General features: G+C 67.6%; 42 protein-coding genes (1 of these 42 cut by a window edge). 18 read left to right on the plus strand and 24 right to left on the minus strand.

Annotation, left to right across the window (positions count from 1 at the left end; all coding sequences use genetic code 11):
- Positions 1–21 precede the first annotated feature (21 nt).
- Positions 22–450, plus strand: a complete 429-nt coding sequence (locus Pla123a_RS03865) for a Clp protease N-terminal domain-containing protein (RefSeq protein WP_146584194.1) — start codon at positions 22–24, stop codon at positions 448–450.
- Positions 451–462: 12 nt separating this feature from the next.
- Positions 463–1224, plus strand: coding sequence for a copper homeostasis protein CutC (locus Pla123a_RS03870; RefSeq protein ID WP_146584195.1), 762 nt, complete (start codon positions 463–465; stop codon positions 1222–1224).
- On the opposite strand, the gene Pla123a_RS03875 is transcribed toward Pla123a_RS03870, so the two are convergent.
- From Pla123a_RS03875 to Pla123a_RS03885, 3 genes are all read right to left on the minus strand, one after another.
- Positions 1209–2645 carry an ammonia-forming cytochrome c nitrite reductase subunit c552 gene (locus Pla123a_RS03875; RefSeq protein WP_146584196.1) on the minus strand — a complete coding sequence of 479 codons (1437 nt, stop codon included), beginning with the start codon at positions 2643–2645 and terminating at the stop codon, positions 1209–1211. The two genes, Pla123a_RS03870 and Pla123a_RS03875, sit on opposite strands and share 16 nt — an antisense overlap.
- A 50-nt stretch (positions 2646–2695) precedes the next feature.
- A complete protein-coding gene (nrfH, locus tag Pla123a_RS03880; protein ID WP_197527651.1) occupies positions 2696–3175 on the minus strand; it encodes a cytochrome c nitrite reductase small subunit in 480 nt (159 codons plus the stop codon).
- A 300-nt stretch (positions 3176–3475) separates the two neighbouring features.
- Complete coding sequence (locus Pla123a_RS03885) at positions 3476–5611, minus strand: hypothetical protein (protein ID WP_146584198.1); 2136 nt, start codon at positions 5609–5611, stop codon at positions 3476–3478.
- A gap of 282 nt (positions 5612–5893) precedes the next feature.
- Here Pla123a_RS03885 and guaB point away from each other — a divergent pair, with 282 nt between their 5' ends.
- Together guaB and Pla123a_RS03895 are read left to right on the plus strand one after the other, a co-directional pair.
- Complete coding sequence (gene guaB, locus Pla123a_RS03890; RefSeq protein ID WP_146584199.1) at positions 5894–7387, plus strand: IMP dehydrogenase; 1494 nt, start codon at positions 5894–5896, stop codon at positions 7385–7387.
- Positions 7320–8627, plus strand: coding sequence for a hypothetical protein (locus Pla123a_RS03895; RefSeq protein ID WP_146584200.1), 1308 nt, complete (start codon positions 7320–7322; stop codon positions 8625–8627). Before guaB ends, Pla123a_RS03895 begins: the two co-directional genes overlap by 68 nt.
- Before the next feature lie 86 nt (positions 8628–8713).
- Here the strand turns inward: Pla123a_RS03895 and Pla123a_RS03900 are convergent, their stop codons facing one another.
- Positions 8714–9301, minus strand: a complete 588-nt coding sequence (locus tag Pla123a_RS03900; protein ID WP_146584201.1) for a hypothetical protein — start codon at positions 9299–9301, stop codon at positions 8714–8716.
- Between the two features lie 347 nt (positions 9302–9648).
- On the opposite strand from Pla123a_RS03900, the gene Pla123a_RS03905 reads away from it, so the two are divergent.
- Together Pla123a_RS03905 and Pla123a_RS03910 are read left to right on the plus strand one after the other, a co-directional pair.
- Positions 9649–10335, plus strand: a complete 687-nt coding sequence (locus Pla123a_RS03905; RefSeq protein ID WP_146584202.1) for a hypothetical protein — start codon at positions 9649–9651, stop codon at positions 10333–10335.
- Positions 10328–11053 carry a hypothetical protein gene (locus Pla123a_RS03910; protein ID WP_146584203.1) on the plus strand — a complete coding sequence of 242 codons (726 nt, stop codon included), beginning with the start codon at positions 10328–10330 and terminating at the stop codon, positions 11051–11053. Before Pla123a_RS03905 ends, Pla123a_RS03910 begins: the two co-directional genes overlap by 8 nt.
- A gap of 120 nt (positions 11054–11173) precedes the next feature.
- Here Pla123a_RS03910 and Pla123a_RS03915 read toward each other — a convergent pair whose 3' ends face one another.
- Both Pla123a_RS03915 and Pla123a_RS03920 read right to left on the minus strand, forming a co-directional pair.
- Positions 11174–11962, minus strand: a complete 789-nt coding sequence (locus Pla123a_RS03915; RefSeq protein WP_146584204.1) for a TrkA C-terminal domain-containing protein — start codon at positions 11960–11962, stop codon at positions 11174–11176.
- Between the two features lie 124 nt (positions 11963–12086).
- A complete protein-coding gene (locus Pla123a_RS03920) occupies positions 12087–13244 on the minus strand; it encodes an AraC family transcriptional regulator (protein ID WP_146584205.1) in 1158 nt (385 codons plus the stop codon).
- Positions 13245–13552: 308 nt separating this feature from the next.
- Between Pla123a_RS03920 and Pla123a_RS03925 the strand changes: the two genes are divergently transcribed.
- From Pla123a_RS03925 to Pla123a_RS03955, 7 genes are all read left to right on the plus strand, one after another.
- Positions 13553–14443: an NAD(P)-dependent oxidoreductase gene (locus tag Pla123a_RS03925; protein WP_146584206.1), complete on the plus strand. Its 891-nt coding sequence runs from the start codon at positions 13553–13555 to the stop codon at positions 14441–14443.
- A gap of 90 nt (positions 14444–14533) precedes the next feature.
- Positions 14534–15826 (plus strand): Gfo/Idh/MocA family protein, encoded by a 1293-nt coding sequence (locus Pla123a_RS03930; protein WP_197527652.1) that lies wholly within the window; start codon positions 14534–14536, stop codon positions 15824–15826.
- Positions 15827–16019: 193 nt separating this feature from the next.
- Positions 16020–16925 carry a DUF6807 family protein gene (locus Pla123a_RS03935; RefSeq protein ID WP_197527653.1) on the plus strand — a complete coding sequence of 302 codons (906 nt, stop codon included), beginning with the start codon at positions 16020–16022 and terminating at the stop codon, positions 16923–16925.
- Positions 16926–17049: 124 nt separating this feature from the next.
- Positions 17050–18762: a sodium:solute symporter family protein gene (locus tag Pla123a_RS03940; protein ID WP_146584209.1), complete on the plus strand. Its 1713-nt coding sequence runs from the start codon at positions 17050–17052 to the stop codon at positions 18760–18762.
- Positions 18763–18817: 55 nt separating this feature from the next.
- On the plus strand, positions 18818–22036 hold the full coding sequence (locus tag Pla123a_RS03945; RefSeq protein WP_146584210.1) for an alpha-L-rhamnosidase: 3219 nt from the start codon (positions 18818–18820) through the stop codon (positions 22034–22036).
- 188 nt (positions 22037–22224) lie between these two features.
- Entirely contained in the window at positions 22225–24306 is a 2082-nt protein-coding gene (locus tag Pla123a_RS03950) for an ATP-binding protein (RefSeq protein WP_146584211.1), read from the plus strand.
- A 161-nt stretch (positions 24307–24467) separates the two neighbouring features.
- Entirely contained in the window at positions 24468–24746 is a 279-nt protein-coding gene (locus Pla123a_RS03955) for a hypothetical protein (RefSeq protein WP_146584212.1), read from the plus strand.
- A gap of 26 nt (positions 24747–24772) precedes the next feature.
- Here the strand turns inward: Pla123a_RS03955 and Pla123a_RS03960 are convergent, their stop codons facing one another.
- The 18 genes from Pla123a_RS03960 to Pla123a_RS04045 all read right to left on the minus strand — a co-directional run bounded on the left by Pla123a_RS03960 (position 24773) and on the right by Pla123a_RS04045 (position 49562).
- Entirely contained in the window at positions 24773–25993 is a 1221-nt protein-coding gene (locus Pla123a_RS03960; RefSeq protein ID WP_146584213.1) for a multidrug effflux MFS transporter, read from the minus strand.
- Between the two features lie 209 nt (positions 25994–26202).
- Positions 26203–29301, minus strand: a complete 3099-nt coding sequence (locus tag Pla123a_RS03965) for a DUF6298 domain-containing protein (RefSeq protein ID WP_146584214.1) — start codon at positions 29299–29301, stop codon at positions 26203–26205.
- Positions 29302–29483: 182 nt separating this feature from the next.
- A complete protein-coding gene (locus Pla123a_RS03970) occupies positions 29484–30827 on the minus strand; it encodes a bile acid:sodium symporter family protein (protein ID WP_197527654.1) in 1344 nt (447 codons plus the stop codon).
- Positions 30824–31480: an aspartate/glutamate racemase family protein gene (locus Pla123a_RS03975; RefSeq protein WP_146584215.1), complete on the minus strand. Its 657-nt coding sequence runs from the start codon at positions 31478–31480 to the stop codon at positions 30824–30826. Before Pla123a_RS03975 ends, Pla123a_RS03970 begins: the two co-directional genes overlap by 4 nt.
- On the minus strand, positions 31477–32880 hold the full coding sequence (locus tag Pla123a_RS03980; RefSeq protein WP_146584216.1) for a four-carbon acid sugar kinase family protein: 1404 nt from the start codon (positions 32878–32880) through the stop codon (positions 31477–31479). Before Pla123a_RS03980 ends, Pla123a_RS03975 begins: the two co-directional genes overlap by 4 nt.
- 136 nt (positions 32881–33016) lie before the next feature.
- A complete protein-coding gene (locus Pla123a_RS03985; RefSeq protein ID WP_146584217.1) occupies positions 33017–34264 on the minus strand; it encodes a ribulose-bisphosphate carboxylase large subunit family protein in 1248 nt (415 codons plus the stop codon).
- A gap of 150 nt (positions 34265–34414) precedes the next feature.
- Entirely contained in the window at positions 34415–35383 is a 969-nt protein-coding gene (locus Pla123a_RS03990) for an ABC transporter permease (RefSeq protein WP_146584218.1), read from the minus strand.
- A 140-nt stretch (positions 35384–35523) separates the two neighbouring features.
- Entirely contained in the window at positions 35524–37080 is a 1557-nt protein-coding gene (locus Pla123a_RS03995; RefSeq protein WP_146584219.1) for a sugar ABC transporter ATP-binding protein, read from the minus strand.
- Between the two features lie 2 nt (positions 37081–37082).
- Positions 37083–37718, minus strand: coding sequence for a DUF2291 family protein (locus tag Pla123a_RS04000; RefSeq protein ID WP_146584220.1), 636 nt, complete (start codon positions 37716–37718; stop codon positions 37083–37085).
- Positions 37715–38740, minus strand: coding sequence for a D-ribose ABC transporter substrate-binding protein (locus Pla123a_RS04005; RefSeq protein ID WP_231956314.1), 1026 nt, complete (start codon positions 38738–38740; stop codon positions 37715–37717). Before Pla123a_RS04005 ends, Pla123a_RS04000 begins: the two co-directional genes overlap by 4 nt.
- Positions 38741–38915: 175 nt before the next feature.
- A complete protein-coding gene (locus Pla123a_RS04010; protein ID WP_146584221.1) occupies positions 38916–40385 on the minus strand; it encodes an FGGY family carbohydrate kinase in 1470 nt (489 codons plus the stop codon).
- Positions 40382–41398 (minus strand): transketolase family protein, encoded by a 1017-nt coding sequence (locus Pla123a_RS04015; RefSeq protein WP_146584222.1) that lies wholly within the window; start codon positions 41396–41398, stop codon positions 40382–40384. Before Pla123a_RS04015 ends, Pla123a_RS04010 begins: the two co-directional genes overlap by 4 nt.
- Complete coding sequence (locus tag Pla123a_RS04020; RefSeq protein ID WP_146584223.1) at positions 41395–42249, minus strand: transketolase; 855 nt, start codon at positions 42247–42249, stop codon at positions 41395–41397. Before Pla123a_RS04020 ends, Pla123a_RS04015 begins: the two co-directional genes overlap by 4 nt.
- 167 nt (positions 42250–42416) lie before the next feature.
- Positions 42417–43829, minus strand: coding sequence for an L-fucose/L-arabinose isomerase family protein (locus tag Pla123a_RS04025; RefSeq protein WP_146584224.1), 1413 nt, complete (start codon positions 43827–43829; stop codon positions 42417–42419).
- A 36-nt stretch (positions 43830–43865) separates the two neighbouring features.
- Entirely contained in the window at positions 43866–46325 is a 2460-nt protein-coding gene (locus tag Pla123a_RS24460; RefSeq protein WP_197527655.1) for an alpha-L-fucosidase, read from the minus strand.
- 53 nt (positions 46326–46378) lie between these two features.
- Entirely contained in the window at positions 46379–47479 is a 1101-nt protein-coding gene (locus Pla123a_RS04035; protein WP_146584225.1) for a DUF1559 family PulG-like putative transporter, read from the minus strand.
- A gap of 210 nt (positions 47480–47689) precedes the next feature.
- Positions 47690–48757 carry an AraC family transcriptional regulator gene (locus Pla123a_RS04040; protein WP_146584226.1) on the minus strand — a complete coding sequence of 356 codons (1068 nt, stop codon included), beginning with the start codon at positions 48755–48757 and terminating at the stop codon, positions 47690–47692.
- A gap of 64 nt (positions 48758–48821) precedes the next feature.
- Positions 48822–49562, minus strand: coding sequence for a GntR family transcriptional regulator (locus tag Pla123a_RS04045; protein WP_146584227.1), 741 nt, complete (start codon positions 49560–49562; stop codon positions 48822–48824).
- 555 nt (positions 49563–50117) lie between these two features.
- Here Pla123a_RS04045 and Pla123a_RS04050 point away from each other — a divergent pair.
- From Pla123a_RS04050 to Pla123a_RS04070, 5 genes are all read left to right on the plus strand, one after another.
- Complete coding sequence (locus tag Pla123a_RS04050; protein ID WP_146584228.1) at positions 50118–51221, plus strand: sialidase family protein; 1104 nt, start codon at positions 50118–50120, stop codon at positions 51219–51221.
- A 62-nt stretch (positions 51222–51283) separates the two neighbouring features.
- Positions 51284–52318 (plus strand): DUF1559 family PulG-like putative transporter, encoded by a 1035-nt coding sequence (locus tag Pla123a_RS04055; protein WP_146584282.1) that lies wholly within the window; start codon positions 51284–51286, stop codon positions 52316–52318.
- 9 nt (positions 52319–52327) lie between these two features.
- Positions 52328–55435 carry a PSD1 and planctomycete cytochrome C domain-containing protein gene (locus Pla123a_RS04060; protein WP_146584229.1) on the plus strand — a complete coding sequence of 1036 codons (3108 nt, stop codon included), beginning with the start codon at positions 52328–52330 and terminating at the stop codon, positions 55433–55435.
- A 4-nt stretch (positions 55436–55439) separates the two neighbouring features.
- Complete coding sequence (locus Pla123a_RS04065) at positions 55440–56858, plus strand: DUF1501 domain-containing protein (protein ID WP_146584230.1); 1419 nt, start codon at positions 55440–55442, stop codon at positions 56856–56858.
- 210 nt (positions 56859–57068) lie between these two features.
- A protein-coding gene (locus tag Pla123a_RS04070) for a substrate-binding domain-containing protein (protein WP_146584231.1) crosses the window boundary here: on the plus strand, positions 57069–57671 show its 5' portion. Its footprint extends 444 nt past the window's final position; only the first 603 of its 1047 coding nucleotides appear in the window; it begins with the start codon at positions 57069–57071; its stop codon lies beyond the right edge, outside the window.

The following is a 57671-nucleotide window of genomic DNA, read 5'->3' on the forward strand; positions in this document are numbered from 1 at the left end:
GACTTGGTTAAACCCGAGAAAATGACCGACCGCAGCCGCCGCGTGCTGGCGATGGCGGGCGAAGAGGCAAACGCCCGCGGAGCCGACGCGGTCGAGCCGCAGCACCTCTTGCTGGGCCTGCTTCGCGACCAGGGATTGGCTCAGTGTGCGCTCGGAAACGCCGCCGGTTTGGACTACGAGAAGTACAGCGCTACGTTGCCGCACCCAAACGACCAAGGCGGACCGCAACGCGAGCTGCCGTTCTCGGAGCAGAGCCAGTCGGCGCTCGATGCGGCGATCGAGGAGCTATCGCCCCTCGGTCACAACTACGTCGGCACCGAGCACCTGCTGCTGGGGCTTGCCAGGGAGTCTGGCGGCGCCGAATCTTTGGACCTAGCAAGCCTCGGCACGTCGTTCAGCGAAATCCGCGCCGAGGTCTACGGCATCCTCGGTCACGATGTTCCCCAGTAACAACGCAAGCGAATGAGTCACCAGAATCCCCTCCTAGAAGTCTGCATCGGCTCCCTCCCCGACGCCCTGGCGGCCGAGCAGGCCGGCGCGAACCGCCTTGAGCTGTGCGGCGCGCTCGAGCTCGGCGGGCTGACGCCGTCGCTCGGGTTGGTGGAGCAGGTCGTCGAAGGGACCAAGCTGCCGGTGCTGGCGATGCTGCGGCCACGGGCGGGTGGGTTTGCCTACCGCGAGGACGAGCTGGCCGTCATGCTGCGAGACGCCCGGCACTTGGTTGTCGCCGGTGCGAGTGGCGTGGTGTTCGGCGTGCTGACGGCCGACTCGCGGATCGACCGCGAGGCGACCGCCCGGCTGGTGGATGCGGCCGACGGGAAAGAGGCCGTAGTACACCGCGCGTTCGACTTTGTCACCGACCCGGCCGCGGCGCTCGATGAGCTGATTGAGCTCGGCGTGACGCGGGTGCTGACCACCGGCGGGCCGGCGACGGCGCTCGAAGGCGCGCACGCGTTGGCCTCGCTCATCGAGCAGGCCGCCGGTCGCATCGAGATCCTGCCCGGCGGCGGGGTACACGCGGCGGGCGTGGGCGAGCTTGTCCGCCGCACCGGCTGCGCCCAGGTGCACATCGGCGCGGCCCAGTCGTGGCTCGACCCCTCGCTGACCGGCGCCCAGGCCGCCTCGCTGTGCGACCTCAAACGCCTCGCCGCGGGCGAGCTGCGCGCCGTTGACTCCCAAGCCGTGGCCGCGGTGCGGGCGGCTTTGGATCAGCCGCCGGTCTGAGCCTCGGCCGCCTGCTCGTCGGCGGGCTCGGCGGTGTCGTCGGCGGCGGCGAGCTGCAGCCCCCGCAGCGCGTTCTGGCCCTTCCGCGAGTAGTTGATCGAGTCGCCCAGGATCCGCGCGGCGTACTGGCCGGCGTGGAAGCCCGACGAGTTCTCGGCCTCGACGTAGTCGACGTAGAAGCTCGCCTTGCGTTGCCACTGCAGGGCCTCGGCGAGCTGCTCGTCGGTCGCGCCGGCCTCCTTGGCGACCTTGATGTCGTCGATCAGGTCGACCAGGGCGTTCAGCGCCGACTCGACCAGGTGGCGGTGCGTGGTCTGGATGTTCTCCGCCCGGGCGATCAGCTCGGCGTCGTCCTGCTTGTGGCACGTGCCGCAGGCGCGGTTGACGTTCAAGAGCGGGCTGCGGACGTGGTGGTCGCTGATCTTGGTGCCGCCGACCCGTTTGTACGGCATGTGGCAGTCGGCGCAGGTGACGCCGCTCTTGGCGTGGATGCCCTGGCTCCAGAGCTCGAACTCGGGGTGCTGGGCCTTGAGCATCGGGGCTCCGGTTTCGGCGTGGGTCCAGTCCTTGAAGCCGGCCTCCTCGTAGTAGGCGTAGGCGTCGTCGATGGTGAGGCCCTTGTCCCACGGGTAGGTGAGCCGCTTCTTCTCGCCCTTGAAGTAGTACTCGACGTGGCACTGGGCGCAGACGTAGGTCCGCATCTCGTGGCGGGTAGCCTGGGTGTTGACGTCGTAGTCGTCGACGCCTTCGGAGGCCTTAGCGGCGGCGATGCCCTCGATGAACGCCGGTCGCGTGACGCGGAGCGCCATGGTGTCGGGGTCGTGGCAGTCGATGCAGGCCACGGCGTGCGACAGGTGCTCTTTGGCCTCCATGTAGGGCATCATGTTGAGCTTCTCGAAGCCGACCATGATGTCGCCATCGCCGAGCTCCTTCATCGCCACGTAGGTCGACGCGTGGCAGTTGATGCAGGTGCCGGGCTGGCCGACCTTCTGCCGCTCGGTGTACATCTGATCGGTCAGCATGTAGGCGTGGCCGCGCTCTTCGCGGAAGTCCTTGGCGAAGGCGTAACCCGCCCACATCCGCTTGAGCTGCGGGATGGTCTCGAGCTTGCTCTTGGAGACCACGTCGCGCGGGTCCTCGTCGGTGGGGACGTTGGGCACCGCCTCGCTGCCGCCGTAGGTTGTCTGCGTCATGTCGGCGGTCTTCAGATAGTCGTCGTACTGCAGCGGCCAGTTCTGACCCCAGATGGCCGGGTCGGTGGTGTCGTCGGTCACCTCGGCCACGCGGACGATCGGCGTGCGGGCCTCGATCTTGTGCTGCTGCACATCCAGCAGCAGCGACGCAATCGCGAAGCACGCGCCCCCGGAGATCACAGCGACCAGCAGGAGCAGCCAGAAGGAGGTTTTTCCGGAGTGACGCATGGCGGGTCGGTCCCTGAAGTAGCTTGCGGTAGAGGATTAGGAGGCGGCGTTTAGCGGTCGTGCCCGACTGTGCTGTGGCAGCGGATGCAGGCGAGTTCCTCGAACTGGCCGCCGCCGGTGGCGGTCGCCTCGATCGAGTGCGTCACGTCGGCGTGGCAGTAGCGGCACGCCTGCTCGGTGACGCCGCGGTTGTAGTCGGTGATGCGGATGTTCTCCGGGAAGTCCCCGGTGGTGAACGCCAGCGAGTGGAAGAAGCCGTTGCGGGCCTTGCAGTAGTACTTGCCAGCTAGGTCGTGCGGGGCGTGGCAGTCGTTACAGGTCGCGAACTTGCCGTGCGACGACTTCACCCACGCGTCGACGTGCCCCTGCATGACGTGGCAGTTGGCGCACGCGTTGGGGTCGTTTGTCAGGTAACTGGCGCCCTCGGCGTAGACAAACGTAAACGCGCCTAGCCCGATCGCGGCGCCGATCAACGCCGCGCACAGCAACGCCAAGACGGTCAGTCCAACAACAGCGTGGCGACGACTCACGCGGCAATCCATGCGGGAGGAGCAGAGTTGGTGATGAGGTGCTGAAGAGGCAAACGGCCGGCGTCCTGGCCGGCGGTTCGCTGAAGCTTAGCGGGCGGGTGATGCCGGTGCAATCAACGGCATCCAGAAAAGAAATAGGAGACAAACGACTCCATTTGGCTGGTTGCCGGAGTGCGTTCCAACGCTCGTTACGAGGCGGGCGCCGCTTGTTGTGTTCGCGCGGACCGCGCACTAAGAACGCCGCGCCCGAGCGAGTCGGACGCGGCGTTGAGAGAGTACTCGAGCCTTGCAGGGCGAGGGCTAGTCTTTGCCCTTGCCGCCGCGGAACCCTCGGAAGCTGCCGCCACCACCACCCTGCTGTGCCGCGGGCGGGCCGGAGGGGCCACGCGAACGCTGCACGTTAGGCGCGGGGGCCGCGCGACGCGAAGGAGCCGGCTGCGTTTGGACACGCGGCGATTGGGCGCGTTGCGGCGCGCTACGCTGCGGCTGCACCTGCGGAACAGAACGCCGCTGCACATTCGGTTGGCTCTGCTGCGGCATCGAGCGGTTCAGCTGCGGAGCGGCGGACGGCGACTGGCCGCCGCGGAATCCGCGGAACGAGGGCTGGCCCTGCTGCGAACCCTGCGGCTGCGAGCGCTGCTGGAGGTCCCTTTGCTGCTGGGCACGCTGTTGCTGCGACCGCTGCTGATCCTGAGCGCGTTGCTGCAGGGCCCGCTGCTGTTGGTCTCGCTGCTGCTGAGCACGCTGTTGGTCCTGCTGGGCACTGGCGTCCGGCCCGCGGTAGGCACGCAGCTCGCGATTCTGCTGCCCCTCAGGGCCACGGTTGCCGCGCGAGCGGGCATCGTTACCGTCCTGGTTGCTGAAGGTCCGCTGGTCGCGACGCTGGTCCATCCGCTGGCGGGGGTCGGCTTGAGCGCGAGCCTGCTGCTCTGCTCGTTGCCGTGCCTGCGTTTGGGCCTGCTCTTGAGCCTGGGCCTGCTGCTGCGAACGCGCCTGCTGTTCGACCTGCGGCTGCTGAGACCGGGCCTGTTGGCTCGCCTGATTGCCGCGCTGGCGGTTGCCCCGCTCGCCCTGCTGGGTAGCCGACCGACCGCGCTCGCGGGCCCAGTCGGGCAGGTTCAGCTGAGCAGTGGCGTCGACCGAGTTGCGGCCGCGGTTGCCGCGTTCGCCGTTGCGAGCCTCGGAGTCGACCGTGTCGCGATCCCTACCTGGTCGCTGGTCGCGCTGCGAGAACTGGCGGTCGCCGCCGCGCTCGACCTGCTCTCTCTGCCGCCGGAACTGATCGTACTGGCCGGCCTGCTGGCCCAGCCGGTCGAGCTGACCGTTGTCCACGCGGGTGAGGCGGAAATCGTTGCGGTTAGAGCGGTGCAGCTGCTCGGCGTTGCGGACGAGACTGTTGCGGTCAAAACTGTTATCACGGCGACTACGGTTGTCGTCATTGTGATTCCACTGCTTCCAGTCGTTATTCCAGTGGTTGTGAGCCCGGTTCTGCCAGCCGCTTTGGTTGCGTCCGAAGTTCCAAGCGTAGTACGCCAAAAGCGGGTCGTAGCCGCGGTTGCCGTAGTAGCCGTAGCGGGTGTTGTAGGCCGAGTGCCAAGGGCGGTAGCTGTTGTAGTTTGCGTAGTAGCTGCTCGGGCCGTAGTGGTAGCCATACCGAGGGCCGACGAACAACGAGGTCAGCAGTCCGACCGTGCTGAGCACGCTCCGCGGGCGGTAGCGGTAGCCCACGCCGTAGCCCGAGTTCCAATAGACCGGGGCGTACAGCAGGCCGCGCGAGGCGAGTGGGTAGTCCCAGTACCCGTTGACGTAGATGGCGCCACGACGGGTGTAGTAGTAGTGGCTTGGGGTCCAGACCCAGTTTTGATTGCCCTGATACCAGTAGCCTGCCTGCCAGGCGTAGTCGTTGCTGCGGTACTGCCAGCAGCCAGGGATCCAGAAGTAGTTTTCGCCCGGGGCTTCGCTAGTGGGGCCTTCTTCCAGGCTTTCGGGCGGGTACGGAAGGTACTGCACGTTCCGCTGCTCGGCCGAGGTCCAGAAGCCGGGCGTCCAGGTGTAGCCGCGGTCGGCCTGCGACCAGTAGCCCACCACCCACGTCTGACCGGGGGGCAGATTGCGGTACACGCCGCTGACCCAGATGAAGTCGTCGCGGGTGTCGTCCCACATCCAGTAGCCGGGGATCCACTCGACGTTGTCGCCCTCGGGCTTGTACTCCGGGGGCAGCTCGTTGACCGGTTCGGGCGGCTGCTGGTTGATGGTGATGGGCTCGTCGCTGGCGTCGAACCGTAGCGGGTCGGCGAAAGCCTCGTGAACGGGGCCGTGGTCAAGCACTTGGGGGGCGTCGCCAGGCGTTGGGGCGCCGGGGGAATCCGGTTGGGCCAGCGCCGACGTGGCGTACAGGCCGGCGGCAAGCAAGCCGGTGAGGAAACGGTGGGTCATCTAGTAGCTCCGGGAGGAGGTCGACGCGGGGCGTCGGTTTTAGACTTTCTGCGCGGGAATGCAGAATCTTAGTCAAGACACTGTATGCAAAGGCGGCGCCAGAAAACTCCGAATTGCTGCGGGGCCGCGAAACCCCCTGGTTTACCAGCTCACCAACCGGGGGGTGGCCACAGGACAGCCGAGCAGGACCACCCGGACCTATCGACTGCCGACCACCTTGCCAGCGGGGCCGTCAGGGCGGAAAATCCGGGATTCCTCACTCGCACCGAAGGGCGCCAACCGATGCTCGAGCCGCTGGAAGACAAAATCATCACCACCGGACTCACGTTCGACGACGTGCTGCTGGCGCCACGCTACAGCGAAGTCATGCCCTCGGAGGTCGACGTCTCGACCCGGCTGACGTCGCGGATCGCGATGAACATCCCGATCCTCTCCTCTCCCATGGACACCGTCACCGAGCACCGCATGGCCATCGGCCTGGCCCGCGAGGGCGGCCTCGGCGTGATCCACAAGAATATGTCGATCGAGGCCCAGGCCAACGAGGTCGACAAGGTGAAGCGGTCGGCCAACGGCATCATCGTCGACCCGGTCACGCTCCGGCCCACCGCTAGCGTCGCGGAAGCCCGCGAGCGGATGAGCCACGCCCGCGTGTCGGGCGTCCCCATCACGTTCGCGGACGGCAAGCTAGCAGGCATCCTGACGCGTCGTGACCTGCGTTTTCTCGAACGCGACGACCTGCCCGTAAGCGAGGTAATGACCGGGGATCACCTGGTAACGGCTACGGGGACCGTGACGCTTGAAGAAGCTGAGAAGATCTTGATGGCAAAAAAGGTCGAGAAGCTTCTGCTGGTTGACGAAGATTACAAACTGACGGGGCTCATAACGATCAAAGACATCGACATGATGCGTCGGTACCCCCAGGCCGCCAAAGACGGCCAGGGTCGCCTGCGTGTCGGCGCCGCGGTTGGCGTGATGGATCTCGATCGGGCCGGCAGCCTGATAGCAAAGGACGTTGACTTCCTGGTCGTCGATAGCGCCCACGGGCACTCGGCCAACGTCATCGACACCGTCAAGGAGATCAAGAAACGTTTCGAGATAGACGTCGTGGCGGGCAACATCGCCACGGCCGACGGTTGCCGCGACCTGATCAAGGCCGGCGCCGACGCCGTGAAGGTGGGGATCGGTCCTGGATCGATCTGCACGACGCGCGTCATCTCGGGGGTCGGCGTGCCGCAGATCACGGCGGTCCACGCCGCGGCGACAGCGGCAAAGGGAACGGACGTCACGATCATCGCGGATGGCGGCATCCGCTACTCCGGAGACATCACCAAGGCCATCGCGGCCGGGGCCAACCTGGTCATGGTGGGAGGGCTGCTGGCCGGGCTCGACGAGAGCCCGGGCGATCGGGTGCTCTACCAAGGGCGCTCGTACAAGTCCTATCGCGGGATGGGTTCGCTCGGGGCCATGGTGCATGGCTCGAGTGAACGCTACCGCCAAAAAGGCAGCGAGTCGAACAAAGGAAAACTGGTGCCCGAGGGCGTCGAGGGACGCGTCCCCTACAAGGGGCCGCTCGGTTCCTACGTGTACCAGCTGGTGGGGGGGCTGCGGGCCGGTATGGGCTACTGCGGCGCCAAAACAATTCAAGAACTGCGGACGGATACGCAGTTTGTCCGGGTATCGCCGGCAACGGTTAGGGAGAACCATCCCCATGACATCGCAATCACGCAAGAAGCTCCAAACTACTCCGCCGAATACGGCGCCGGGGAGACCGACTAGCGACCTCGCACCGCGGACGGCGGAAGGCGGACGCCCGCCCTACGGCCAGGTGCTCGACGTGGTCGTCCCCCTTTCCCCGTCCGCGTTCCGCTCCCGCCAGGAGCCGCTGTGGGTCCCGGCCGGTTTGCTCGCCGTGCTCGTGACGCTGGTCTCGGCGCTGGGCGCGTTCGGCGGCGAGGTCTCGGACTCGGGCTGGAAGAGCACCGCCCCGACCAACCAGCTCACCCCAAGCCGGCGTGTGCAGCAGTTCCGCCCGGCCACCGCGCCGCGGCAGGCACCCGCCGCCCAGCAGGTCAACCGCGGCAAGCTCCGCCTGGTCGCCTTCGACCCGGACGCCGACAACGGGCGTGCCTCTCACGGCGGCGTGGTGCAGGCGCAGCACGGCAGCGCCCGATTGCAGAGCATCGTGGTCGACCAGAACGGCCAGCGTCGGGGCTACCGTATCGCCCAGGACGACGACCTGCTGGAGGGCTTCCAGGAGCCCTTCGGCGCCGACGATGCCCCGGCGGGCGACAGCACGCCCGACTTTGGCGAACCGATGATCGACGAGCCGATTGGCGGCGAGCCGACCTTCGACGAAGAGCTGCCGCCGCTCGACAACGAGATGGGCGGGCGTGACCCGTTCGACGAGCCGGACGACAAGGCCGCCGCCCCCTCGCCCTCGGACGACCGGGACTTCGGCGGCCTGCGGGACGTCCCCAAGGAGGATCTCGGCCGCCCGGCGCCGCGTCGCGATACCAAGCAGTCGTCGGCGAGCGACTACCAGAAGGCGATGCAGAACTGCAGCGAGGAACTGGCCGAGCTGAAGGCGAGCCGCATCGCGCAGATCGACCTGCAAATTCACCCGACCGGCTCCGCCGGCGAGGACTTCCCGATCGAGTGCGGCATCGACGACGGCACGCCGTTCGCCGACCGCCAGTGGGACCAGGTCTGCTACATGTGGAAGGCCTCGGCGTTGTGCCACAAGCCGCTGTACTTCGAAGACGTGCAGCTCGAACGCTACGGCCACAGCTGGGGCCCGGCGGTGCAGCCGATTGTGTCCGGCGTGCACTTCTTCACCCGCATCCCGGCGATCCCGTACATGATGGGCATCCAGGCGCCCAACGAGTGCGTCTACACGCTGGGGCACTACCGGCCGGGCAGCTGTGCCCCGTACCTGATCGAGCCGATCCCGTTCACTTGGCGGGCGGCGGCCATGCAGGGCGCCGCGGTCAGCGGCGTGGTGTTTGGGCTGCCCTAACTAGCAGGCGGCAAACGAAAACGAAAAAAGCCCTGGCGGGCGAACCCGCCAGGGCTTTTGTTTTTTGAGGGGTAGTACGGCTCCGCTTAGCGAACGCGACGCAGCGCCGGGACCAGGCCGCCGATCAGCAGCAGCGTGGCGACCGGCTCGGGGACGCTCGGCGTCACGCTCAGGGCGAGCAGGTACGAGCCCGACTCCGGGTGCCCGCCGTCGAACATGTTGGCTGTGGCGAACGAGTCGCCCAGCGTCGGGTAAGAGAGGTCGCCGTCGTAGCCCGACACCGCCACGTAGTAGAGGCCGGTCGACGGGATGACGTAGCCGATGCTGGCTCCGTACTCAAGGCCCGCGTCGTCATCGAAGGCGACCAGCGTCTCGGCCGAGTCAAAGATGCCGAGCACCACGTCAGGATTGGAGCCAAGCGGCAGGCCCTTCAGCCCGGTTGCATTGGCGACCAGCACGTCGCCCAAGCTGAGATCGACAGAGAATACGTCGACGCCGCCCGCGTTCAGCGTGAGCACGCCGGCGTCGGCGTACGGCACGGCGCCAATTGCTATGGCGTCCGCGGTAGCGGGAGTGTTGTTGGGTTCACTCTCGATAATGGCGGCCTGCGAAACGGCCGCGGTGAGCGCAAAGAGTGCGCCCGAAGAAAGGGAGCTGCAAATCGTCCGGATCATTAGATCCGCCCTCTGGAGAGGTGTGACCGGAAATCGTAGATGGGCTGCATGCGCAGATTACCTGGGCTTCAGGGGTGGGTCAATTGTTTCTCGCCGTTTTCCTGGGCTCGCACGAAGAGACCCCTGCAAGGTTGTGATCGGCTCCGACCTCGGGGCCGAAAATCGCCCGGGAGTGGCCTAATACGGTAGGCTGGGGGGCGGCGATGGGGCCGCCACGGGGCGCCTGCGATACTAGCTCGGCGGGTTTGCTTTCGCGCCGCAGGGCCCATGCCGTCCGGAGGAGGCAGCCGGCGCCCGACGAACGTTGTCGGAACGAGGGCGGGACTAGAGTTGGTAGGATGACGGCTATGAGCTCGATCCGTGCCCGAACGCCCGCGACCCCAGGCGACGATCGACCGTTCCGGTTCGATCTGCGGATGATGTTCTTAATAAGCAGTGTTTGCGCGGTCCAAGCGGCTCTGCTTGGCTACTTCCTGCAAGACGCCAGTCTCGCGGACAAGGGGATGCTGTTGGCCGGCTGCGCTGCCGGGCTAGCGCTGCACGCCGTCTTGCACAGCCTAGGGCGGCGATGGCGCCCGGCCCATTCCGAGGCGCCAGTACGGATCCCGCTGCCCAACGCCCCGTCGATGCCCCAGCGGATCGCCCGATTGTTCTTCTACGGAGCCGCAATCGCCTCGTTCGCTGGCATGATGGCGCACGGGGAGGACCACGTGTCGCGCGCCTTCTGGGCGGGCTTGCTGCTGATGCAGATGACCATGAGCACGGCGGATCAGCTGCTGTTCGACCGCGACTACGGTCGGGCCAATTTCTACCCGACCCACCTGTCGCTCAGTTTGGGCGAGCACCGCAACTGGAAAGAGCTGACGGTTCGCTGGGGCGCGGCCGATGGCGAGGGGCAATGCCTCGCTCTTCTGCTCCCAACCCCGCGGACAATCCGGGAGATCAACCTGCACGTGCCCCGCGAAAAAGTCGAGGCGGTTCAGGAGGTGCTTGCAAGGGCAGCTTGCGCCGAGGAGCTCGCGCTGGATGGCTAGTGATGTGTTGCCAGACGAGCTGATCGACCCGCCGCCGCGGTTTGGGATGCGGGGGCTGATCGCCCTAACGACCGTGGTGGCGGTTGCTATGGCCTGGATGGCGCCGACGCTGCGGGCCTGGGACGCTGAACGCTGGTGGTTGTTTGGCAGCGCCTTCGGCGTGCACGGGATGGCGGCCGGGGGCGGGTGGCTGATTCAGGAGCGGATCATGCGTCGTGCCCGGCGGCAGGCCGGTAGTCGATTGATCTGGCTCACGCGCGCCGAAACCGATGACCGGATGGCCAGCAGGTCGACGACCCTCGCGACCGCTCCCCGTCCGGTTGGGTTCTCGTTCGCAGCCTTGTCGGTAGTATTCTTCTCGTTCCTCGTTTCGGATCAAGTGTTGCGCCCGAGTCAGTCCGGCGGGGACGCGTCGCCCTACTACGCGTACGTGCTTTATGGGGTGATGATGGGCGTTGGCTGCTGGTACGCGTACCGACCGCGGTCGCTGCGTGGGGTGGCCCTCGGCGATGGTGGCGTGTTCCTGGCGGCGGACATGAAGAGTCACCTTTGGGCGAATATCAGCGCGCCGGGGTGGCCGATGGCAGAGGGCAGCGACACCCTTTCGCTGCGAATCGCCGGAAGCTTCCCCAGGTGGGTCGAGGTGACCGTTCCCGACGACCTACAAACCGCGGTCGCAGAGCTGCTCGCCGAAAAGCTTCCGCCGCGGCAGCTCTAGCCTTGCAAGCCCTGAATAGCCCACGGCGCCAGCCGTGGGACCGCACCGTGCTCAGGGTTAGTCCCACGGCTGGCGCCGTGGGCTAGGCAGAAGCTGGCCGCAACGGGGTTCGCGGCTGCTTTAATCGGCAGCGGCCTCGTCGTCCTCGAGGTGCTCTTCCTGCTCCTCTTTCTCCTGCTCGTGCTCCTCGACCGCTTCCTTGTGCGCGGCGTCGCCGCGGCGGCCGTGGCGGCGCTCGTCCAACTCCTCGATCCGCTCCACCCGGCCGTAGAGGATGAGCGTGTCGCCCGCCTCGATGGTGGTGTCGCCGGTCGGGGCGCCGACGTACGGCTTGCCCGGCCGCTGCAGTCCGAGCACCAGCACCCCCTCGGTCGGCAGCCGCAGTTCGATGAGCGTCTTGTCGGCGATCCAGTCTCGGGGCTCCACCAGCAGCTCGCTCACCGCGAAGCCCCCCTGCAGCTGCAGCACCGCCACGAAGTCACGGACCTGCAGGTTGCCCCAGCGCCGAAGCACCCACGCGATCACGATATTAAGCCGCCGCTCGATATACTGGTTGGTGGCCACCAGCCACAGCAAGAACAGCCCGATCAGCAGGGTTATGATATTGAGTGTCCGCTGCCCCGACTCGACCTGCGTCGTGTTCATGAACGACACCATGATGGTCGCCACCACGGCCCCGATGCCGAGGTTGCCCATCAGCATCAGCAGCATCACGATCCGCCGCCGCACCGGGTGGCCGACAATGTCCTCGGCCTCGTTGGTGGTGTAGCCGCACCCGGTGAAGGCCGACCGGGCCTGGAACCGGGCCGACTCGCGGGACATGCCAGTTAGCATCAGCGTCATGGTCGCCACCCGGGTGACGAGCAGCGAGATGGTCAGCACGGTCAGCAGCGAAGCGATAGCAATCAAGGCAGGGAGGCAGTGCTGTCGGGGGGGCGGGGGGGCGGGGGCGAGAGCGATGCCCGAGTTTTCTCACCCGCGGCCCGCGAGGACAAGCCCAGCTGCCGCCGGAACCGGCTCGCACGGGGCCGCCTCAGCGGTTCATCACCTGGCGGTAGTGCCCGGGCGTGACGCCAAACTCGCGCTGGAACGCGACCCGCATCTGCTTGACCGAAGAGAAGCCCGACCGCTGCGCGACCCGGCTGATATTCTCCTTCGGGTTCTCCTTCAGCAGGTGCTTGGCCAGCAGCAGACGCTGGCGGCGGAGGTACTGGTAGGGGGTCTCGCCGAGGACGTCGCGGAAGGCGTACTCGAGCCACCGCCGCGAAACCTCGGACTGCTTGGCCAGCTCGTCGACCGTGATCGGGTCGGCGATGTAGTCGTGCAGGTAGGACAGCGCCCGGCGGAGCCGCGCGTCGGACACGGCGAACATGGCGGTCGAGTCGCGCTCTACCACCTCCAGCGGCGGCACGGTGATGTCGGCCGGGGCGGGTGATTCGCCGCTCATCAGGCGGTCGAGCAGCTCGGCGGCCCGGTAGCCCTCGAGCTGGTCGTTGCGCGCGACGCTGGTGAGCGTCGGCTGAACGTGTTCGCAGATCACCTGCTCGTTGTCCACGCCGACCACCGCGACCTTGTCGGGCGTCGAGATCTGGCTCTGGCGGCAGGCGTCCAGCACGTGCCGCGCCCGGTAGTCGGACACGGCGAACACGCCGCACGGCGTCGGGAGGGCTTGCAGCCAGTCGGCGAGCTGCTGGTGCTGCTCCAGCCAGACCGTGCCGCGGAAGCCGAAGGTCGGCGTCGAGAGGTGCTGCTCGCAGACGGCGTCGTTCTGGGCGAGTCGCTCGCTGAAGCCGCTCCACCGGGCCCGCGAGTACTCGACCCCCTCGAGTCCATAGAAGGCGAAGTTGGTGAACCCACGGCCGAGCAGGTGCTCGGCCGCCAGCCGACCGATCGCCGCGTTGTCGACCATCGCCCGGGGAACGGGCGAGGCCTCGATGGCGCTGGAGATGTTCACCACCGGCGCCGACATGCCGACCGCGCAGTCGGCCTCGGCGGGAGTGTTGATCGCCGCCAGCACGCCGTCGCCGGGCCAGTCGACCAGGTCGAGGACCGACAACGTGAGCGACTCCGGAGCGACCGTGTAGGACCAGCTGCGGCTGTGCTCCGCGGCGTAACGCGTCACCCCAGCGATGAAGTGCTCTTGGTGAGCTCCACGTGGGAAGGCGAGTGCGATTTGCTGATGACGATGCACGATTGCTCGACTGGCTGCTCGGCTGAAAAGCGACAGACCGCCGCGGACAGGGGTGAGTTCCGCGGGGACGGCTGGTTCGAAAAGTCAAAGTTTTTTAGTTTGATTCCCTATCTTCGGCCTCAACGATAGTCGATGGCAATTGCGATTCACGTAGTTGTCTGAATAAAGGGCCGGGTGTCGTGTAGCAACGCGGGAGACGTGTCGGCCTTTGGGCCCGCTTTTGCGACACCCGGTAACGTCCTGCCTCCCACCGCTAGCGAGGTTGATAAGCTAGAGGGGCTCGCTCCCCGCACCGCTACCCAACCCGCATGAATCCGACGCAAAACAACCCGGTCGGCGTGATCGGCCTCGGCTTGCTCGGCTCGGCCCTGGCCGAGCGGCTGGTGGGGGCCGGCTTCGAAGTGCGGGTCTGGAACCGTTCGCGCGAGAAGGCGGCAGAGCTGCTGAAACTCGGGGCAAAGTGGTCCGACAACCCGCTGGCCGAGTGCAGCCGCGTGGTGGTTTGCCTGTACACGACCGAGGTGGTCGAGCAGGTGCTGCAGACGATGGTTCCGGCGATGCAGCCAGGCGGCACGATTGTCGACTGCACCACGGGTGACCCGGTTGGGTCGGCCAGGCTGGGCGAGCGGCTCGCAGGGCAGGGCGTTGGCTACCTTGAGTCGCCGATCGCCGCCTCGAGCGAGCAGACGCGGCGCGGGCAGGCGCTGGCGATTGTCGGCGGGCCGCGCGAGGTGTTCGATGCCCAGCAGGATATTTTCGCCGCCATCGCCGGCCAGACGCACTACGTCGGCGGCTGGGGCGCGGCGGCCAAGGTGAAGCTGGTCAACAACCTCATCCTCGGACTGAACCGCGCGGTGCTGGCCGAAGGCCTGGTGTTCGCCGAGCGGGTAGGGCTCGACCCACGCACTACGCTCGAGGTGCTGCGGCAGGGCAACGCCTACTCGGGCGTGATGGACACCAAGGGCGCCAAGATGGTCGACGGCGATTTTGCGGTGCAGGCGAGGCTGTCGCAGCACGCCAAGGACATCCGCATTGTCCTTGATCAAGCGTCGCAGCACGGCGCGCGGCTTCCCCTGACCGAGCTGCACTTAGAGCTCCTGGCGCTCGGCGAGCGGCTCGGGTTTGGCGAAGACGACAACAGCAGCATCATCCGCGCCGTGCAGCACGCCGCCGCCCAGAGCGAGGCGATCGGTTCCTAGCGTGCCTGGCCGACGCGTCTTGATCGTGCTGCCCGGCGTGCTCGCTTTATCCTCACTACACGACCCGCAAGACAGAGCAGGCAACGCCTCGTGAACCCCTCGACCCGCCGCCATTTCTTGAAACTGGGCACCGCCTCCACCGCCGGCCTCGCGCTGGGGCGTTCTGCCCGCGCATCGTCGGCCAACGAGGCGGTGCGGATCGGCCTGGTCGGCTGCGGCGTCCGCGGCCGGTCGTTCCTGCAGCACGTCGTGGCGGTGTGCGACCCGGACCAGTCGCGGCTCGCCAAGGCGGCGGCCTCGGCCGGCGTCGGCGAGCGCGACGCGGTGACCGACCTGCGGCGGCTGCTCGACCGCTCCGACATCGACGCCGTGGTGATCGCCACGCCCGACCACTGGCACGCGCCGGCGGCGATCCTCGCCTGCCGGGCCGGCAAGCACGTGTACGTCGAGAAGCCGGTGAGCCACAACTTCCGCGAGTCGCAGCTGCTGATCCAGGCGGCCGACCAGGCGGGCGTGACGGTGCAGCACGGCACGCAGCAGCGTTCGCGCAGGTTCACGCAGGACGCCATCGCTATGCTGCACGACGGCGCCATCGGCGACATCCTGGTGGCCAAGGCGTGGAACATCCAGCAGCGGGGCTCGATCGGCAACCACTCGCCCTCGCGCCCGCCTGAGGGGGTCGACTACGACACGTGGGTCGGCCCGGCCGAGTGGCTGCCCTTCCAGGAGAACCGGTTCCACTCCGACTGGCACTGGTGGCGGAACTTCGGCACCGGCGACATCGGCAACGACGGCGCCCACGAGATCGACTACGCCCGCTGGGGCCTCGGCGTCGACGCGTTGCCCAACCGCGTCACGGCCCTGGGCGGCAAGTACTTCTACGACGACGATCAGCAGTACCCCGACACGGCCACCTGCGGCTTCGAGTTCGACCTGCCCGGCGGCAAGACCCGGCAGCTGATGTTCGAGATGCGGCTGTGGACCCGCAACTACCCGATGAACTGCGACTCGGGCGTCGAGTTCTATGGGACCGAGGGGCAGATGTTCCTCAGCAAGCGGGGCAAGCTCCGCGTCGTCGGCCCCAACAACGAGAAGCTGCTCGAAAAACGGCCCGGCGACGAAGACCGCGAGGCGCACGTCAATAACTTTGTCGACGCCATCCGCGGCGACGCCGAGCTCAATGCGCCGCTCACCGAGGCGCACCGCAGCATCGGCCTGATCCACTTGGCGAACATCGCCCTGCAGACCGGCGGGTCGCTGGCGTTCGAGCCGCAGGCCGAGCAGATCCTCGACAACCCGCAGGCGTCGCGGCTGCTTCGTCGCAGCTACCGCCGCGACGGCCACTGGTCGGTGCCCGAGGATGCGGAGCGTAGTGATGCCTGACTTGCTCCCGAGCGACCTGCCAACCGAGTTGCCCGTAGCCCCCGGCTCTGCCGGGGGATCCATCTGTGGGCGGACGCGACCGAACGGCAATCCCCCGGCAGAGCCGGGGGCTACGAGTCGATTGCTGCGGCTGACGCATCTGATCGGGGTTGTGGCGTTGCTCGCCGATTTCGCGGTTGCCGAAGAACCTCGCGTGCTGCGCGTTAGGCAATCACCCGGCCGCGTGGCCGTGAACGTCGGCGAACATCCGGTGATCACCTACGTCTACCACGACGACCAGATCTGTCGGCCGTACTTCTGCGACCTCTTCGGACCGGGCGAGGTCCGCGTCTCGCGCAATCACCCGCCGGTTGCCGGCGAGGACAAGGCCGACCACCCCGACTTCCACCCTGGGCTGTGGCTGGCGTTCGGCGAGCTGAGCGGCGCCGACAACTGGCGGCTCAAGGTTCCGGTTGAGCACGTCAGGCTGGTCCAGGAGCCCGTGGCCGACGGCGACGCGATCGCCTGGGCGGTCGAGAACCGCTACGCCGACGCCGGTGGCGACGAGCTCTGCCGCGAGCGCTGCCGCTACGAGGTTCATTCGCTCCCGGCCGGCTACCTGCTGACCTGGGACAGCACCTTTTACAGCGACCAGCCGTTCTGGTTCGGCGATCAAGAAGAGATGGGCCTCGGTGTCAGGATGGCGACCCCGCTGCGGGTCGAGACGACCGCCGGCCTGCCCGACGGCACGGGCACGATCCTCGACAGCCAAGGCCGCAAGAACGCCGCGGAGGTGTGGGGCCAGACCGCGGACTGGGTCGACTACAGCGGCACGCAGGACGACCAGCCGGCGGGAGTGGCGATCTTCTGCCCGCCGACCAACTTCCGCCCGACCTACTTCCACGCCCGCGATTACGGGTACATCTGCGCCAACGCGTTCTCGACCGCCGCTTTCAAGCTCGGCCCGCCGACCCGCACGACGGTCGAGCCGGGCGAGAGCCTGCGGCTGCGGTACGGCGTGCTGCTGCACGCGGGCAGCGAGTTGACGGCGGACCAGCTTGCCGGCGCTTATAAGCAGTATCTGAGCCTGATCCAACAAAAATCTCAGCAATCGGATTAACCACAACGACACGACGGGCACGACGCAAGCGTCTGTGCGTTGTGCCCGTCGTGTCGTTGTGGTTCCCTACTCACCTAATTCTCAAGACCGGCTTTGGTGACCGCCAAGTCGAAGCCAACGCACGATGCAGCCGATCGACTGGGCGATCCTTCCGATTTACCTGATTGGCATCACGGCGCTGGGGGCGTGGACCGCGCGGCGGGTGCACAGCTCGGGCGACTTCTTCATGCCCCGCCGGTTCGGCAAGGCGATGATGGTCACGTTCGCGTTCGGCACCGGCACCTCGAGCGACCAGGCCGTGACAGTCGCCTCGAAGACCTTGACCAACGGGCTGTCGGCAATCTGGTGGCAGTGGCTCTGGCTGCCGGCGACCCCGTTCTACTGGCTGATCGCCCCGGTGATGCGGCGGCTCCGCGCCACCACCACGGCCGACGTCTACGAGCTGCGCTACGACCGCAGCGTCGGCGTGCTGTTCGCCGTGGTGGGCGTCGCGAGCCTGGCGGCCAAGATCGGCCTCTTGCTGGTCGGCGTCGGCGCGATGGTCGACGCGGTCACCGGCGGCGCGGTGAGCTCGACGCTCGCCATCTTTGTCGTGACCGTGCTGTTCGTCACCTACGGCATGGCCGGCGGGTTGGGGGCGGCGATCGTTACCGACTTTGTGCAGGGGCTGATGACGGTGGTTTTCTCGTTCCTGCTGCTGCCGTTTGTGCTCAACGCTACCGGCGGCCTGGCGGCGGCCAAGGAGACCATCGCCGCCCACAACCCCGAGATGCTCAGCCTGGTGGTTCCGGGCAAGATCGACACGTTCTTTGTTGTGATGTTCTCGCTGCAGGCGCTGGTCGGCATTGTAGCGTACCCATTCATCATGGGCGTGTGCGGGGCCGGCCGCACCGAGCTCGACGGCCGCGTCGGCTTCATGTGCGGCAACATCCTCAAGCGGGTCTGCACCGCCGCCTGGAGCCTCACGGCGCTAGCCGCGGTCGCCTGGTACCTGCAGTCCGGCGCCGACCTTACCGCGATCACGCCCGATCATCTGTACGGCAACATCGCCCGCGAGTTCCTGCCCGACGTGCTGCCGGGCCTGCTGGGGGTGTTCCTGGCGTGTCTGCTGGCGTCGATCATGAGCTCGTGCGACGCGATCATGATCTCGTCCGCCGCGTTGTTCACCGAGAACGTCTACCGGCCGATCGTGCCCGACCGGCCAGAGAAGCACTACATCCAGGTGGGGCGGGTCTCGTCGCTGGCGGTGGTGAGCTGCGGCGTGCTGTTCGCCTTCTGGACGCCCGACGTGGTCGAGGCGCTCAACTTCTGGTTCAAGATCTCGCCGACGATCGGCATCGCGTTCTGGGTCGGCCTGCTGTGGCGTGGCGCCACGCCGGCCGGAGCATGGGCCGGCACACTGGCGGCGCTTGGCGGCTGGTTCGCCGCGACCCGCAGCGCGACCGCGCAGTGGCTCGCACAGTTTGACGCCGCCCGCGAGTGGCATGTCGTGACAGGCTCCGGCGACTCCCTCGGCGTAAACGACCCATGGGTGATCCTGGCCTACATGACCGCCGGCGTGGCGGCGTGCGTCGTGGTGAGCCTGCTCACGCCCAAAACCCCTGCCGAGCGGCTGCAACGATTCTACGACCTGACCCGCACGCCGATCACACCCGACGAAGAGATCGAGCGACCCTGCATGTTGCCGCTCGGCGTGGCGCCCGCCGAGCGGCCCATGCTCACAACCTTCGCGGGTCTGGAGATTCCGATGCCGTCGGCGACTAGCTGGGCCGGCTTCGCCGCCGGCTGGGCGATGGTCGCGGCGCTGATCGGCGGGTTCTTGTGGATCGTGGGATAGACGAGCTGCCCAGCCCGGTTGCGTGCGAGAGAGAATTGAAACCCAAGAGACTATCATGCTGGCCCGCACCATCGCCTTATTGTTCGCTCTAGTCTTGCTGTCGGCGTGCGACGCGCGGGCTGCCGGGCTGACCGCCGAGAACCTGCGGTGCGAGCAGCTCCGCAACCCGACCGGCGTCGACGCCGTCCCGCCGCGGCTGAGCTGGACGCTGGCTTCCGACGAGCGTGGCCAATTGCAGACCGCCTACCAGCTGAGGGTGGCGTCGACGAAAGAGAAGCTCGCCGCCGGCGAGGCCGACCTGTGGGACACCGGCCGCGTCGAATCGGGCGAGTGCGTGCTGATTCCTTACGCCGGGCGGCCGCTGCACTCGCACCAGGCGTGCTACTGGCATGTGCGTGTGTGGGGCCGCGAAGGGCGGCCCTCGCCTTGGAGCAAGCCGCAGCACTGGCTGATGGGTCTGCTCCACCAGAGCGACTGGACCGGCGCGTGGATCGGCCTGCCTGTCCCCGAGCGTATCGAGCACGTGCAGGACGCCGACTGGATCTGGCACAATGAAGCGGAGCCGACGAAAAGCGCGCCCGCCGGCGAACGCTACTTCCGCCGAGCGTTTGACGTGGACGGCGCCAAGCAGGTGCGTCGGGCCGTGTTCCGCATCACCGCCGACGACCGCGTCGACATCTACCTCAACGGCCGCAACCTCGGCAGCCGCAGCGGGCCGAACTCGACCAAGGAGCTGAGCGTCACACACCGGCTGCTCGCCGGCCGCAACGTGATCGCCGTCCGGGCGAAGAACGACGAGTCCGGCACACCCGCCGGGGTGATTGCGTGGCTCGAGATCCATTACGCCGATGGCAGCCGGCAGCTCGTTGCGTCTGACGCCGAGTGGCGCTCGCACAATACCGAGGAGGACGGCTGGCTTGAGTCTGATTTCGACGACTCCGCTTGGCGGCCGGTGAAGGTGCTCGGCGCAGTCGGCATGCAGCCGTGGGGCGATGTCCGCCACGCCGAGGACCGCACGCTGCCCGCTCGGCATCTCCGCAAGGAGTTCGCGATCGAGGGGCCGATCAAGCGGGCGGTCGTGTCGTATAGTGGACTCGGCGTGTCGGTGTTGCGGATCAACGGCCAGCGGATCGGCGACGCGGTGCTCTCGCCCGCCATGACGCAGTACGACAAGCGGGTCCCGTATGTGACGCACGACGTAACCGCTGCGCTGCGGGAGGGCGACAACGCGGTGGGCATCGTGCTCGCCAACGGCCGCTACTATGCGCCCCGCAGCGAGGTCTACGCCGCGATGGTCCAATACGGCACGCCCAAGCTCAACTTCTGCCTGTGGATCGAACGCCCCGACGGCAGCGTCACGCCCGTGGTTAGCGACGCCAGCTGGCGGCTGACCGACGAGGGGCCGGTCCGCGCCAACAACGAGTACGACGGCGAGCACTACGACGCCCGCCGAGAGTTACCCGGCTGGGACCAGCTGGGCTTCGACGACTCCGACTGGCGCCCGGCCGAGGTGCTGCCCGAAGATCCCGCGGAGTTGTCGTCCGCGGGCATCGCGCCGATGCGTGTCATGCAGACGCTCAAGCCGGTGGGCCTTTCGGAGGTAAAGCCGGGCGTGTGGGTCTATGACCTGGGCCAGAACATGGTCGGCTGGTGCCGCCTCAAGGTGCAGGGCCCGGCCGGCGCGACCGTCCGGCTACGCCACGCCGAAGTGCTGCGGCCTGACGGAATGATCGACGCGGCCAACCTCCGCACCGCCGAGGCGACCGACTCGTACACGCTGCGGGGCTTCTGCGACGAGGAGGTTTGGGAGCCCGAGTTCATTCTGCACGGCTTCCGCTACGTCGAGGTGACCGGCTGGCCGGGCGAGCCGACGCTCGAGAGCCTGGAAGGACGCGTCTTGCACGACGACCTCGAGGAGGTCGGCGAGTTTTCCTGCTCCAACGAGTTGCTTAATCAGGTCTACCAGAACGCGGTGTGGGGCTTCCGCGGCAACTACCGCTCGGTCCCGACCGACTGCCCGCAGCGTGACGAGCGGCAGGGTTGGCTGGGCGACCGGTTCGAGATAGCGCGGGGCGAGTCGTACGTGTTCGGCGTCGGCCCGCTGTACGCCAAGTGGCTCCGCGACATCCGCGACGCGCAGCGGCCATCGGGCAGCCTGCCCGATGTAGCGCCGACACACTGGCCGACGTTCTCCGACAACGTGGTTTGGCCGAGCGCGACGATCATCCTGCCGGACATGCTCCGCCGGCAGTACGCCGACCGCCAACCGACGCGCGAGCAGTACGCGTGCAACAAACGCTGGGTGGAGTTCATGAGCGGTTTCGTCGAGGACGGCCTGATTAGCCGCGATAGCTACGGCGACTGGTGCGTCCCGCCCGAGGACCCGCACTTGATTCACTCGGAGGACCCCGCACGGATCACCGACACGACGCTCCTCGCCAGCGCGTTCTTCGCCTACGATCTCAGAGTGTTGAGTGAACAAGCAAAGCTCCTTGGCGAACCCCAGGAAGCGTCGCGGCTCGCCGCGCAGTCCGAGACGATGGCCCGGGCCATAAATGCCAAGTTCCTCAAGGACGGCCGCTACGCCAACAACACGCAGACCTCGTCGGTAATCCCGCTGGCGCTTGGCGTCACTCCGTCCGACCAGCAGCAGGCGGTGTTCCACTCGCTGGTCGCCCGCATCGAGGGGAACGACCGCCACATCGCCACTGGTCTCGTCGGCGGCCAGCACCTGCTGCGGACGCTGACCGACGGCGGGCGGCCGGATCTGGCGTTCGCGATCGCCACGCAGCGCGACTACCCAAGCTGGGGATACATGGTCGACCAGGGCGCAACCACGATCTGGGAGCTCTGGAACGGCGTCACGGCCGACCCGGCGATGAACTCACACAACCACGTGATGCTGGTTGGCGACCTCGTTACGTGGATGTACGAAGACCTGGCTGGCATCGCGCCGGACCCCGCGGCCGAGGGCTTCCGCAAGATCTTGATGCGTCCCCAGCTGGTTCAGGGCCTCGATTGGGTGAAGTCCTCGCACCGCTCGCCCTACGGGAAAATCGAGAGCGCTTGGAGCAGAGCCGCCGGAGAGGTGAAATGGCGGGTTTGTATTCCCCCCGGCGCGACCGCCACGCTCATCATTCCGGCCGCCGGACCGATCGAAGTCAATGGCGTGACGGTGGAGGACGCTGTTGAAAACACCAACGCAGCCGACGGCGTGACCCACTTCGAGTTCGGCAGCGGCGTGTACCGCTTCACATTCCCCTCCGGCGAATAGCCGGCAAATGGCTGGACGCGTTTCGGTGCGTGATTGTCCAGGTCGGAGCTCGGGCATTCGCGACCGGTGCGGCGGGCGAGTGGGTGACAACCGGCGAGCAATCGATGACAATAGCTGCGCGGGGGGGGGCCGACGACATCGGGTCGACGCCGCGGCGCCCCGGTATTCTCTACTAAGGTGATTGCAGCATGCCCCCGGGGGACCAGCCGCCAGCCAGACCGAAGCTCCGGCTCGCGACGCTGCTGTCGATCTTCTCCGCGGGCCTGGTTCTGGTGACGTCGCTGCTGCTGAGCGGCACGCTGCACGGCATCGCGTCCGAGCGGGTGATCCGCCTGGAGAGCGAGCGGATGGCGGACCGGCTGGAGTTGGTGGCGAGCCAGTTCCAGCTAAGGATCGAGAAGGCCAAGCACGACGTGCAGCTCATTGTCGGGCTCCCCGAGACCGCGGAGCTCCTCTCCAACGCAGGCGCGGATGCCCCGCCGAGTGACCGTGGCCGCCGGTCGTTGACCGAGCACTTCCGTCAGCTGCTGCGGCTCAACCCCGAGTACTTTCAGGTGCGTCTGGTGGGCGCAGCTGATGCCGGCCGGGAGGTCGTGCGGGTGGATCGGCTCGGGTCGGGAGATCTTCAAGTTGCCGACCGGGACGCCCTGCAGCAGAAGGGAAACCGCGACTACTTCCAAGACGCCTTGCGGGCGGCGGTTGGTGAGACTTACGTCTCTCATTTCAACCTTAACCGCGAGCACGGGGTGATCGAAGAACCGCCCCGCCCAACGGTCCGGGTGGCGCAGCCGGTGTACGACGACAGTTCCGACGCGGCCGTGGCGGTGGTGGTTATCAACATCGACCTCGACGCGTGGTTCAAGCAGGCCCAGGGGATGGTGTCCGGGGAGCACCTCCAACTCTTCGTGACCAATGAGGAGGCCCAGTACCTGATCCACCCGGACCCGCAGAAGGCCTTCGGCTTCGAACGCGGAGACCGACGACTCGCGACCGACGACTACCCGGAGATCACGCCGATGTTCGACGGGTCGCACGAGAACCTGCTCGTCACCTCCAACCAAGACGAGCTGCTGGTCGGGAGGCGGCTCGAGTTGTCGGGGTCTCCCTTCCTGAGACAGAAGGTGTTTGTCGCGGTGAGCGACAAGCAGTTCGCCCTTGGCGAAACGGCGTCGCTGCGGAGGCTGTCGATTGCCATCACCGCGTTGATGACGGTCGCCGCGGTGGCACTGGCGGTGCTCGCGTCCCGGGCGATCTCGCGTCCGATCCACGAGCTGCAGCGGGCGACCGCTCGGCTGATAGAGTCCGGCCCGCGCGACCGAATCGCGGAACCCGACCGCGGCGCCCGCGAGGTGGCGGAGCTGGCAGTCGCGTTCAACCGAATGACCGCGACCCTCCAGGAGACGCTGGTCTCGAAGTCGGAGCTCGAGGACGAGGTGGCCCGCCGCGAACGCTCCGAACATGCGCTGAAGCAAACCGCCGAGCAACTCGGCGAGCTCAACCGGCTGCTCGAGGTCGAGAGCGCGTCGCTGGTGGCGGCCAACGAGGAGCTCGACCGCTTCACCTACATCGCCTCGCACGACCTCCGCGCACCGCTCCGCGCGATCGAGAGCCTGGCGGGCTGGCTGGTTGAGGACCTCGGCGACAACCTCCCGGAGAAGTCACGCCAGCACCTGAACCTGCTCGGCGCCCGCGTCGCGCGGATGAACCACCTCCTCGACGACCTGCTCGACTACTCCCGCGCCGGCCGCGCCCCCTCCGCACGCACTCGCTTTACCGCCCGCGAGGTGGTCGAAAACGCCGCCGCGCTCGCCGGGGTGGGCGCGGGGTTCGAGGTCGAGATCGCTGGCGAGCCGCTCATGGTCGACGGGTTCCACACGCCGCTCGAAACGATCCTCCGCAACCTGATCGCCAACGCGGTCAAGCACCACGACCAACCAGCGGGGCGGATCACGGTGCGTTGGGACGCGGCCGACCAGCCCGACATGGTGCGGTTCACGGTCGCCGATGACGGCGCCGGCATCGAGGCCCGCTATTTCGATACCGTGTTCGAGATCTTCCAGACCCTCCGCCCGCGGGACGAGGTTGAGGGCTCGGGCATGGGGCTCGCGCTGGCGAAGAAGCTGGTCACGCAGGCGGGGGGCAGGATCTGGCTCGAGCCGAACGAGCCGCGCGGCGCCCGCTTCTTGTTCACGTGGCCACTCAACGAACCGCTGCCCCCGGCAGCTAGCCCCGCGCCCGTCGGCCGCGAGGCCGACCCGGCTGGCGACTGATCAGGTTGCTCGCTCGGCTGCCACTGGGTGGCCTGCAGCGCGGTTAGCGTCGCCCGCGCAGGCCGCTTGGCACGAGGCGTGCGTTCGATCTCTTGAGCACGCCTCCGCTACCGCGGCCTGCTGTGCTAAGTGCTTCCCCATTTGAATAGAAAGGCGCCACCATGGCCACGGATACCAACCAAACCACCCAGCACGATGCGATCCGCCTGTGGGCTGACGACCGCGGCGGCCACCCGGCGTCGGTCGGGTCGACCGCCAACGGCGACGATGTCGGCGTGCTGCGGATCTTCTTCCCCGGCCAGGGCAGCGGCGACGAGCTCGACACAATCGAGTGGGACGCCTTCTTCGACAAGTTTGAAGAAGCCAAGCTCGCCTTCGTCTACGAGACCCACACCGCCGACGGCGAGCTGAGCCGCTTCGGCAAGTTCGTGTCGCGGTAGCTGGGGCCGAAAGCTCTATTCAGAGTTCAGACGCGCGGCGCAGCCGTGCGGAGCACGCCCCAGACCGCCAGTTCACAGGCGGCGATGGCGGCGGCCATTGGGACCGCCGTGCCGTTGTGCAGCAGACCGACCAGCGATCCGGTCACTGCGCCGATGGCGTACTGCAGCAGGCCCAGCACCGCCGACGCCGCGCCCGCCCGACCGGCGAAGGGCGCCATCGCGGCCGCCGTGGCATTGGGGAACAGCAGCCCTAGGGTCGCGACGCAAGTAAACAGCAACGCGTAGAACAGCCAGAAGCCGCCCACGCCGGTCCACGCGGCGATCAACAGCCCGACGCCCGCGGCGGCGGCAATGTTGGCGCCGAAGCTCAGGAGCGTGCGCGGGCCAAACCGGGTCAGCAGCCGGCGGTTGAGCTGCGCCGTGACTACCAGCCCGACGGCGTTGCCGGCGAAGAAATAGCTGAATGTTTGCGGCGATAACCCGAAGTGGTCCATGAACACCGTCGGCGCGGCGGCGATGTACGCGAACAGCGCGCCGCACGCCATGCCGATCGCCAACGCGTAGGGGAGGAACGTGCCATGGGTGAAGAATGTGAGGCTGCGGCCGATCATTCCGCGTAGTTGTTCGGAACGTTCCTCGCGGGGGAGCGACTCGCCAAGCGTCAGCGCGACCGCCGCGGCGCAGGCCACGCCGATCGCCGCCAGCACCCAGAACACGGTCTGCCATGGCGCGACCGCTAGCAGCTGCCCGCCGATCAGCGGCGCCACCACCGGCGCGACGCCGGTCACCATCATCATCAGCGAGTAGACCGACGCCGATTCAGACTCGTCGAACAGATCGCGGACCACGGCCCGCGACACTACTAGTCCCGCCGAACCGGCGAAGCCCATCGCGAACCGGGCGGCGATCAGCAACTCGACGCTTGGCGCTAGCAAACAACCGACCGACGCCAGGGCGAACCCGCAACAACCAAACAACAACGGACGGCGACGGCCGTAGCGGTCGCTGACCGGGCCGATGAAGAACTGCCCGATCGCCAGCCCCGCCAGGAAGAACGACAGCGTCAGCTCCATCGTGCCGTCAGGCGCGGCGAGGTCCCGCTGGATCTGCGGGAACGCCGGCAGGTACATGTCGATCGCCAGCGGCGAGAACGCTGTTAGCGTGCCGAGCAGCCCCACCAGGACGAACGTGGGTTGCGTTCGCTCAACGGAAGCGACTTCATTGGCAGCCTCGACGGTGGGGGGCATCAAGCGCTCGAGGGAGGGCGGGACGGGGAACTCCACCCTAGCAACGGCCGGGCAAAACGTCGAGGGAACCGCGGGGGACCGAAACCGCGGCCCGGCGGGCTCGCGCGGTCCGTCGAAGAACGGTGGCAGGCACGATACATTTCAACGGTCGCCTGGCTTCGGCGCCGTCTACGGTGTCGAGCCAGTCCCCGTTTTCGACTCGTGGCTCGCTAGTTCGCTAGAGGCCGCACCCACAGGACGGCGCTCTTCGCTTCGAGCGTGTGGTCACCCGCCCCGAGCTTTACCTCCTCAACGAACGCGCCGGTCCGTGGATCGATCCAGCTCAGCCGGCACGCGGGCAGCGAAAACTCAGCAGAACCGCGTTCAACGAAGTAGACGAGCCGCTCGCCGGAGTCCGCCGCAAGCGTCAGCGCCGACGCGTCGTCGTCGACTGCTTCGGGTTTCATGTCGACCAGCGCCGCGGCGAGCCCGTCGGGCAGCGGCGGCACAGCGGCCAGCGATCCGCCCCCCATCAGCACCGCCCAGCCCTCGCGGGGGCTGTTGCAGTACATCTCGGCGAAGTAGCTGACCGCCTTGCCGGGGTAGCGGAGGCGGTACTCGCGGACCGCCCGGGCGATCGAGTGGAAATCGGCCGCCGGCAGCTTCGACCTGCGGAGCTGCTGCCGCGGGGAAAGGCTCACCCCGCCGAGCGGCGCGTAGAGCTCGCCGTCCCGCGCGTAGCACCAGTAGCGGATGTCGATCAGGTCGATGAGATCACGGGCCGCTTCGTCGGCGAGCAGCTCGTCCTGCTCGGCCTTGGTGCAGGCGAGCGCGACCAGCGGGTCGGCGGCGGGGTTCTCCTCCTGCCAGGTTCGGATCGTGTCGAGCCACGCCTGCGTGAACGCCAGCGGGCCGGTGTACTCGGCGCTGATCGAGTGGATGACGTTGGAGTTTTGCGCGGTCGCGTCGAGGCAGTGGCGGACATAGCCGGCCTGCAGCCCGGCGAGCTTGGCGTCGGCCATATCGTAGAACTTGTGGGCGAGAAAGATCCGCTTGTCGCCGATGTAAGGGGGCGGCTCGGGGAGGTCGAGCTGGTTGACGTTGTTGACCGGCCGCCAGGGGCTGTCGGCCCAGTGGGCGCCGGCCTCGATGATGTTGTGCTGGAAGTAGTGCTGGTGGAAGAACGCCAGGCCGTGCTGATCGCACAGGTCGGCGAAGTCTTGCATCCGCTCCCAGTACCACGCGTTGAACTTGGTGAGGTCGTACCGCGAGAGGCCGTCCCACGCCTGGCCGCGCCCGCTGCGGGCGAACGGCTGCTCGAAGAACGGCGGCGCGGCGTCGGTCCCGTTGGGGCGGCGGACCATCAGGTGGTCGTCGCGGCGGCGGTCGTACCACAGCCCGTAGTGGTGGTCGTACGACGCGACGCCGAGCGTCTGGAAGCGGTCGACCGTTTGGGGCAGCTGATCGGTCAGTCCGACGCCGTACCGCCCCGGCGCCCAGCGGGTGATCGACGGCCCGAACTGCGGCGCGTCGTGGGGGCGGATCGTGCCGCGCCACCAGGTTGGGCTGACGTGGCCGCCGGTCAGCACGCGGTCGTTGATGGTGAGCCAGCCGTTCTGGCGGGTGATGGGGCGGGCGCCGTTCGTGGGTAGACCGCCTGGCGGCAGGCGTTGGGCGGGTGGTTGCCAATCGGGTAGGTCCGTTGGAGGCTCGAACTTGGCGGTGTGCGACGCTAGCCGTTCTTCGATCAGGTCCCGCAGCACGCGGGCGGGCTGGTTCGAGCTGGCGACAAAGCGCTCGGCCTCGGGCAGCGTTGGGTTGGTGGACGCGATCGGGTCGAGCAGGAACGGGCCGGCCAGTTCTCCGGCCGACTTGCCGCGGCGGTCGACAAGCTGCTGACGGTACAGGCTGATCGGTTTGGCAAAGTCGCCGTCGCCGGTGAAGAGGGCGTCGCCGATCGGCTGGGCCCAGAAGCAGACGACCCAGTTCTGGGCGCCGGGGGGCTGGAATGCGCGGATGACGCCGGCCTGGCAGTTCCACGCCAGGCAGTTGGCGGCCGACCAGCCGGCGCCGGGCGGGTGCAGCCAGCGATTCATCAGGCAGAGCTCGCCGCCCTCGATTCGGACATTGTCGAACAACACGCCGGAGGCCCACGACTCGAGCGGGCCGCTGTCGCCGAGCGACCGCTCGGCGTAGCAGTTCACGAACGCGTTGGGGCCCGGCGCGCAGTGGCCGAGCGCGAAGTCGTGCAGGCCTTCCTCGCTGTAGCACCGCAGGAACAAGCACTGCCCTCCCTGCGTGAAGAACGCCTGGCGGCGGTAGCCGCCGAGCTCCGAGACCGGCGCCAGCGACAAGCAGTCCTCGACGGTCACGCGACTGGTTCCTTCGAGCAGCAGCACCGCGCCGCCGGCAAAGTGCTCGAACCGCACGCCGCGGACCCACGCGTCCCGCGCGTGGTTGGCGACCACGCCGTGCCACGAGTGCGCCTCGTCCTTGGGATTCTCGCGGTCGCATTCAGAACGAAGCGCCAGGTGTTCGACGCCGACGTTCTCCAGCCGGCCGTCGACCTTGAGGCGGGCGACCGTGCCGCCGCCGAGGTTGGGTTCGAGCGCGGTGGTGATCGGCGCGTCGAGCGTGACCGAAGCGTCATCGGCCGCTGCGACGACGCGTTCCCAATGGATGTCGCACCGCCCGGCCCGCCAGCCGACGCCGAACGCCTTGGCGCCGAGCTGCTTGATCCACTCGTCGGTCGAAGGGCGGGTGACTAGCACGCGGTCGCCGCGCTGCAGGACGTGGCCGGCGGCGAGCGGCAGCCGCGTGGCTCCGACCGGGACCCGTTCGCCGATGGCGATTTTGCCGCTGGTCGTGGTCTGTGGGGTGGCAGCTGGCTCAATGCGGATCAGCGGCCGCCGGCCGGTCCCGGTGGCGATGAGGGTCGTCGCGTCGGCCCCCGCGCCGCGCAGCACGACATTCGAGTGCGCGACCCGCAGCGATCCCGACACGTGGTACTCGCCAGGCGTGAGCTGCACCACGCGGGCGGCGCTCAACTTCTCGACCGCCATGCCGCCGACATAATCGAGCGCCGCCTGCAGCCGGGCCGTGTCGTCGTCGTCGGAGGGACGCACCACGATCGAGGCCGCGATGTTTGGGATCGGGTGATCGCTCCCTCGGTAGCCGCAGCTCGAGAAGTCGGGCACGCGGTCGCCCTGCTCGTTGGCGGTATAGGCGAGCTTGCCGTCGGTGCCCCGTTTGACCGGCCACGGCTGTGCCGAGGCGACGCTTGCGCCCGAGAAGATGAAAGTGAGCGACAGGAGAAGGCGTATCGGCATGGTGCTGGTTGTGTTGGTTGAATTCACCACAAAGACACGGGATAGGGGCGAGGGAGGTGATGGCCACAAAATGGCACCAGAGAACACGAAAAGAAACACTGCGGCGTCAGCCCATCTTCTTGTGGCTTTTTGTGCCTTTTCGTGGCTATCCTCCCTGAGCTACGGTCGAAGTCTGCCTCATTCTACTTGGTGTCGTCGTGCGTTGGTGGTGCCACTTCTTCCTCAGGCCTCCGGTCCACCGGTCGGCGCCGCCAGAAGTTGGCGAGCAGCGAGCCTGAGACGTTCATCCACGCGATGAAGAACGCCGCCGGCAGGCCGAGCGTGCCGAGCTTGCCCATCGCCGACGCCAGGCCGGTAGCCATGCCGCCGTTCTGCAGTCCGACCTCGAACGCCACGGTGCGGCACGACGCCCGGTCAAGCCCGCATAGGCGGCTGAGCCAGTAGCCGAGCACGTAGCCGATAAGGTTGTGCAGCGCCGCCGCCAGGCACAGCGCCAATCCGACGACCATCAGCGCGTCCCGGCCCGCGGCCGAGGTCATGCCGGTCACGTACACAATGCCCGCCATCGCGACCGCCGGCATCGCCCGATCGACCGCCGCGACGCGGATTGCGGTGTGGTGGTACAGCACGCCGAACGTGACGCCGCCGAGCAGGAACAACGCGAGCTCGCCCCACATGGCGGCGTCCTCGCCGGCGTCGGCCATGGCCCAGGCCCAGCCGCCGAGGTTCGCCGCGGCGACCACCACCGCGCCGACCGCCGCGACCGCATATAACGCCAACCGGCCAGGAGTGCTTGCAAACCGGAGGTAGTCGTGGATCAACGCGGCGCCGGTCGGCACGATGACAATCTTGATGATCGCGGCCATCAGCCCCAGGAAGCTCATTGGCACGGCCGAGCCTTCGAGCATCTCGGCCGCGAGCAGGTTCATCCACATCGGCGTCAGCAGCGGGGCGAGCAGCGTCGCCACGGCGGTCATTGTGATCGACAAAGCCAGGTTTGCCCGGGCGATGTACGCCATCACGTTCGACGACAGGCCGCTCGAGCAGGAGCCGATCAGCACCATGCCGGCGCCGATCTCCGGCGGCAGCCGGAATGCTACGGCCAGCGTGTAGCCGACCAGCGGCATGATGGTGAACTGGCAGATCAGCCCGACCGCCACCGGCCATGGCTGCCGCGCGACGCCGGCGAAGTCGGCCAGCGTGATCTGCGTCCCCATGCCGAACATCACCGCCTGGATCAGCACCAGGAGCAGCAGCTTGTCGCTGGGCGTGCCGACGCCGAACGGCTGGAAGAGGGTCGGGTACGCGAGCGCCGCGGCCACCGCCGCGGTGACCCACGCCGTGAAGCGGAAGGTTCTCAGCGTGCTGACCGCGCCGATGCCGAGCGCCAACGCCAGGAAGCCGGCCACCGCCGCGTTCTTGGCGATCGCCGTTTGGCCGAGGCCGACGCCCACCAACGCGACGGCCAGTGCCGCGGGGCAGACCAGCAGCGCGGCCCGTTCGAGTTTGCCGATCCCCTCAATCACATCGCCTGCTCCGCGAGGGCCTCGATCGCCAGGGCGGGGCTCGACAGCACCGGCGTGGTCACCTCGGCAGGGTCGAGCTGGTCGGCCACCCGCGCCATCGAGGCCTGGGCCAGCACGACCACGTCGACCTCGGCGGCGAGCTGCCGCAGGGCGTCGCCGACCATGGCGTCATGCTTGGCGGAGTCGCCCGACATCAGGGCCTCGAAGGCGCCGTCGCACAGCCGGTCAACGATCTCAATCTCTTTGCCGGCCGCTTCGGCGCGGCGGCGGATCAGGTCGGCAGTCGGGGCGAGCGTGGTCGGCAGGGTCGCCGCGACGCCGATCTTGGCGCCCATCTGCACCGCCTTGTCGGCCATCGCCAAGTCGACCCGCACCACCGGCACGTCGGCCAGGGCGGCGGCGGCCTCGACCGCAGGGCCGATCGAAGAGCAGGTCACCAGGATGCAGTCGGCGCCCGCCTGCTGGGCAGCCTGCACGTGGCCCCCGACGCGGCGCGACACGCTGCGGGTCAGCTCCTGCTTTTCAATCACCTCCTTGATCAGGCTGTCGTCGGCGATGTTGAAGGTCGCGACGCAGGGCAGCTTCGCCTGGCAGAGCTCGGCGAACACCGGCACCAGCGTGGCCGAGGTGTGGATCAGTCCTAGTTTCTTCATGACGTCTGGGAGTCGTTGGTGGTCCGGTTGGTGTTTGCCAGCCTCGGGAAGAAGTCGACGCCGCCGACCTGGCCTCCCTTGAAGACGACCTGCAGGCCGTTGGCAATGGGGTCGGCCGAGCTGGCTAGGCAGATCGGCGCCCCGGGCCAGAAGTCTTGCAGCATCATGAACGACTCGAGCCCCATCGCCTGGCCGGCGTAGCTCGAGGTGTCGCCCCCGGCGATGCACACCCGGTCGATCAGCTTGGCCTGGCGGCAGGCGAAGGCTATCTGGCCGAGCGCGTCGCCGATCAGCATGGTCAGTTTCTCCCGCCGTTGCCCCGACTTGGCGAGCGCCCGAGCGGTTTCGGCGCGGCGTGGGTCGTCGGCTCCGCGGCTGCTGTGCACGATCACCGAGCGGCCCGCGACCAGCGCCGTGTGGACCGACCGCAGGCAGGTAGCGATCACCGCCGCGCCGCCGGTTTCGGCCAACAACGCCCCGGCGTCGAGCGGCGCGTCAACAAACCCATTGCCCAGCGCGTGGTCGATCTGCTCGGCGGTGACCGGCGAGCAGCTCCCCGCAATCACCAGCAGCGGCTTATCGCTAGCCGGTAGAGTGTCGCTCGGCGCTTGTTCTGCGGATTGCCACTGGGCGGCGAGCGCAGACTCGATTCCGGACGAGCCGACTGAAAACAGCGGCGCGTGCCGGCCAGCGGAGTACTCGAGCACCTGGCCGATGCGTTGCAGGTGGGCTTCGGTCATCGCGTCGAACAGCACTCCGAGCGCGCCGGCCTGGCGTTGGCGCTTGAGCTCCGCCAGGCACCCCTCCAGCGGCCCGTCGAGCCGGGTCAGGTCGACCAGGCCGATCGGCAGCTTGGTTTGCTCGGCCAGCAGCAGGCGGAGGTCGCTCTCGGAGGCGGGGGTCACCGGGTGGTTCCGCATCGCGGGGTGCCGGTCGAGTCGGTAGACTGCGCCCTGAGAGCCGATGCCGTACCTTGCGAACAGGTTGCCGAACGCGCACCAGCGGCCGAGCGTGGGGGAGCCAACCACGATCGGGATGTACGGCGCCGCGAACGCCGTGCGACCGATCTCCATCGCCCGGCCGATGCTGCCAAGCCGCGGCGACGAGTCGAACGTCGAGCAGACCTTGTAGTGCACGTGCCGTGGCGCGAGCAGCCGCAGCGACTCGAACACCGGCCGCAGCGTCGGCTCCAGCTCGGCGGTCGGCAGCGAACGGCTGTGCCCCGCCACGCCGATCGCGTCGAGCGGCGGCAGGTCGGCGAGCTGCTCGGGCGTTGGCGGCTTCAGGAACAACCGCGCCCGCAGTCCGGCCCGCGACAGCACCTGCAGCGCGTCGGTCGATCCGGTGAAGTCGTCCGCGTAGTACGCGAGTCGCAGTGGTTTCTGCGTGCTAGTAGTCACTTGGAGTCTCTTGTTGAACCACGAAGGCACAAAGGCACGACGACAACAGCCCGAAGATCGAAACGAGGTGCTCGGTTCGCCGGGAGTCCGCAGCGGACTTTGCGTCTTCGTGCCTTGGTGGTTCCCTTTGTCCTGGCTACGGTTTGCGGCCGAACTTCTCGACCGCCCGGCCGAACTCAGTATACCGCTTGGCCGCCTGCTCTAAGGTGAAACCGTCGATGGCGGCCTGCCACGCCTGCTGCAGCGACCGTACGCCGGCCGCGGGGCCGCTCGGATGGGCCATGATACCGCCGCCCGCCATATACAACAGATCAGTGGTCTGGGTGCGGCGGTAGGTCTCGAACGCCTGGCCGCCCCACTGGCCCGACGACACCACCGGCAGCAGCGGGTCGTCGCCCCACATCGGCGCCAGGCACGAGGCGATCGACGCCACCACCGAGTCGTCCGGCTCCCAGAACTTGTTCGCGATGCCGTTGACGTGCAGCTGGTCGACGCCCGCCAGCCGCCACAGCTTCTGGTACGCGGCGAAACCCATGCCGAGCGTTGGGCAGCGGTTGAACATGCCCCAGCCGTTGCGATGGCCGTGAATGACGAGCATGCCCCAATCGCAAACCTCCTTCACACCAACGACGCCGATGCTATTGAGGCTGACCATCGCGCAGGTGTTCTCTTGGGCAACCAGCTCGTTGTAGTGCCGGCACATTTCGTCCCGCTCGTCGGTGATATTGAAGGCCATCATCACCCGCTTGCCGGTCTTCTCGGCGTGGTCGTTGACGACCCGCATCACGGCGTCGACCCGCTTGTCGAAGGGCGAGTGTGGCGGGTTGGCCATCAGCTCATCGTCCTTGATGAAGTCGATGCCGGCGTCGCACAGCACCTTGACCATGGCGGCCGTGTCCTCGGGCGTGAGGCCGACGCTCGGCTTGATGATGGTGCCGATCAGCGGGCGGCCCTCGACGCCGGTCGCTCGGCGGCTGCCGCGGACGCCGTGCGCCGGGCCGCGGAAGTGCTCGCCGAATGACTCCGGGAACTCCAGGTCGAGCAGCTTGACGCCCGACAGCTGCGACAGCTCGAAAAGGTTGCCGCCGACGGTTGACAGGATCGTCGGCAGGTTGGGCCCGAAGTTGTGCGCCGGCCAGGCGATGGTGACATGAGCCCGGTGGAACGCTTCTCCCTTTGCCCGGCAGCCGGGCAGCGAAGGCGAGTCGACGTCCTCCAGCGGCTCGACACTCTCGACCCTCGCGGCGTAGCGCTCGCGCAGCTCGGCGGTCTCGCCCGGCACGCTAACGAAGGTGCCGCTCGACTGCTCGCCCGCCAGCACGGCCGCGGCGTCGTCGACAGGGAGCGGGGTCTCGATCAGGTAGGTGGCTTTGAGGAATTCCAAGGGTCGTGCTTGTTTGGCTGTTGGACAGGAGGACGCAAAAGAAACGAAGTCTTGATAGGGAACACTAATAGGCAATAATATCTGCTGATGGCCGGCTTGGGTTCCATTGGTGACGATTAGTGGTCATTAGTATTCCTTCCCTTCCCTTCTCTACGCTGTCTGTCGACGGCTTAGCCGATCGATCGCAACTGCCAGCAGGATGACCACGCCCTTGATCACCTTCTGCCAGAACGGCGACACGTCGAGCAGGGCCAGTCCGTTGTTCAAGACGCCGATGATCAGGCAGCCGAGCACCGCGCCAAGCACCGACCCCCGCCCGCCGGAGAGCGACGCGCCGCCGATCACCACCGCGGCAATTGAGTCGAGCTCATAGGTCTCGCCGAGCCGTGGGGTGGCCGAGTCGAGCCGCGCGGTCAGCAGGAGGCCCGCCATGCCCGACAACGCACCGCTGCAGATGTAGGCCCAGGTCTTCACGCGCGCGACGTTGACGCCGCTCAGCCGGGCGGCCCGCTCGGCGCCGCCGACCGCGTACAGGTGGCGGCCAAAGCGGGTGCGTAGCGTGACCACCGTGAACACCGCCACCAAACCTGCGACAATCATCGCGGGGACCGGGACCCCGTGTAAGTCGCCGGTGCCCAGCCAGCCGAAGTCGTCGCCCAGCCCGGTGATCGGGTGCCCGCCGGTCCAGAGCTCGGTCAGCCCGCGGGCGATGCTGAGCATGCCGAGCGTCACAATGAAGGCCGGCATCCCCAACCGTGCGACCAGCAGCCCGTTCACCAGCCCCAGCAGCGAACCGACCAGCACGCCGGCGACAATCGTGCCGGCGACGGTGAACTCGACGTGCACGCCCAGCGGCGCGAGATCGACGCCGTACTTCAGCAGCCATGCCGACACAGCCGCCGAGAACGCCAGCACCGAGCCGACCGACAAATCGATACCGCCCGAGACGATCACCAGCGTCATGCCAATCGACAGGCACAGGTTCACCGAGATCTGCCGCAGCACGTTCATGCCGTTCTCGGGCGTCAAGAACGAGTCGGTCGAAACGCTCAGCGCGATCATCAACACCGCCAGGGCGATGAGCGACTGCAGCTGGGCAATGCGTTGGGTGAGGTTCATAGAACAGGCGTATCACGAGAGTAACCACGACGACACAACGATCACCACGTACGGCAGAGTCTTGCCCGACAGGGACGTGTCTTCGGATTCAAGTCAGCAATCGTTGCGTCCGTGGTGTCATTGTGGCTATTGGCTTCGGTTCATGCCGCCGACCCTGCCTGCGTGGTTGGCAGTGCGGCGGCGAGCAGCTTGTCATCGGTGGCCTCGTCCCGGGTGAACTCGGCTATCAGTCGGCCCTCGCTGAGCACGAGGATCCGGTCGGAGAGCGCGAGCACTTCCGGCAGCTCGGACGAGACCATCAGCACGCCCAAGCCGCTGGCGGCCAGCTCGTCGATCAGGGTGTAGATCTCTCGTTTGGCGCCGATGTCGATGCCGCGGGTCGGCTCGTCGAGCATCAGCACCTTCGGCTCGGTCGCCAGCCACTTGGCGAGCACCACCTTCTGCTGGTTGCCGCCGCTCAGCGTGCGGACCGCCTGGCGGGGTCCGGCCGACTTGATCGCCATCCGCCCGCCGTACCGCTCGGCGAGCGCGTCCTCTTTCGCCTTGCTGAGCAGACCGCCGGTCAGCACCCTGGCCAGGCACGGCAGGCTGATGTTCGGCCCGACGCCCATCGACAGCGCCAGTCCGTCTTGCTTGCGGTCCTCGGGGGCCAGACCAATGCCCGCGCCAATCGCCTCGGCCGGCGAGCGGGGCAGGCCGGGGCGCCCGTCGACTGCGATCTCGCCGCTGGTGAGATGGCCGAATGCGCCAAACAACGCCTGCAGCAGCTCGGTGCGGCCGGCGCCCATCAGGCCGAATACGCCGAGCACCTCGCCCCGCGCCAGCTCGAACGAGATGTCCCGCAGCACCGGCCTGGCGCCCTTGGTTGCCGAGCGGAGCGACAAGCCGCGGACCTCGAGCAGCGTTTTGCCCGTGACGCGGCGGTCGCCGGACGACTCGACCACAATGTCGCGGCCGACCATCAGGCGGATCAACTCGTGGCGGGTCGTGTCGACGTAGGGTTTTGCCTCGATAAATTCGCCGTCGCGGAAGACGGTGATGTCGTCGGCGATGATGTCGAGCTCCTCGAGACGGTGGGTGATGTACACCAGCCCGACGCCCTCCAACTTGAGCTGCGCAATCAGGCTGAACAGGGCGTGGGTCTCCTGCTCGGAAAGCGCCGAGGTCGGCTCGTCGAGAATCAGGACCTTCGAGTTGAACGACAACGCCCGGGCGATCTCTACCACCTGCTGTGAGGCGACCGTCAGCTGCTCGACTGGGCGTGCTGGGTCGACGTCCAGGTTCAGCCGTTTGAGCAGCACGGTAGCGTCGCGGTTCATGCGCGTGTAGTCAACCAAGCCAAGCCGGTTGCGGGGCTCGCGGCCGAGGAACATGTTCTCGGCGACCGAGAGGTTCGGCGCCAGGTTCAACTCCTGGTGAATGATCGAGACACCCGCCTCCTGCGCGGCCCTTGGCGAAGTGAAGCGGACCGGCTGGCCCTCGAGGACAATCTCACCCGAGTCGGGTGGGAACACACCGGCCAGGATGTTCATCAGCGTCGATTTGCCGGCGCCGTTCTCGCCCAACAACGCGTTGAGTCGGCCCCGCTCGACCCGCAGGCTCACGCCGCCCAATGCGCGAACGCCGGGGAACGTCTTGACGATGTCGGTCGCTTCGAGGACCGGCTGGGTTGGCTTTGGCTCGGCGTGGTGCGGCATGGCTAGAGGGCCTCCGCGTGGATCGGGACCGCGGCGATCGGCGGCTTGGGGGCGCCGCGGCTCTTGATCTCGACGCACGCCACGAACCGCAGCGACTGGTCGGGCGCCATCGTCCGCAGCCCCGGCGCCACGTTTGACTCGACCAGAAGGTTCAGCTCGTTGGCGACATCGTTCAGCTGCTGCGAGTCGCTCACCTCGGCCGAGGTCAACAGGCCGGTGGCGTCGCGAACGGCGGCGCCGAAGATGGGGCCGGTTTCGAGCAGCAGGTCGGCCTCGCTGTCGCCATCGATGTCGATCAGCACGCCCTTCCGCTCGACCGCGGTCACCGTGCCCTCGCCGCGGAGGTAGAGCAGGAACGCGCGGCTGACGCCAACCGTGCGGCCGTACTCGTCTTTGGCCGCGTCGAGGTTGTCGGCGAGCGCGGAAAGAACCTCGTCCGCGGGGTGGGCCCGGTCGTGCGAGCCGGCGAGCGGTCCGCTCCAGAACTGCTCGGCGAGCTCGGCCGCGGTGGCGGGTTGGTCCGCCGGATCCGGCTCATTGGCGCCGAGCGGGCGGACGTGCACCAGCGGCACGAACCAGCAGCCGAGGGCCGCGGCCGCCGCGATGAAGGTCCAGCGATAAGCCGCGGCGCGGTTCACTCCTTGGCCCCGTCCTTGGCCCCGTCCTTAGCTCCGTAGTCGCCGTACTCGGCCACGTTGTCGGGCGTTACGAGCTCGACCGCGACCGGAATCTTTTGGTCGAAGTTGCGGCGGCCCTTGAGGTACTCGTCGGCGAACTCGGCCGCCATCTGAGCCATCTTCTTCGGGAACTGCATCGCGGTCGCCTGGATCTCGCCGTCGGCGATCGAACGCACGACGTCCTCGGCGCCGTCGAAGCCGAACACTTTGATCTGCTCGGTCTTGCCAGCGCCCTCGATCGCCTGGTAGGCGCCGAGCGCCATGGCGTCATTTCCGCAGAATACCGCGACGATGTCGGGGTTCGCCTGCAGGATCGTTTCCATCACCTCCAGGCCCTTGGTGCGGTTGAAGTCGGCCGACTGCTGGGCGACCATCTCGAGCCCGTCGTATCGGTCGACCACGCTGTGGAAGCCCTTCGAGCGGTTGTAGGTGTTGTTGTCGCCGACCAAGCCCTGCAGCTCGGCGTACTTGCCCTCCTCGCCGACCGCCTCGACGAAGTACTGGCCGAGCTCGACGCAGCCGGCGTAGTTGTCCGACAAGATCTGGGCGGTGGCGGCGTCCGTGGCGTTGATCTCGCGGTCGATGCAGAACACCGGCACGCCCCGCTTCGTTGCCCGGCGGACGTTGGCCACCGAGGCGTCGGCGTCGGTCGGGTTGAAGAGGATCGCGTCGAACCCGCCCGCCAGCACGTTCTCGAAGGTGCTCGCCTCTTTGTCGACGTTGTCCTGCGAGTCGAAGATTACCGCCTCGTGGCCGAGCTCCTCGGCTCGGGCCTTGGCGGTCTCGGCCAGCACGACGAACCACGGGTTGTTGAGCGTCGAGACCACGACCGCCACCCGGCCGTGCTCCTTGACCTCGGCGGCCGGTTTGTTGTCTGCGTTTTCAGCGTCGGCGCCCTTAGCGTCGTCGTCAGTCGGCGTCTGGCCACAGCCGATAGCCGCCGCCATAGCCACGGCTAACCAGAGCAGAGAAGAGCGTTTCATCGCATTCATTTGGAAAAGGGATGAGGAGTAGTACTGCCGCAGACGTTGATTGTTACGCGAAGCGATTGGCCACGAAAAGGCACAAAGAGTCACAAAAAGTCTGTCGAATGGAGGGTCGGCTCTGCCATCGTGCTCTTGCGTCTTCTCGTGCCTTTTCGTGGCCCATCATAAAAACTCACATCACCCGCCGCACGGCGTCCTGCCAGCCAGCATACCGGCGGGCGGCCTCGTCGTCGGCGAGCTGCGGCTGGTAGGCCGTGGCGGTGAGCGGCAGCTCGCGCAGCGCGTCGAACGACTCGACCAGTCCCAGCCCCAGCAGCCCCGCCATCGCGGCGCCGCGGGCTGAGAAGTCGGCCGCGTCGGCGGCTTCGACCGTCAGCCGCGTGGCGTTGGCTACCATCTGCATCAATAAGCGATTGCGCGTGGCTCCGCCGTCGGCCCGGAGCACGGTGGACTCGGCGCCTTCGAACGGCGTCGCGTTGAACACATCGGCGACCTGGTAGGCGATCGACTCGAGCGCCGCGCGGCAGATGTGCTGCTTGGTTGTGTAGGCGGTCATGCCGACAATCGCAGCCCGGGCGTCGGGCTTCCAGTGCGGGGCGCTGAGCCCCGCGAAGGCCGGGATTAGGAAGACTCCACCGGAGTCGACGACCTCGGCGGCTAGTTGCTCGGACTCTTCCGCGGAGCTTATCAGCCCGAGCTGGTCGCGTAGCCAGGCGATGGTCGCCGCGGAGTAGTTGATCAGCCCCTCCCATGCGTATGTCGGCTTGCCTTGGTAGACCCACGCCAACGCGGCGACCGAGCCCCCGGGCGGCGTGGCGGAGCAGTCGCCGACGTTCCGCAGCACCGAGGTCCCAGTGCCGAAGGTCGCCTTCGACTCGCCGGGAGCGAAGCACCGCTGCGCGAACAGCGACGCCTGCGAGTCCCCCATCACGCCGCAGATCGGCGTCGGGCGAGGCAGGGCGCCGTCGAGTGTGGTCTGGCCGAACTCGGCGAAGCTCTCCCGCACCTCGGGCAGCGCGTCCATTGGCGTTTGGAACAGCTCGCAAAGCCGCGGGTCCCACCGCCGTTCGGTTAGGTGGAACAGCAGCGTGCGGCTGGCGTTGGTGTGGTCGGTGGCGAACACGGCGCCGCCGGTCAGCCGGTAGATGAGGTACGCGTCGATCGTGCCGAGGAGCGCCTCGCCGGCGGCGAGCTTGGCGGCGACCTCGGTATTGTTTCGCACGAGCCACAGCACCTTCGATGCCGAGAAGTACGAATCGAGCTTCAGTCCGGTCGCCTCCTGCACCCAATCGGCGTAGCCCTCGCGGCGGAGCTCCTCGCAGATCGAGTCGCTGCGGCGGCACTGCCAGACGATCGCCGGGCAGAGCGGTCGGCCGGTCGCGCGGTCGAAGACGACAAGCGTCTCGCGCTGGTTGGTGATCGACAACCCGATCGGCTGCTGGTCGGCGTTGCGGACGAGCACCGTCCGCGCGGCGGTCAGCACGTTCTGCCAGATCTCCTCGGCGTCGTGCTCGACCCAGCCCGGCTGCGGGTAGTGCTGCCTGTGATCGACCGACGCGGAGTCAACCACGCGGCACTGGTCGTCGAACAAGATCGCCTTGCTCGACGAGGTGCTCTGGTCGATGGCGAGCAGCACGCTCATCGCAGTGCCTCCTGCCGTGCGAGCAGCGATTGGGCCGCGGACGAAATCCCCTCTGCCGAAATACCGTAGTGGCGGAAGATGTCGGCCTGGCTGCCGGTCACGGTGTCCTCGTCGGGGACGCCGATGATCTTCAGCGGCGGCGCGCCGCCCAGCTCGACCATCACCTCGGCGACCGCGCCGCCCAGGCCGCCGTGCACCGAGTGCTCCTCGGCGGTCACGACCGCGCGGCAGTCGCGGGCCGCGTCCTCGACCGCCTGGCGGTCGAGCGGCCGCAGCGTGTGCATGCTCAGCACCCGGGCCTCGACGCCGGTGGCGGCGAGCGTCTGCGCGGCGAGTAGGCAGTGGATCACGGCCTCGCCAATGCCAACGAGCGCAACGTCGTCGCCTTGGCGGAGCAAGGTCGCGCGGCCCGGCTGGAACGGCTGGTCGCCGTGCGGCAGGTTGTACAGCTTGGCCTTGCCGAACCGCAGGTAGACCGGGTTGTCATGGCCGGCGGCGAAGCGGACCGCGGCGGCGGCCTCGTGGTTGTCGGCCGGCGCAATGATTGTCAGGTTGTGGATCGCCCGCAGGGCGGCGTAGTCGTGCAGCGAGTGGTGGGTGCTGCCGAGCGCGCCGTAGCTCACCCCGGCCGAGATGCCCACCACGGTAGCCGGCACATCGGAGTAGCAGATGTCGTTCTTGATCTGCTCGAGCGAGCGGGCGGTCAGGAAGCACGCCGGCGAGACCGCAAACGAACGCTGACCGGCCGCGGCCATGCCGGCGGCGATGCCAACCAGGTTCTGCTCGGCGATGCCGACTTCGACGATCTGGTTCGGCAGGCGGTCGCCGAACGGCTTGAGCTTGCCCGAGCCGCGGGAGTCGCTGGTCACGGCGAATATGCTCGGGTCGTCCTTGGCAAGCTCCTCAAGCGTTTCGGCGAACACTTCGAGGTTGGCGCGGCCCATGGTCAGGCCGAGCCTCTCGGCGTGGGCGACGGCCTCCGGAGAATACACGCTGGGGGCGGGGGCGCTCATGGGGCGGACTCCTCGAGCAGCCGCTCGGCGGCCTGCAGCTCGGCGATGGCGTCGTCGTACTGCTGCTGACTAGGGACGCCGTGGTGCCAGGAGATGACGTTCTCCATGAAGCTCACGCCGCGGCCCTTGGTCGTGTTGGCGATCACGCAGGTCGGCTTGCCGGGCTCCGCCGGATTAGACAGCGCATCGGTCAGCTGGGCGTAGTCGTGCCCGTCCACCGTGACGACCGCCCAGCCGAAGGCGGCGAACTTCTCGTCCAGCGGCTCGTTGCTGCAGACGTCGCGCGTCGGGCCGGTGATCTGCAGCGAGTTGTGGTCGATAATCGCCGTGAGGTTGTCGAGCCCGTAGTGGGCGGCGGACATGGCGGCCTCCCAGTTGGAACCCTCGGCCAGCTCGCCGTCGCCCATCAGGGTGAACACCCGGTAGTCGGCGCCGGTCCGCTTGCCCGCGATCGCCATGCCGTTGCAGATCGACAGGCCGTGGCCGAGCCCGCCGGTGTTCATCTCGATCCCCGGCGTCTTGCGGGTCGGGTGCCCGACGAACGGCGACTGGTAGTGGCAGAGGGTTTCCAGCTGCTGGATCGGGAAGAACCCGGCGTGGGCGAGCACCACGTAGAGTGCCTCGACCGAGTGCCCCTTGCTCTGCACGTAGCGGTCGCGCCCCGGGTCGCTGAACGTCTGCGGCGAGACCCGCAGCACGCGGTTGTACAGCACGTTGAGGATGTCCAGGCACGACAGGCTGCCGCCGGTGTGCCCGGCCCCGGCCGCCACGATGTACCGCAGCACGTCCTGCCGCATCCGCACGCTCAGGCGGAGGAGTTGGTCGTCGTTGAAGTTGGGTCGCTGGGTCATTTGCTCCGGGCTCGGTGTGGGGAGCCGTTAGCCACGAGAAGGCACAAAGAGCACAAAAAATAACGGTTTTGGGATGTGCTCTAGAGGATGGTTTTGCGCCAACCGGTTCTCTCCTCTTGTGTCTTCTCGTGCCTTCTTGTGGCAATTCCTCCTGTCGCCAGGAGGTGCTACACGTGCGTGTGGGTGTCGATGTTGAGGTAGGTCTCGAAGGCCTCGGCCAGCACGGCGGCCGAGTGCGACTGGGTCATCACCACGTGGTGCTCGAAGCCGTTCTTGCAGATGTAGTGCAGCAGCTCACGCAGCTTGGGGACGTGGGCCACGGCCCGGGTGCCGAACGTGTTGAGCACATCGTCGGTCAGCTCACCCTCGCCGACGTACGCACGGATGCGGCCTTCGGTGTCGGCGGTCGTGAGGCGGCCGAACGTGAGCGGCCCGGCCGGCGTGCGGCCCTCGAGCGCGCCGTAGGTGTTCTCCTCGCCGAGCGTGCTGCCGAGGATCGGTGCGGTCGCGATCTTGATGTCGGGCAGGAAGCTCTTGGCCCAGTTGCCGCAGTGGAACAGCGCACAGCGGTCCTCGTCGTCGCCGTAGTTGTTGTTCCAATCGACGATCGCCGCGGGCGAGTCGCACGCCAGCTGCATCGCGTACATCGTCAGCACGCCGGTGACGTCCACCTCGCACGCGCTCGGCATGAACTTCTCGCTCATCATGCTCATCAGCGTGCAGACGTTGCAGCCGAAGTTCTGCTGTACGCTGGTCCAGCACTGGATGGCGGTGGCGTCGATGGCGTTGTCGTCCATCCAGCGGCCGAGCACGACGCCGAGCCGCGCCATCTGCAGCATCCGGTCGTCCGGCGCGTTGGGGGCCGGGGCGTAGCTGTGCACCTCGTCGAGCTTGGCCGTGACCGCCGGGTCGTCGGCGGCCAGCTTGCCGGCCGTGGCCAGGAACTCCGACAGGTCAACCGTCGTGACGCTGACGCCGTAACGCTCGAGGATCTTCTCGCTGTAGCGGACCGTGTTGAACGCGCCGGGCCGCGCGCCGACGGCGCCCAGCCGCACCCCGCGGAAGCCGTTCGCCACCCGACAGACGCCGAGGAACTTCCGCAGGTCGGCCTCGAAGCTGTCCGAGCCCGGCGCCGTGACGTGCTTCTCGGTCAGCGTGAACGGGATGCCCGCCTGCACCAGGTTGTTGCAGACCGAGATCTTGCCGCAGAACGCGTCCCTCCGCCGCGAGACGCCCAGCTGGTTGAGGTCGTCTGGGTAGCCCTGGATCAGCACCGGCACGTCCAGGCCGGCCAGCTTGAGCGTGTCGGCCACGCCCTTTTCATCGCCAAAGTTCGGCAAGCAGACCAAGACGCCATCGATGTCGTCGCGGCGGCTGCGGAACAGCTCAGCACAACGCCGCGCGTCGGCGTGGGTCTCGATGCCGCCGAGCTTGGTCTCCTCCGGCGTGACCCACACCGGCTCGACGCCGAGCGAGTCGAACAGCGTGGCGAGGTCGGCCCGCGCCTCGGAGACCAGCTGGTCCGGGAAGAAGTCGCGGTTGCCGACAATCACCCCGAGGGTGGCTTTTTTCGTAGTCATGGATCTCATGCGATTAGCGATAGAAGACGCCGACGATCATTCGGCGAGTTGGACCCGCAGGGCGTACGCGGGCGAAGCCGCCGGCTCGGCGGGCAGCGACACCACCAGCCCCGACGCGTCCAGCCGCCATTCTAGCGTTTTGTCAGAGCCCAGCAGCCCGACGCCCGCGACTTTCGCGTCGGCCAGCGACTCGATCACCGCCCGGCCGTCCTCAGGCCAGGCCAGGCCGATCGCGTACACGACGCCCGGCTTGGCGGTGAAGCGGAAGTCGGCGGCGGTGAATCGGGCGGCGTCGCCGTCGGAGAACGCGCCGTCGCCGGCGGTGGTGGGGCCCTCCCCAAACTCGATCCACGGCCGCGTGCCGTAGATCGCTTCGCCGTTTACCGCCAGCCACGCGCCGATCTCGCGGAGCATTGCCTGCTCTTGGTCTGGGATCGTGCCGTCGGCCTTGGGGCCGATGTTGAGCAGCATCACGCCGTTCTTACTGACAATGTCGATCAGGTCGTGCACCAGCTGGCCGGAGGTCTTGTACTTGTGCCCCTCGATGTAGCCCCACGAGTTCTTCGAGACCGACGTGCAGGTCTGCCACAGCTCGGGCTCGATGCCCGCGAACTTGCCCCGCTCGACGTCCAGCACCCCTGTGCCGCGGGGGAACGAGTAGCCCTCCCACTCCTTGAAGTTGATGGCGGCGGGCTGGCCCCACTCGGCGGCGCGGTTGTAGTAGTACGCCGCGAACCGCTGCAGGTACGGCTGGAACACCGGCTGGCAGATCCACCAGTCGAAGTACATCACCTGCGGGCGGTGCTTGTCGACGATCTCGCACGAGCGGAGCAGCCAGTCGTCGAGGAACGCCTGGCTGGGGGGCTCGGCCTGGCTCTCGCTGACGCGTTTGTTGTGGGCCGGGCCGTAGAGCTTGGCGTTGGCCGGGGCCTGCACGTCGGAGTCGAGCAGCCGGCCTTGGCCGAAGAACCACCAGTTTTCTGCGCGGTGGCTCGACGCGCCGACGACGATGTCCTGGGCCCGCAGGGCGTCAGCCAGGTCGGCGATGACGTCCCGCCGCGGCCCGCGCTCCGACGCGTCCCATGTGGTGTAGTCGCTGGCGTACATCGGGAAGCCGTCGTGGTGCTCGGCGACCGGCACGACGTAGCGAACGCCGGCATCCTTGAATAGCTTCGCCCACGCGGCGGGGTCGAACCGCTCGGCCTTGAACCGCGGGATGAAGTCCTTATAGCCGAATTTGTTGAGCGGGCCGTAGGTCTTCAGGTGGTGCTCGTACTCGGGCGAACCCTTGGTGTACATGTTCCGCGGGTACCACTCGCTGCCGAACGCGGGCACGGAGTACGCTCCCCAGTGGATGAACACGCCGAGCTTGGCGTCGGCGTACCACTCGGGAGACTGGAACTCCTTGAGCGAAGCCCAGTTGGGCTGAAATGGGCCCTGGGCAGCGACCTTGTCGACCTCGGCGAGGCGGCGGTCGATCTCTTCCTGTGGCAGCTGCGGCGCGAAGTCCTGCCCAGCGCCGAGCCGCATCTCGCCGCCGACGCGTTTCAGGTAGTCGAGTTCCTGCTGCGTGACGCGGCAGATCGTGCCGTGCTTGTGCCCCTCCGGGAAGCTCGCCCGATCGGAGATGTCGCGGAAGGTCTCGAAGTCGGTGGTCGCCAGCACGCCGTACTTGTGGTCGCCGTAGGCGTCGAAGTAGATGCGGTAGTCGTCACCGAACTTGGCGACCGTTGGGCCCTCGGTGAACTTGCGGGTGATCGGCTCGCTGACGTCAGTCCAGGGGCCGAGCGGCGACTCACCCTGGGCGACCCGCAGACCGAGCACCGGCCGGGTGTTGTCCTTCAGCACCAAATGGTAGTCGTCGCCCAAGGGGACGATCACTGCGTCGATGACGCTGAAGCCGGGCTCGCAGAACAACTCGGTCGGCGTGAACTCCCGGAAGTCGCGGGTGGTGGTTGCGTACATCCGGTGGTTGTTCTGGTGCTCCTCAAGCCCGTCCGGGTAGCGGCCCGGGATCGTCGACGCCCAGGCGATAATGAACCGCTCGCCCGGCTCGTCGTAAAACACCTCCGGCGCCCAGACGTTGACGGTTGTCGGCTCGTGCTTCATGACCGGCACGAACTCTTGGGGCGACCAGTGCACCAGGTCACGCGAGCGGGCGTGGCCAAAGCCGTTGTCGCCCCGCCAGGCAGTGGTCCACACCAGGTGGAACCAGCCGTCCGGCCCGCGGACCAGGCTCGGGTCGCGCATCAGCTTGCCGCCCCCGGCGTGCGGGCGGAGGAAGGCGCCGGGGATCCGCTCCCACTGGAGGCCGTCGTGGCTCCAGAGCAGCCGCAGACCGGCGTCGGCCGGCTCTTCAAATGAGGTGAAGAGGTAGACCGAGCGGGCGCCGCTTTCCTCGTCGCCGTGGGCGCTGCTCGGCCAGCCAGCCGAGCAGCACAACGCGACCGCCGCAATTGCGAAGCAGGATACTTTCGTTGGAAAGGCGTTGACCATGGAACTGCTGAAGCGTCAATCCGTGGTTACGCCCACGCACGATGGGAGCCTGCCTAGTTGTCCGATGAGAACCGCTCGCGGCCGGTGTCACCACCGTTGCGGCGTCCGACCGCGTTCCATACCTCGGCGTTAACATCCAGGTTGATCGAGTGCACCGAGCCGTCGCAGTACACCATGTTCACCGCCGCGTGGGGAGACCCGAACCTTTCGGCGAACGTTTCGCGGGCGTTGCCGTCGGGCTTGTCTCGCTGAGGGAGCTTGCCCTGGTCCTCGAAGGTTTCGTCGTTCTGTTGCGAGCCGGTCCAGCGGACGGTGTCCCAGTCGAAGCCCTCGTACATCGAGTTGTTGTCGCCGTCGTGGCGGCCGTCGATGTACATGTCGCTGCTCAGGTACTTCTCGCCCGCGAGAGCGGTTTTCGACGCGCCGTCGGTCACCTGCCGCAGCTTGGCGCCGCGGCGGTAGCCCACGATGCCGTCCCACCGCTTGTAGTAGTCGGAGCCCGGCGGCCAGGTCCAGCCGTCGCCGAGCGCCTGACAAGTCGGGTAGGCGTTGTAGCAACGCGCGTCGGGTCCCTGCCCAAGCTTCAGCTTGTCGCCGCCGCCGTTGGCGGCATAGTCGCTCTTGGCGTAGAAAGCCGGCGCGCTCGCGTTCCAGGGCGGCTGAATCGGATTTCCCGAGCTGTCAAGCGAGGGGAACGGCTCAACGCTGCGACGCGACGGGCAGATGAAGGTTCCGACCGCGTGCTCCATCTGCTGGGCGATCGCGAGCTTCTTGGGGGTGTCCTTGCCGGTGATGCCGCCCGAGATGCCCTGTCCGATCTGAGCAACCGCGGCCTCTTCGATGTAGGCAGCGATGCCGAAGATCCAGCCGCCGGGCTGCTTCTCGCCGACGCCCCAGTCGGGGTCGCCGACCCACTTGAAGCCCCAGCCGCCCGATGGGAACTCGCGGTGGGTGCTCTCGTAGTTGATCGCCGCCAGGCCGATCTGCTTGAGGTTGTTCTTGCACGTGTTGCGACGCGCCGCCTCGCGCGCGGCCTGGACAGCGGGCAGCAAGAGCGCGATCAGCACGCCGATGATCGCGATGACCACGAGCAGTTCGACCAGGGTGAACGCCCTTAACCGACCGGTAGAACGAGCACGCTTAGATACAGACATTTGAATAGGTTCCTGAATAGATGCCGTGTCGCACAGCCGCCTCTGCTGTCCGCCCTAACGCGACCCCGTTAATTTAGTGCTTGGGGTTCGCGTTTCTGAAATCTTGCCGCCTTTTATCCAGACAGCACGAGAGAAGTTGTTGGGTGGGGGGCGTTGTTTGCAGCCTGCCGACCCGATGGTCTGGTGCGCCGCAACAAGCCACCCCCGGGGTTACTCTGCCATCGCTGAGACTCCTGCCCGCGCGTGGCGTTCGCGATACTCGGTAGGGGTGAGCCCCTCCTCGCTGAGGAAGAGCAGCCGCATCCGCTCGCGGCTTGGGAACCCCGCCAGGTACGAGACCGTCTTCACCAGGAAGTCGGTCTCGGTCAGCATCCGCTTGGCGCGGGACAGCCGGCACGCATTGATCTCATCGAGCACCGACCGGCCCAGCACCTGCGCGAACCGCCGGTCGAGCGTCCGCCGGGTGACCGGCAGCCGCCGCGCGACGTCGTTGACGCTCAGCGGCCGCTTGTGTGGGCAGCTCCAGATGACCTCCCGGGCCTGCTCGACGATGGCGTCCTGTTCGGACGCGGCGGCGGGGCGGCGGGTTGAGGCCTCGGGGGGGGGCTCGTGCGATGAAACGCCCAACGCCTCGCCGATCAGCCGCACCGCGGCGTGCTGCAGGTCACGTCCGCTGCCACGCGGGGCGGAGCGGCCCAGCTCGAGCACTCGGTCAAAGTGGCGCGTCAGCGCCGCTGTGCTGCCGGGTGTGACGATCGGGTTGCTGGCCGAGGCCGCGCCTGCCGCGAACAGCCGATCGACCGTGCGCCCGTTGAACGAGATCCAGTTCTCCTGCCAGCCCACGGCCCGGTCCGGCCGGTAGCGGTGCCAGACGCCGGGGAACAGGAACAGGAGGGCCTGGCCGTGGATCCGGATGAGCCCGGTCTCGCGGCTCTCGAACTCGCCGCGGGCGTCGGTCAGCAGGACGATCTGGTGCTCCGGCAGGATCCGGCCCGACCGCCAGTCGAAGTGGTAGATGCTAGGGTGTTCCGCCTGCGGGTAGGCGTCGCCCGGCCGCACGACCGAAGCGCCCACGCCGGTGACGTAGAGGGCCTCGGCCTCGCTCGCCTTCTCTACCGGCAGGTAGCGGAAGAACGGCTCCTGCTGCCGTCGACCGGCTCCGCCAACGCGCTGCGCGGAGCGGACGAAGCCGCCGAACGACGGGTCGTTCTCGCCCTGCGGGATGCAGGCGCCTGCACTGTTCTCGGTGAGTTCCGAAAGCGAGTAGGAGGTGATCATGGTAGTTGCTCTGAGATAAGGGTCTTGGTCGTAGCGGGGGCGGTCTGGTGAGGAAGCCGGACAGCTAGGCGAGGTCGCGTCGGACAAACATCGGCAGGTTGATCGAACCAAGGCTTACCGCCGACGGGCTGGGCGCGGCCTTGAGCGACTCGTCGCGGGAGGTCCGGATGTGGTGGACCAGTCGGAGCTGCGCCTGCTCCGGGTCGCGGTCGGCCATCGCCGCCAGGATCGAGCGGTGCGCCGTGTTGGCCTCGATCACGCGCGAGACCGGGTGGGCGCCGCGTTGCGCCGTGAACATCAGCGACACCGCCCGGGTCTGCTCGAGGACCTGGATCAGTCGCTGGTTGCCGGCGTTGGCGATAATCAGCATGTGGAAGGCCATGTCGGCGGCCAGGAACCGACGCAGCCCCTCCCGGTCGAGCGCCGCGGCCCCGTCGTCCTCGATGCGTCGGACCTCCGCGTCGATCGCCTCGCAGAGGCTTTCGAGCTCGTCGAGGCCCTCGCAGGTGATCCGCTCGGTCGCCTTGGCTACCGCTAGGCACTCGAGCGCCTCGCGGATCTCGAACAGTTCTTCCAGCTCTTCGGCCGGGATCTGCCGCACCACTGTGCCGTACCGTGGAACCTGCACCACCAGCCCTTCATTGGCCAGCTGACGCAGCGCCTCGCCGACCGGGGTTCGGCTCAGGCCATACTCCTTGGCGAGGTTCGCCTCGGACATGACTTCACCGGGCGATAGTTCGCCGGTAGTGATCTTGTCGCGGATGTTCGCGTAGACGTGCTGCGAGTGCCGCGAGTGCCTGTGCATGGCGCCGCCTGAACCAGAGACTTCGAAAAGGAAATGCGAAAAGGTGTCAACCCCTAAGGGGTGACGGCGTCTGGAAAGCCTCTGGAATCCCAGTGGCGTTTCAAAGAACGCAAGTAGCACGCTACTCGAACACAAGTAGCACACCACTCAATTTGCCGATGACCGGACGCTCAGTCAACAAAACCGGGGGGGCTGCGGTTGCAATCCTGCTTCGCACTCACGCATTTGCATCCGTGGGCCCTGCTGGTGCGTGGAATGCACTGCTCGTGCCCGACCGAAATGCGGTGGTCCGCTTCGCTGATGGCCCTCGAGTACCACGGATCCCAGGCTGGTAGGCCGAGGGCAGGTAGGCGTTTTCCGCGGCGCTGGGCAGCGGGGGCCCATCGATCGTAGCGCTTGATATTTGTCTCGATTGCAGTGCGGGTTGATACACGCCGGCCCTGGCCGCGCCGTTATGCTGAAGGGACGCCATTCGGCGGCTTGCGCCAGCGGAAGAGAACCCACCGACCAACGGAGTGCGTTGCGATGATTCCTTACTCAACCACTCCGAAACGCATGCGCGCTGCCGGTCCGACGCTAGGCCGCGCTGCCGGCTGGTTGGTACTGCTGGCCGCGGCGACGGTCGGGGCCGATCCGCAGTCGGAGGGCCCCATCGTGTCCGAAGGTTTTATCTACCAGACCGCGCCGTACCCGTCGTGCCACGCATCGACCCTCGTTGAGACCGGCGACGGGCTGCTGGCTGCCTGGTTTGGTGGCACGCACGAACGCCACACCGATGTCGAGATCTGGACTGCCCGCCGCGTCGACGGCGCGTGGGACCAGCCGACCATGGTCGCCGATGGCGTGTCGGCCGACGGCGTGCGTTACCCTACCTGGAACCCGGTGCTGTTCCAGCCCGAGGGGGGCCCGCTCCTGCTGTTCTACAAGGTGGGGCCTACGCCGCAGGATTGGTGGGGCATGCTCAAGACCTCCGACGACAACGGCCACAGCTGGTCCGACGCGCGGCGGCTGCCCGACGGCATCCTTGGCCCAATCAAGAACAAGCCGGCGCAGCTGGTCAGCGGCAGCCTCCTGCTCCCCACGAGCACCGAGGATCAGGGCTGGCGGCTGCACTTCGAGTTCACCGACCCACAAGCTAACGAGTTCACCCGCACCGACCCGATCCCCGCGGTCGACGGGCTACGGGCGATCCAGCCGAGCGTGCTGCAGCACCGCGACGGGCGGCTGCAGGCGATTGGTCGGACCCGCCGCAGCGGCGTCTTCCAAACGTGGTCATCCGACCAGGGCAAGACCTGGTCGGAGGTCTCGCCGTTGGGGCTGCCAAACCCGAGCTCTGGAACCGACGCCCTGACCATGGCCGACGGCCGGCACGTGCTGGTCTACAACCACAGCAGCGAGGGGCGCAGCCCGCTGAACGTGGCGCTCTCGGACGACGGCGTGCATTGGCAGGGGGCGCTGGTGCTCGAGGACGACCCAACCGCCAAGGCGGGCTTTGCCTACCCGGCGGTGATCCAGACTTCCGACGGCCTGGTGCACATCACCTACACCTGGAAGCGCGAACGCATCAAGCACGTGGTGCTCGACCCCAGCCGGTTGGACGCCGAGCCGATGGTCGACAACCAGTGGCCTGCCGCGGTTTCGCTCCTCGGCCGCGGCTAATCGGTCCGGGCCTGCTTGCTCCTCACCCCCTTCTCATCGTGGTTCTACTGAGGCGACTATCAATGGCGCGCGTCGCAGAAAGTCGTGGCTTTACGCTGGTTGAACTGCTTGTTGTAATCGCGATCATTGGCGTGCTGATCGCGTTGCTGCTGCCGGCGGTGCAGTCGGCCCGCGAGTCGGCGCGGCGGATCGAGTGCAAGAACCACCTGAAGCAGATTTCCCTTGCCGCGCTCAACCATGAGAGCACGCACCGCCATCTTCCCACGGGGGGGTGGGGCTACCGATGGGTCGGCGACGCCGGGTCCGGGTACGGGGCGAAGCAGCCGGGCGGCTGGGCGTACAACATTCTTGAGTACATGGAGCTGGCCGAGCGTCGCGAACTAGGAGGGGCGATCGTTGAACGGTTGGTGGCCCGGGAGGCGATCCCGGAGTCCGATCAGAACGAAATGCTGGCGCTAGTATCCTCGCCGGTGGCGGGGTTCCTGTGCCCCTCGCGGCGGAGCGTCAAGGCCTACCCGCTGATTGACCCCAGCCTGCCGTACCTCGCCTACAACGCCCAGGCCTGTCGCGCCGCGCGCCCTGGGAAGGAGGGCTGTTTTGTAGCGCGGGGCGACTACCGAGCCAACGCGGGCTCCATCAACCGTGGTGAAGAGGAGGGGCCCACCCCCAACTACGTGAACTACCACCGCTGGTGGGCCGATCCCACTACCCAGACCGGCGTGGTGTTCCAGCGCAGCGCCGTCAAGCTCGGGCAGATTACCGACGGGACCTCTCACACTTTCCTGGTGGGTGAGAAGGCCCTCAACGAGGCCGACTACGAGTCCGGCACGCACTCCTCGGACGACCAGTGTGTCTACTCTGGCCACGACCAGGATAATATCGGTTACACCTCCAACGGCGCCGAGCGCATGCCGCCGCTGCGGGACAACCTCGCCTCTGGGACTGCCACCCGCTGGCGTTTCGGCGGCCCCCACCCCGCTGTGATGAACGTCGCGATGGTCGACGGCTCGGTCGACTCCCTGCCGTTCGACATCGACGTCGACCTGTTCGCCGCAATGGGGGGCCGCGCCGACGAAGGCGAGCCCCCAACCTACTGACCGTACTCGATGACCGCCACCAGCTTCACCAAGTTGCTTCGACTGCTAACGCTCGCAATGTTATGGGCCGCCACGCCGGCCGGCGCGGCGCACGCGGGCGGGGCGGCCATCGACTTCAACCGCGACGTCCGCCCGGTGCTGTCCGACGCCTGCTTCCACTGCCACGGGCGGGACGCCGAGCACCGCGAGGCCGACCTGCGGCTCGACGCCTGGCAGGACGAAGAGTCGTCCGCCGCTTCGGACGTGATCACGCCCGGCGACCCGTCCGCCAGCGAGCTGATCGAGCGGCTCGTGACTGACGACCCCGACCTGCGGATGCCGCCGCCCGACTCGGGCAAGACCATCACGCCAGAGCAGATTGAGGTCCTCAAGCAGTGGGTCGCCGGCGGCGCACAGTACAAGCGGCACTGGGCGTTCGAGGCCCCGGTGCGTCCGGAACTCCCGGAGACAAAGCACGCCGAGTGGGCCCGCAACCCGATCGATCATTTTGTTGCAGCGCGGCTCGAGCAGGAGGGGCTCGCTCCCTCACCGGCGGCAGACGGCCCAACCCTGCTGCGGCGGCTCTGCTTGGACCTGACCGGCCTGCCGCCAACGCTCCGCCAGCTTGCCTGGGCCGACCGGCTACCGGAAGAAGACGCGTACAACGCCGTGGTGGACGAGCTGGTCGGCTCTCCCCACTACGGCGAGCACTGGGCCCGCTGGTGGCTCGACGCCGCCAGCTACGCCGACTCGAACGGCTACGAGAAGGACCGCAACCGCGAGGTCTGGATGTACCGCGACTGGGTCGTGGCGGCGTTCAACGACAACCTGCCGTACGACCGGTTCGTCAAGATGCAAGTCGCCGGCGACCTGACGGAGGGGACCGCCGAGGCCCGGCTGGCGCCGACCGGGTTCCTGCGGAACACGATGGTCAACGAAGAGGGGGGCATCGACCCGCAGCAGTTCCGCATGGAGCAGCTGTTCGCGCGGATAGACATCCTCGGTAAGTCGGTGCTCGGCCTGACGATGCAGTGCGCCCAGTGCCACACCCACAAATACGACCCGATCAGCCACACCGAGTACTACCAGATGCTGGCGTTGATCAACGACGCCTACGAGTCGTCGGTCACCCTCTACCCGCCAGAGCAGAAGCAGCAGCGCGACGCCGTGCTCGCCCGCATTAGCGAGCTCGAGCGCAGGCTGCAGGCCGACCACCCTGAATGGCGCGAGGACCTGCAGGCCTGGGCCGCGGAGCACCAACGCCTTGGCCCGCCCAACGAGTGGAGCGTCATCCGCCCCGAGCTCGACGGCAGCGGCGGCCAGAAGCTGCGGCTGCTGCCCAATGGCGCCGTGCTGGCCGAGGGGTACGCTCCGGCGCAGCTCACTACAGACCTTTCGACCGAAGTAAAGGCGGGTCGCATTTCCGCCGTCCGGCTCGAGCTGCTCACCCACCCGACGCTGCCGCGGCAGGGGCCCGGCCGATCGGAGTTTGGGCTGTGCGCGCTGACCGACTTTGAGCTCCGCGTCGAAGACCCGACCGCCGATGGGGGCCTCCGCCGCCTAGCGATCGACCGTGCGTACGCCGATGTCGAGCCGCGGGTGTCGGAGCTCGCCGCCAAGTTCGACGACGGCTCGGGCAAGCGACGCGTCACCGGACCGATCGGGATGGCGATCGACGGCGACAAGAATACCGCCTGGGGGATCGACATCGGCCCCGGTCGCAGCAACCAGCCGAGGACCGCGGTGTTCGTGCTGAAGGAGCCGCTCATCTGCGACGGCCCCACACGGCTGTCGATCAAGCTGGTGCAGGTGCACGGTCAGACCTACCACAAGGATCTGCACACCAACAACCTCGGCTGTTACCGGTTATCGGTCACAGGCGACCCCGATCCGACGATCGACCCGCTCTCCGCTAGGGTGCGCCGGCTCATCGAAAAGTCCGCCGACCAATGGAGTGACGCCGAACGCAACGACCTGCTCAGCAGCTACCGCGCGACCCGCGACGACTGGGCCGACGTCAACGAAGAGATCGAGGCCGCCTGGGCCGACCACCCGCAGGGCGTGGCGCAGCTGGTGCTCGAGCGGCGGGAGGTCCCGCGGGTTACGCACCGGCTCGAGCGGGGCGAGTACACCAAGCCCGCCGAGGAGGTGCATCCGGGCGTCCCGGCTTTCCTGCACCCGCTCGCTTCCGAGGCGCCCAACCGGCTGGCGCTGGCCGAGTGGCTGGTTGACCGCCGCTCGCCGACGACGGCCCGCACGGTGGTCAATCGGGTGTGGCAGTCGGTGTTCGGCGTAGGGCTTGTTGAAACGCCCGGCGACTTCGGCCTGCAGGGCGCGGCGCCGAGCCACCCGGAGCTGCTCGACTGGCTGGCGGTCGAGCTGATGGACAGTGACTGGGACCTGCAGCACATCGTGCGGCTGATTGTCGACTCGGCGACCTACCGGCAGTCGAGTCGTGTGACGCGGCCGCTGATCGAGCAGGACCCGCACAACCGCCTGCTCGCCCGCGGGGCCCGCTACCGCGTCAACGCCGAGGCGGTCCGCGACATCGCCCTAGCCGCCAGCGGCCTGCTGAACCGCAAGACCGGCGGCCCGGGCGTCTGCCCGCCGGCGCCGGAGTACCTGTTCCACCAGCCCGCCAGCTACACCGAGAAGTGGTGGGACTTCGAACCCGGCGACAGCCAGTACCGCCGGGCGTTGTACACGTTCCGCTACCGCACGCTGCTGTACCCGGTGTACCAGAACTTCGACGCCCCGACCGGCGAGACCGCCTGCGTCCGCCGCGACCGGTCGAACACCCCGCTCCAGGCGCTGACGCTGCTCAACGAGCCGCTGTTCTTCGAGTGCGCGCAGACGCTGGCCGAGCGGCTGCTGGAGCGTTCCGGCGACGACTCCGAGCGGATCGAGCGGCTGTACGCCCGCTGCCTGGGCCGTCGCCCGGCGGACGCCGAGGTCGGCGCGTTGCTCGACTTCGCCGCGAAGCAGGCCGCCCGCTATCAATCGAAAGAGCTGGCGCCGCGTACCGAGATCGTCGCCGCGGCCGAGGCCAGCCCCCGGTACACCGCCCGCGAGCTGGCGGTCTGGACCGCCGTGTCGCGGGTCGTGCTGAACCTGGACGAGACCATCTCACGCGAGTGACCCGATGAACTGCCAAAGCCACCTGCACCAACAATCCGACCCCCGCCTGCTCGCCCGCCGCTGGTTCCTGCAGCAGTGCGGCGTGGGCCTCGGCTCGATCGCGCTCGCGCAGGCAGCGGGCGAATCGCGGGCCGCGTCGTCAACGGCCGTGCACCACCACACGCCGCGGGCGAAGAACGTCATCTTCTTGTTTATGGCGGGCGGCCCTAGCCAGGTGGAGTTGTTCGACTACAAGCCTGACCTCCAGAAGTTCGACGGCACGACCGTGCCCAAGCACCTGATCGAGGGCTACCGCGCGGCGTTCATCAACCCGTCGTCGAAGCTGATGGGCGCCAAGTTCGGCTTCAAACGCTATGGGCAAAGCGGCACGCAGATGTCGGAGCTGCTGCCGCACCTGGGTGACGTGGTCGACGACATCACGCTGGTCAAGTCGCTGCACACCGACGCCTTCAACCACGCCCCGGCCCAGCTGCTGATGAGCACCGGCTCGCAGCAGTTCGGCAAGGCGAGCCTCGGCGCGTGGACGCTGTACGGGCTGGGGAGCGAGTCGCAGAACCTGCCGGGCTTTGTCGTGTTCAGCACCGGCAAGAAGGGGCCCAGCGGCGGCGCGGCCAACTGGGGCAGCGGATTCTTGCCGACCACCAACCAGGGCGTGCCGTTCCGAACCAGCGGCGACCCGGTGCTGTACCTCTCGAACCCCGACGGCGTCGATCGACGCCAGCAGCGGGAAACGGTCGACGCGGTCAATCAGCTGAACGCGGCGCACCTGGCCGCGGCGGGCGACCCCGAGATTGCCACCCGGATCAACAGCTACGAGATGGCGTACCGCATGCAGGCCACCGCGCCCGAGGCGATGGACCTCGCCAGCGAGCCGCAGCACATCCTCGAAATGTACGGCGCCGAGCCGGGCAAGCAGTCGTTCGGCGCGACCTGCCTGCTCGCGCGGCGGCTGGTCGAGCGCGGCGTCCGTTTCGTGGAGATCTTCCACGAGGCGTGGGACCAGCACGGCAACCTCAAGATCGACCTTGGCCTCAACTGCCAGCGGACCGACCGTGGCGCCGCGGCGCTGGTGAAGGACCTCAAGCAGCGTGGGCTGCTCGACGACACGCTGGTCGTGTGGGGCGGCGAGTTCGGCCGCACGCCGATGGTCGAGGGGGGCGGCTTCGACGGGCGCGACCACCACCCCAACGCGTTCACCATGTGGCTGGCGGGCGGCGGCGTGAAGGCGGGCCACGTGCACGGCGGCACCGACGAGCTCGGCTTCAACGCGGTCGAGAACCCGGTGCACATCCGCGACCTGCACGCCACGATCCTCCACACGCTCGGCCTGGACCACGAGCGGTTGTCGTTCAAGTCGCAGGGCCTTGACCAGAAGCTGACCGGCGTCGAGCCGGCGCGGGTCGTCACCGAGTTGCTGGCGTGAGCGGTTGGGCGACCCGGCGAAACTGTGAGGGCTGCGCGAGCTTGCCGCCGGGCGTTCGGTTGGGATTCCACGGGATGTCAGCCTGGCCTTTTTTCGGCAGTCGACGGTGAAATCGCTTCTGCCGATGGGGTATACTGGCCACCATTGACCGTGGGGATTCTTCCGCCGGCGGTGTCCAACCCGGCTGGCTCTTCTTGCAAGGTGACTTCGATGCTCAAGCAACCGTCTTTCTGGATCGGTGTGGTGATTGCCCTGGCTGTGGTCGGGTGGTTCCGCATGAACGCCAGTGAAGATGCGGAGGTGGTTCGCGAGAAGCCATCGAAAATTGCGTTCGTCACGGCGGGCGAGGGCGAGTTCTGGCAGGCCGCGGTGGCCGGCGCCGAGGACGCCGCCGAAGAGCTCGGCGTCGAGCTCGACGTCCGCATGCCGAAGCAGACCGAGAGCGTGCAGGAGCAGAACGAGCTGCTGACCACCCTCAGCTCGGGCAAGTACGACGGCATCGCGGTCAGCCCGGTCGACGCCGAAGGCCAGACCCCGGTGATCAACTCGCTGGCCGCCGACCGCCCGGTGGTGACCTACGACTCCGACTCGCCGCTCTCGGCCCGCCACGGGTTTGTCGGCACGAGCAACTTCAGCGCAGGGCTGCGGGCCGGCACGCTGGTCAAGCAGGCCTTGCCCGCAGGGGGCGAGGTGCTCGTCCTGATGGTCAACCGCACCAAGAGCAACATGCAGGACCGCCGGGCCGGCTTCAAGACCCGCATCGAGGAGTCGCCCAACCCCGAGCAAGAGGTCGTTGACCAACGCTACCAGGTG

This window comes from Posidoniimonas polymericola, from assembly GCF_007859935.1.
Classification (GTDB): domain Bacteria; phylum Planctomycetota; class Planctomycetia; order Pirellulales; family Lacipirellulaceae; genus Posidoniimonas; species Posidoniimonas polymericola.

Bases quoted from the DNA above. Each gene is read 5' to 3' on its own strand.
- Pla123a_RS03965 (WP_146584214.1), bottom strand. From the start codon at position 29,301: ATGCCGATACGCCTTCTCCTGTCGCTCACTTTCATCTTCTCGGGCGCA.
- Pla123a_RS04065 (WP_146584230.1), top strand. From the start codon at position 55,440: ATGAACTGCCAAAGCCACCTGCACCAACAATCCGACCCCCGCCTGCTC.
- Pla123a_RS04010 (WP_146584221.1), bottom strand. From the start codon at position 40,385: ATGAGCGTGCTGCTCGCCATCGACCAGAGCACCTCGTCGAGCAAGGCG.
- Pla123a_RS03910 (WP_146584203.1), top strand. From the start codon at position 10,328: ATGGCTAGTGATGTGTTGCCAGACGAGCTGATCGACCCGCCGCCGCGG.
- Pla123a_RS03865 (WP_146584194.1), top strand. From the start codon at position 22: ATGACCGACCGCAGCCGCCGCGTGCTGGCGATGGCGGGCGAAGAGGCA.
- Pla123a_RS03960 (WP_146584213.1), bottom strand. From the start codon at position 25,993: ATGCCCCCCACCGTCGAGGCTGCCAATGAAGTCGCTTCCGTTGAGCGA.
- Pla123a_RS04020 (WP_146584223.1), bottom strand. From the start codon at position 42,249: ATGACCCAGCGACCCAACTTCAACGACGACCAACTCCTCCGCCTGAGC.
- Pla123a_RS04060 (WP_146584229.1), top strand. From the start codon at position 52,328: ATGACCGCCACCAGCTTCACCAAGTTGCTTCGACTGCTAACGCTCGCA.
- guaB (WP_146584199.1), top strand. From the start codon at position 5,894: ATGCTCGAGCCGCTGGAAGACAAAATCATCACCACCGGACTCACGTTC.
- Pla123a_RS03885 (WP_146584198.1), bottom strand. From the start codon at position 5,611: ATGACCCACCGTTTCCTCACCGGCTTGCTTGCCGCCGGCCTGTACGCC.
- Pla123a_RS03925 (WP_146584206.1), top strand. From the start codon at position 13,553: ATGAATCCGACGCAAAACAACCCGGTCGGCGTGATCGGCCTCGGCTTG.
- Pla123a_RS03900 (WP_146584201.1), bottom strand. From the start codon at position 9,301: ATGATCCGGACGATTTGCAGCTCCCTTTCTTCGGGCGCACTCTTTGCG.
- Pla123a_RS03975 (WP_146584215.1), bottom strand. From the start codon at position 31,480: ATGAAGAAACTAGGACTGATCCACACCTCGGCCACGCTGGTGCCGGTG.
- Pla123a_RS04035 (WP_146584225.1), bottom strand. From the start codon at position 47,479: ATGTCTGTATCTAAGCGTGCTCGTTCTACCGGTCGGTTAAGGGCGTTC.
- Pla123a_RS03875 (WP_146584196.1), bottom strand. From the start codon at position 2,645: ATGCGTCACTCCGGAAAAACCTCCTTCTGGCTGCTCCTGCTGGTCGCT.
- Pla123a_RS03955 (WP_146584212.1), top strand. From the start codon at position 24,468: ATGGCCACGGATACCAACCAAACCACCCAGCACGATGCGATCCGCCTG.
- Pla123a_RS04025 (WP_146584224.1), bottom strand. From the start codon at position 43,829: ATGACTACGAAAAAAGCCACCCTCGGGGTGATTGTCGGCAACCGCGAC.
- Pla123a_RS03990 (WP_146584218.1), bottom strand. From the start codon at position 35,383: ATGAACCTCACCCAACGCATTGCCCAGCTGCAGTCGCTCATCGCCCTG.
- Pla123a_RS03995 (WP_146584219.1), bottom strand. From the start codon at position 37,080: ATGCCGCACCACGCCGAGCCAAAGCCAACCCAGCCGGTCCTCGAAGCG.
- Pla123a_RS04050 (WP_146584228.1), top strand. From the start codon at position 50,118: ATGCGCGCTGCCGGTCCGACGCTAGGCCGCGCTGCCGGCTGGTTGGTA.
- Pla123a_RS04015 (WP_146584222.1), bottom strand. From the start codon at position 41,398: ATGAGCGCCCCCGCCCCCAGCGTGTATTCTCCGGAGGCCGTCGCCCAC.
- Pla123a_RS04045 (WP_146584227.1), bottom strand. From the start codon at position 49,562: ATGCACAGGCACTCGCGGCACTCGCAGCACGTCTACGCGAACATCCGC.
- Pla123a_RS04055 (WP_146584282.1), top strand. From the start codon at position 51,284: ATGGCGCGCGTCGCAGAAAGTCGTGGCTTTACGCTGGTTGAACTGCTT.
- Pla123a_RS04005 (WP_231956314.1), bottom strand. From the start codon at position 38,740: ATGAAACGCTCTTCTCTGCTCTGGTTAGCCGTGGCTATGGCGGCGGCT.
- Pla123a_RS03945 (WP_146584210.1), top strand. From the start codon at position 18,818: ATGCTGGCCCGCACCATCGCCTTATTGTTCGCTCTAGTCTTGCTGTCG.
- Pla123a_RS04040 (WP_146584226.1), bottom strand. From the start codon at position 48,757: ATGATCACCTCCTACTCGCTTTCGGAACTCACCGAGAACAGTGCAGGC.
- Pla123a_RS03895 (WP_146584200.1), top strand. From the start codon at position 7,320: ATGACATCGCAATCACGCAAGAAGCTCCAAACTACTCCGCCGAATACG.
- Pla123a_RS03950 (WP_146584211.1), top strand. From the start codon at position 22,225: ATGCCCCCGGGGGACCAGCCGCCAGCCAGACCGAAGCTCCGGCTCGCG.
- Pla123a_RS03905 (WP_146584202.1), top strand. From the start codon at position 9,649: ATGAGCTCGATCCGTGCCCGAACGCCCGCGACCCCAGGCGACGATCGA.
- Pla123a_RS03870 (WP_146584195.1), top strand. From the start codon at position 463: ATGAGTCACCAGAATCCCCTCCTAGAAGTCTGCATCGGCTCCCTCCCC.
- Pla123a_RS03940 (WP_146584209.1), top strand. From the start codon at position 17,050: ATGCAGCCGATCGACTGGGCGATCCTTCCGATTTACCTGATTGGCATC.
- Pla123a_RS24460 (WP_197527655.1), bottom strand. From the start codon at position 46,325: ATGGTCAACGCCTTTCCAACGAAAGTATCCTGCTTCGCAATTGCGGCG.